Origin of the sequence: Oerskovia enterophila, assembly GCF_044748475.1 — a bacterium.
Lineage (GTDB): Bacteria > Actinomycetota > Actinomycetes > Actinomycetales > Cellulomonadaceae > Oerskovia > Oerskovia enterophila.
This window is the reverse complement of sequence record NZ_JBIVFZ010000004.1, coordinates 155058-211295: the sequence shown is the minus strand read 5'-3', so window position 1 is coordinate 211295 and position 56238 is coordinate 155058. Positions and strand designations below refer to the sequence as shown.

The following is a 56238-nucleotide window of genomic DNA, read 5'->3' as shown; positions in this document are numbered from 1 at the left end:
GCCCCGGGCCGTCGGCATTGCCCTCGATCGCACTGATGCGGTCCATCCAGACGGCCGTGGGCTCGCCCGAGATCGCCTGCATCTTCGCGGCCAGGTCACCGTCGGCACGCGTGGCGGCGGCCTCGACCGAGTCCGACCAGTACGGGTTCACGTACTGCGTCGCCCCGGCGTACGGGTTCGCGACGCGGGCCTCGGCCGCGGCGGCCGGAACCTGTGCGAGCGCGAGCGGAGCGGCGACGAGCGCCGCAGCGGCCATGGCTGTCGCGCCCTTGCGCAGCCGATGGTGGGTTGGTGACACGAGGTCCTCCTGAGGTTCGTCCTGGGGCCGGACGACACCGGCCGGCCCGTGCCGCAGGGTGCGGCGTCGAGCGCAACGTGTCACGGACCGGGTGACGTCGGCACGTCGTGAAACGTTTAGGTGGACAACTCGGTTCACCCGCGCGAGGGGGCGGGCGGTGCGCGGTCAGCGCGGGGGAGAGGTGGTGCCGCGCACGACGAGCCGTCCGCCCGGGACCGCGGGCAGCGGCTCGACGCGCGGGGTCGAGCCCCCCGGTGAGGCGCCGGGGCCGGGGGGTGTGCTGGGGGCAGGGGCGGCGCCGGGGCCGGGCGCCGCGTCCCGACCGAGAGTCCGGAGCACCCGGCGCCCGGCCTCCTGGCCGAGCGCCCGGTCGGGGCGCGCGACCGCCGTCACGGGCGGGGTCGACAGCCGCAGCACCGGTGCGTCGCGGCCCGCGACGACCGACAGGTCCCAGGGGACGGCGAGCCCCGCCCGGCGCGCGACGTCGAGGACGACCAGGGCGCCCTGGTCGTCCGAGGTGACGACCGCCGTCGGGCGCTCGGGGGACGCGAGCAGCCGGCGTGCGGTCGAAGCGACATCCTCGAGCGTCGTGCACGACTCGACGACCGCGACCCCGCCCCGGCGCGTGACCTCGGCGCTCACGGCCTCCGCGGCACCGCGCCCCGACCGGAGGTCGGGCGCGGACGCCAGCACCGCGACGCGGCGGTGCCCGAGGTCGGAGAGGTAGCGGCCGACCTTGGTGTCGGCCGACGGGTCCAGGGCGACGGTGTGCGTGGATGTGGATGTGGGGGTGGGCGGACGCGGGGCCGCCGGCGGCGGGTTGCTCGGCGCGTCGCCCGATGCGTCGCCCGATGCGTCGCCCGGCAGGGCGACGTGGTCGACCAGGACCGCCACGGCCCCCAGGCGTTCGACCGCCGCGAGCCGGGGGTCCTCACGGCGGATCCCTGTGAGGACCACGGCGTCGTACCGCTGCTCGGCCCACCAGTCCGCGATGGCGAGCGCCGCTGCGGCCGGGGAGCCCAGGAGGTGCACGGCCAGCGAGAGCCTCCCGTCGAGGACGTCCCGGAGCCCGTCCGAGAGCTCGAGGTCCGTGGCCGTCGCCGCGGCGCCGACCGCGTCCCGCACCAGGACGAGCGCGACCGACCCGGCCGCGCCGCGCAGGGTCCTGGCCGCCACGCTCGGCCGCCACCCGAGCTCCTCGGCGACCTGGAGGACCCGCCGCCGGGTACGGTCCGAGACCCCCGGTCGTCCGTTGAGGGCGTACGAGACGACCGCGATCGACACCCCTGCTGCACGGGCGACGTCGGTGATGGTCGTGCGCCTACCAGTAGCAATCGGGCGTTCCGGACGTAAGAATGTGGCCACGGTCACACAGCATGCCCCCAGCCGGGGCGTGCTGCACGATCGGGCCGGCTCGACGGCGAGCCGTCAGGGGGGAATCAGGTACACGACGGGGTGAGCGCCATGGTCGATGTCACGACCCACCGACGAAACCTCACGATCGGTGTCCTCTCGCCGGTCGTGGGCGGCTTCTACTTCGGGAAGGTCCTCGCAGGGATCGCACGTGGCCTGCGCGCGGGCGGGCATCGCGTGGTCGCGGTCCAGACGTACCCGGCCGACCTCGACCGGGACGAGTTCCCCGACCAGCCGCCGCACCGGCCGATCGCCGGGCTCGACGCGATGGACGGGGTCATCGTGGTCACGTCGGCCGTCGAGCACGACGTGCTGCGCGCCCTCGACCGGTCGGGCAAGCCCCTGGTCGTCATCAGCGAGACCGTCGACGACCTGCGGGCTCCCGTGGTCACGCCCGACAACGCGGGCGGGGTGCGCGCCGCCGTCGAGCACCTCCTCCAGCACGGGCACCAACGGATCGGGTTCCTCGGGAACCCGCGCCAGCACGACCTGGCGGAGCGGCACGCCGCGTACGAGGCAGCGCTGCGCGCCCACGGGATCGAGCCCCGCCCCGAGTGGGTCTACCGGACGCGCGACAACCAGGAGGCCGCCGGCGCGGCGGCCGCCCGGGTCGCGCTCGACGAGGGGCTCGACACGACCGCGACCATCGCGGGCACCGACCGCAACGCGGTCGGCTTCCTGCGCGCACTGACCGACTCGGGGCTCGTGCTGCCGCGCGACCAGGCGCTCATCGGGTTCGACCACTCCGACGGCGGCGCGCGGGCACGCCCTCGGCTCTCGTCGGTCGACCCGCACCACGACCGCGTCGGAGAGCTCGCCGCCGAGCTCCTGCTCGCGCGCCTGCACGGCGAGCGGGTCGGGCCGGGCGAGCATCTCGCGGACGCGACCCTCGTCTGCCGCGAGTCCTGCGGCTGTGTCGACGGCACGCGGACCGACCTGCTCGTCGACGGGGTGCCGCGCAGCGCGGGCACCGCCGACGACGGTTCCGCGGCGGCGCGCCTCGCCGCCGTGGCGCGCGCCGTGCTCGACGACGCCGTGGTCCTGCGTGCGAAGCCGCGTCCGGGGAGCGCGGGGTCGTCCGGAGCGGGGGAGAGCGCCGTCGGAGGGTGGGTGCGGGCCGTCGTCGGGATGATGACCGACGCCGCTGTTGACGCGACCGTGCCCACGTCGCACTCCTACCGTGCGCTCGCCGACCGGACTGCGGTCCTGCGTCCCGTCCCCGAGGCGCTCGAGCAGCTCGTGCCCGTCGTGCGCGCGCTCGAGGCGGAGCTCCTGGGGGGCATCAAGCGCCGGGTGGCGACGGGACCGCTCGGTGGCGCGGCCCGCGCGCGACCGCAGGGTCGTGCCCGGGCGCTCGGTGACGTGACGACCGAGATCCTCGTCGCGCTCTCGAAGGGGTGCACGCACGGGCTCCTCGTCCGCTCGGGCCACCTCGAACGGGCCATGGTCGACCAGTACGAGCTCGACCTCGAGCTCATGCACGCAGACAGCGCGTCCCTGCGGCACCTCGAGTGGCTGCCCCGAGGGCAGGCCGGCCCGGCGGCGATCGCGCTGTGGGTCCCACCGGGCGGGGGCCCCGCGGGCGGTGTCCTCGAGGTCGCGGGGGTCCGGGGCAGCACTGCCGGTCAACGGCTCGTCGGCCACCGGTACCCCGCGGCGGAGTTCCCGCCCCGGGCTCTGCTGAGCGCCAACGCACTCTCGTTCGTCATCCCCGTCGCGTTCGACGCGAGCGACTGGGGGTACCTCGTGATCGGCGGCCCCGTCGACACCCGGGCGACGAGCGCGCGCGAGAAGTACAACCACTGGGCGGCCATGCTCGCGGTCGCGCTCGACCAGGAGCACCACCTGGCCGCGCTGCGCGCCCAGCGGACCGAGCTCGAGGAGGCCGCACGTCGTGAGCGACGCCTGGCCGAGGAGATCAGCGCGAGCGAGGAACGCTACGCCCTCGCCTCGGTCGCGGCGTACGACGCGACGTGGGACTGGGACGTCGCGACCGGCACGGTCTACTTCTCGCCGTCCTGGCGGTCGATGCTCGGCCTGCCGGCCGACGACGTGCGGGCCGCCGACCCCGACGAGTGGATCGACCGTGTCCACCCCGAGGACCTGCAGGCCGTCCAGGTCGCGCTCGCGGCCCAGCTCGGCGGGGCCGGCGGGTCGCTCGACCTCGAGCACCGCCTACGAGCCGCCGACGGCCGCTACCTGCGCGTGGCCTGCCGTGCCGTGACCGTGAGCGACGGCGCTGGCTGCCCGACGCGCATGGTCGGGGTCATGACGGACCGGTCCGACGAGCGTCGGGAGGCAGCTCTCCGGGGGGTCTTCCTGCCCGATCGCTCGCGGCCCGTCTGACCCGGCTCCCCAGCGCCTAGGGTGCGGCGACCACGAAGTACCCGTCCGCCAGGTCGCAGGCGTCAGGGACCACGGTGGTGGGCCCTGGCATCCCTTCGCCGCCCCCGCCGCCCAGGGAGATCTCTTCGCCCGGGACGACGTCGTCCCTCGTCGCGGGGTCTCTCGGGTTGGTGGTCGTCAGGGTCGAACCGTCCCAGGCGACCGCACCCGCGGGAAAGACCGGAAGGTACCTCGTCGAATCAGCGTCGACGTACAGGCAGCCGTCCTCTTCCACGAGCGTGCCCTCGAGCTGCGCCGCGTCTCCTCCCGGCTCGGACGGGAGCCAGTACGCGAACGGCACCGGTCCGGTCGGGGTGGGAAGTGGATCGAGACGGGGAACGCCCATGCCGGCGCACCCCGACGTGAGCCCGAGCGTGCCGACGAGTGCTGCGCTGAGCAAGATGCTCTGCCTCATCCGACCTGAACCGCCCTTCTGCCCCAGCACGACCTCCTCGTCGAGGCCGGGGCTCCATCGCTCCGGGTCGTGGGTGACATCTGCCCCGAAACCGTTGCCAGGACCCTACACGGCTCACCGAGACGCGGTCGTGCGGCGAGCAGTGGCGTCGGTCCGTGCACATGGCGGCGGACCGAGGCATGTCAGCACGAGGTATGTCAGCACGAGGCTCGGACGGGGAGCCCGGAGGGCACAGGTGGCGGGACGTTCACGGCCCGTGGGCCCCGTGGGCCCCGTGGGCCCGGTGGGCCCGGAACACCCCCGACCCGGGTGACCTGAGTGAACGTCGCGGTGTCCGGCAGGCCGGAGCCTCGCCATCCGGACGCCCCGAACCGTGCGTGCGCCGGATGAGAGACTAGGCGCCGTGACTGACTCGCGCGACGCTCTCGACACGGCCCACCTCGACCTGCCGGGGTGGCGGCACGTCTACTCGGGGAAGGTCCGCGACCTCTACGAGCCCGACCTCGCGCAGCTCGGCGGGGCTCACCCGCTCGGTGACGTCGTCCTGGTCGTCGCGAGCGACCGCGTGAGCGCGTTCGACCACGTCCTGTCGCCGGGCATCCCCGACAAGGGGGTCGTCCTGACCCAGCTCAGCCTGTGGTGGTTCGACAAGCTCGCCGACCTCGTCCCCAACCACGTGGTGAGCACCGAGGCCAGCGCCATGCCCGGTGACGGCCTGGTGCCGGACGTCGTCGCCGGTCGCGCCATGATCTGCCGCCGCCTCGAGATGTTCCCGGTCGAGTGCGTGGCCCGTGGCTACCTCACCGGATCCGGCCTGGTCGAGTACAGCGTGGACCGTACGGTGTGCGGTGTTCCTCTGCCCGAGGGGCTCGTCGACGGCTCGCGTCTCCCAGAGGCGATCTTCACGCCCGCGGCCAAGGCCGAGGTCGGCGAGCACGACGAGAACGTGTCGTTCGAGGTCGTCGCCCAGACCATCGGGCTCGAGGCCGCGACCCGGCTGCGCGACCTGACGCTCGCGGTCTACTCGCGCGCCGAGGAGATCGCGCGCGAGCGCGGCGTGATCCTCGCCGACACCAAGTTCGAGTTCGGCGTGGACCCCGTCACGGGCGCGACCGTCCTGGGCGACGAGGTGCTGACCCCCGACTCGTCGCGCTTCTGGCCTGCCGACCAGTGGCAGCCGGGGCAGTCGCAGCCGAGCTTCGACAAGCAGTACGTCCGCGACTGGCTCGCCTCCGACGCCTCGGGCTGGGACCGCGCGTCCGACGCCACGCCGCCGTCGCTGCCTGCCGACGTCGTCGAGCGCACGCGCGACCGCTACCTCGAGGCCTACGAGCGGATCACGGGCGACTCCCTGTTCTGAGCGGCAGTGCTCGTCTGAACCACGGTGCCGGGGCGCTCGCGGACGTAGCGGTGCCCCGTCGGTGACGTCCAGCGGACCGTGCCGTCGATCGCGAGCTCGGGGCGCCAGCCGTGCCGCGCCCGGACCACGTGGTGGTGCCGGCACAGCGAGATGAGCTCGTCGGGACCCACGTCCGTGGTCTCCTGCGTCACGCCCGGTCCCGGCGGGGACGGGCGCCTGACGTGGTCGAGGTCGCAGCGGAACGCGGGCACGGCGCACCCCGGGAACGTGCACGTGCGGTCGCGCGAGAGGACGGCAGCGATCACCTGGACCCCGGGCCCAGGGCGGGCTTCGAGCAGCGAATCGAACATGTGTTCGATCGTAGTGTCCGGGTCCGACAAGGACCCGCGGACCCGCGGAGCCGTCGAGCAGTGCGGCCGGCGCGCCCCGTTGCTGCATGAGTCGTTGCGCGATATATATCGACCATGACTTCCGCTGCGAGTGGCCCGCCGGGCGCCAAGCCGTTCCGCATGACCGAGCAGGCCTACCTGATCCTGCTCTCGCTCACGCCCGAGCCGCTCCACGGCTATGCCGTGATCCAGGCGGTCGCCGAGCTGTCGGACGGCGCCACGGCGCTGGGGGCCGGCACCTTGTACGGCAACCTCGACCGGCTCTCGGGTGCGGGGCTCGTCGAGCCCTCGGGCGAGGAGGTGGTCGACGGTCGTCTGCGCCGCTACTACCGGATCACCGACGACGGCCGTCGCGTGGCCGAGCAGGAGACGGCCCGGCTCCGCGAGCTCGCCGCCAGGGCGCAGAAGGCCCTCGACCGGCGGGGCACGGCAGCACGCCCGACGTCGGGCCGCCGCCTCGCGGGAGGGCTGGCCTGATGCGCCGCCGCGACCTGACGCGCCACGAGAGCTTCGAACGGTCCGCGCGCTTCTGGGCGCGCGCCTACCCGCGCCGCTGGCGCGAGGTCCACGGCGACGAGCTGCTCGCCGTCCAGCAGGACGTGGCGCTCGCAGTGGCCGAGGCGACCGGTGCGCCCGTGCCCGACCGGCTGAGTGTCGACGAGGTCCGTGGCCTGCTGCGCGCGGGGTGGGGACTGCGGTGGCGCGAGCGACCGCCGCTGTGGCGGTGGGTGCTGTACCGGTTCGGTCTGCGGCTGCCCGCGCGGTACTGGTGGTGGGTCGCCGACGACATCAGGGGCGCGTTCTACTCGGTGCGGGACTACGTGTGGACGACCGTCATGTCCTGGGGGTTCATCTTCGGACTGTTCGGAGTGATCGACCTGTTCGTCGACCTGCCCGGCACCTTTCGCTTTCTGGACACCCTCTTCGCGGCGTGGCAGTTCTGGGTCTTCTTCGCCGCCCTGGCGCTGCTCTCGGGGACCCTGATGCGCAAGAGTCGTACGCGCGACGCCTGGTACCGGCACGTCGTCTACGGCAACGTGCCCGAGCAGATGCGGCCAGCGACTGTGACGACGGGTGGCCAGACAGGGAGCGACCAGGACCGCGCCTGAGCCCTGAACCCGCGAGGCCGCACAGGACTCCGAAGGCGCGCTCCGCCGTCGGGCCGGGAGATCCCTGCGGTCGAGCACGAGGTTGCGTTCGTTCTGACGCGCAGAACGACCGCAACCTCGTGCTCGGCACCACGCTCGACCATCGGCCGGCCTCGCCCAGCCCGCACCCGCGCCCGCCGCCTGAGACGCGACCCTGCCTCGTGCGCGGCCCAGGTAAACTGGCCCCGGAATCCCCACCCACCGAGATCCGTGCGACCCGGTCGCCGCCCTCGCGGCGCGCCCCGAGCCTCGTGCGGACCTGTCCGAGCCGAGCGGCCGGACCAACTTCCCGAGGAGCTCCCGTGGGACGCGTAGTCGTCGAGGTCATGCCCAAGCCCGAGATCCTGGACCCGCAGGGCAAGGCCGTCGTCGGGGCGCTCCCGCGCCTGGGCTTCACCCAGTTCACCAGCGTGCGCCAGGGCAAGCGGTTCGAGCTCGAGGTCGAGGGTGACGTCACCCCCGAGGTGCTCGCCGCGGCCCGCGAGGCCGGCGAGAAGGTCCTGTCGAACCCGGTCATCGAGGACGTCGTCCTCGTCGCCGAGCTGACGGCCGAGCTGGGCGGGGAGAGCGCCTGATGAGCGCCCCCGCAGCGACCGGCCTGGCCACGGCCCGGATCGGTGTCATCACGTTCCCCGGCACGCTCGACGACCGGGACGCGGCCCGTGCCGTGCGCCTGGCCGGCGGCGAGCCCGTGTCCCTGTGGCACGCGGACGCGGACCTGCACGGGGTCGACGCGGTCGTGCTCCCGGGCGGCTTCTCGTACGGCGACTACCTGCGTGCCGGGGCGATCAGCCGCTTCGCGCCCGTCATGGACTCGCTCGTCGACGCGGCCAAGGGCGGCCTGCCCGTCCTGGGCATCTGCAACGGCTTCCAGATCCTCACCGAGGCGCACCTGCTGCCCGGCTCGATGATCAAGAACGACCACCTCGCGTTCATCTGCCGCGAGCAGACCATGGTCGTGGAGAACGCTGACACGGCCTGGACGCGCGACTACACCGCGGGCCAGCGCATCACGGTGCCGCTCAAGAACCAGGACGGCCAGTTCGTCGCCGACGAGCGCACGCTCGACGAGCTCGAGGCCGAGGGCCGCGTGGTCTTCCGCTACGAGGGCTGGAACCCGAACGGGTCGCGCCGCAACATCGCGGGCATCTCGAACGCGGCGGGCAACGTCGTGGGCCTCATGCCGCACCCCGAGCACGCGGTCGAGGCCGGGTTCGGCCCCGCGAACGAGTCCGGGCCCCGTGCGGGCACCGACGGGCTGGGCTTCTTCACCTCGGTGCTGAGCACGCTCGTCCAGGCCTGACCGCAGCACCAGCACTGCCCGACGGCGGGGCTCACCCAGGAGGTGAGCCCCGCCGTCGGCATGTCACCCCGAGCGCTGCCGCGCGGCGAGAGCGCAACCCGCTACCCTTGTTCCCGTGCCCACCTTCTTGTCCGGTTCCTCCACGTTCGGCGCCTTCATGATCGACTGCCTCGCGTGGGTCGCCGGTGCGCTGGGCGCGGCTCCTGGACGGGTCGGGGCCATTGCCACGCGCGCCGAGGCAGTGATCACCGGGTGGGCCTGGACCGGCCCCGCCGGAGAGATGGCCGAGCGCATCGCGTACACCCCGCTACGGGTCGCCGTCGCCCTGTTCCTGGTCATGGCGGTCGCCGCGGTCGCGGCGCTCGTGTCGAGCGTCCTGACGCGCCGGGCCCGGTGACGCAGAGCCTCAGAGCCCTGCGACGAGGTTCACGACCGCACCGATGATCACGGTCCCGAACAAGTAGGACAGCAACGCGTGGCCCAGCGCGGTCCGCCGGATCTCTCCCGACGTGACGTTGGTGTCGGAGATCGCGAAGCTCATCCCGACCGTGAACGCCACGTACATGAAGTCGAGGTAGCGCGGCGGCTCGATCTGGTTGAAGTCGATCCCGCCGTCCTCGCCCGTGTAGTACAGACGGGCGTAGGCGAGCCCGAACAGGGTGTGGACCGCCGCCCACGAGACCGTGATGCACGCCACGGCGAACACTGCGCTCACGGCCTGGGCGCTCTTCTTCTCGGGTGACGCCAGCAGGAGGAGCGCGACTCCCACGAGGCTCGCGAGCGAGGCCGCGACGATGAACAGGTGGGTCACACGCCGGGACGGTTCCTCGCGGGTCGCGAGGCTCGCGGTCAGCCGCGCGTCCATGGGTGCGACCACGACCCAGGTCCACACCGTGAAGACGAGCGCGGCGACGCTCCATCCGGCGAGGACCGCGAACCGGGGGTAGCCCTGCGTGCCGAACCAGAGGCCCGCGGCGATCCCCACGACAGCACCGACACCGAGGCGTACGACGGGACCCGCGCCCAGGGCGTCGCGGCGGGCGGGGGACGTGGGGAGGTCGGGGATCGAGGGAGTCACGCGGTCAGTCAACCACCGGCCCCACGGCCCGTCGCGCCGGATCGGCGTCTCCGCCGCTCCGGCTCGAGCGCGCGGATCTGCGGCACCGTGCGCTGCGGTCTCGCCGTGCCCGTCGCGCTACGCGCGCTCGGCGAGGTACCGGAGCTGGGCGCGGACGCTCTGCCGGGCGGCCGGGAGCACCCCGGGGGTGACGGCGCCGTAGACGATTGCCGTGACCTGCTCGACGAGCCGGTCGGTCACGGGGTCTCCCGCGAGCCGGGCCGCGGCGAGGGCCGCGCGCACCTCGGCGAGTCGCCCCAGCCGGTGCTCGCGGTACGCCCGCACGACGGCGGACAGGTCGTCCAGGTGCGGGCCGTGCGCGGGCAGGACCGTCGCGGCCCCGAACGCCTCGAGCGTGTCGAGGCTCGTGAGGTAGTCGCTCAGCGAGCCGTCCGGCGCGGAGATCACCGTGGTGCCGCGCCCGAGGATCGTGTCGCCCGTCAGCACCGATCCGCGCGGGCCGTCGTCCGGCAGGCGGAAGCTCAGGGAGTCGGCGGTGTGGCCCGGGGTCGCGACGACCTCGATCCGCAGCCCGGCCGCATGGAGGACCTCGCCCCCGTGCAGCGGTTCGACCGTTCCCCCGTGCGCTGACCCGCCGAGCGGCCCGCCCCCCGCGGGGTGGCAGTGGACGGGGTCGGCCGCCCGGACGGGCGCCCCGGTGAGCTCGGCGAAGCGCGCCGCCCCTGCGGTGTGGTCCGCGTGCCGGTGCGTGACGAGGACCAGCTCGACGCGCGGCCCGTCGGCCAGGGCCGAGAGGTGAGCGACGTCGTCGGGCCCGGGGTCGACGACCACGCGCGTGCGCGCGCCGGGCGCGGCCAGGACGTAGGACCTGGTCCCGTCGAGCGTCATGGGTCCGGGGTTCGGGGCGAGCAGCACCGAGGCGTGGTCCGTGACGCGCACGGGCACGCCCGACGGCGCCGCGTCGGCGGGCGGTCGGGTGCGCTCTGGCCGCGTCGGGTTCACAGGACGGTCGTCAGGCGAGCGCGTCCGCGAGCAGCTCGAGCGTCTGCGTGCGGCCGGGCGTCGCGTCGAGCGACTCGTCGGCGCGGGACGCCGCGACGGGCACGACCATGACCTCGTCGACGCCGTGCCGGGCGGCCAGCTCGCGCACGCGACGCGCGGCAGCCTGGGGCTCGTCGACGATCCAGCGGTCGAGCATCTCGTCGGCCATCTGGGACGTGAGCCCGTCGAGCGGCGTCGACGCCGCGTCCTCGACCGTCTCCTGGGCGCCCAGCGGCTTGCCCGAGCGCAGGCGGGCCATCATGCGGGCCTGGGGCAGCGCGCGCGCACGGGCCTCGGCGAGCGTCGGGGCGACCGACACGTTGACCGTCAGGAACGTCTCCGGCGCCGGGTGCTCGGGCGACGGGCGGTAGCCGTCGCGGTAGAGCGCGAGGATCTCGTCGATGCCCTGACCTGAGAAGTGGTTGGCGAACACGTACGGCAGGCCGAGCTCGGCGGCCAGGCGTGCCGAGTAGTCGCTCGACCCGAGCAGCCAGACGGTCGGCACGGACTCGGCGGCCGGGGTTGCGTGCACGTCGTAGACCTGTCCGCTCGTGAGGCGGACCGAGGCGCCCTCGGCGCTCATGAGCGAGCGGATGTCCTGGACGTGCTGGGGGAAGCGGTCGACGTCGGACGTGGGGCCGCTGCTGCGGAGCAGGGCCGTGACGACGGGGTCGCTGCCGGGCGCCCGGCCGATCCCCAGGTCGACGCGTCCCGGGGCCATGGCCTCGAGGACCGCGAACTGCTCGGCCACGACGAGCGGCGCGTGGTTGGGGAGCATGACGCCGCCCGAGCCGACGCGGATCCGTTCGGTCACCGCGGCGGCCGCCGCGATCATGACGGGCGGGGCGGACGCGGCGACCGCTGGCATGTTGTGGTGCTCGGCGAACCAGTAGCGCGTGAAGCCGAGGCGGTCGGCGAGGCGCACGAGGTCCAGGGACGCGGCGATGGCCTGGGAGCTTGACTGTCCCGAACGGACGGGGACGAGGTCGAGGACGGAGAGGCGCGGCGAGGTAGTCATCGCCAGGTCCAACCCCGGGAGGCGGTCGGGGTATTCCTGCTTGCTGTCGCTGGGTGCGGAGTTCTTGCGCGACACGCCGGGCATTTCGCGCAAGAACTCCGCACCCAGCGGTGCGGCGGGCGGCTCAGCGCGCGGCGAGCGCCTGCTCGACGTCCTCGATCAGGTCGAGCGGGTCCTCGAGGCCGATCGACAGGCGCACGGTCGTCTCCGCGATCCCGACGGCGGCACGGCCCTCCGCGCCCAGCTTGCGGTGCGTCGTGGTCGCGGGGTGCGTGATGAGGGACTTGGCGTCGCCCAGGTTGTTGGAGATGTCCACGATCTGCAGGGCGTCGAGGAACTGGAACGTGCGCTTCTTGAGGAGCTCGGCGTCCGTGCCCGGGTCGTCGGCGCCGGGCACGTCGAGGTTGAACGTCACGACCGTCCCGCCGCCGCTCTGCTGGGCCTTGGCGAGCTCGACCTGGGGGTGCGAGGCGAGGAACGGGTAGCGCACGGCCGTGATGCCGGGCAGCTCCTCGAGCGCGGTCGCGACCTGGAGGGCCGCGGTGTTCTGGGCCTTGACGCGCACCGACAGGGTCTCGAGGCCCTTGACCAGGACCCACGCGTTGAACGCGCTGAGCGAGGGTCCGGTGTTGCGGATGAAGGTCTGGACCGGGCCCTTGACGTACTCCTCGGACCCCAGGATTGCGCCGCCGAGCACGCGTCCCTGGCCGTCGATGTGCTTGGTCGCCGAGTACACGACGACGTCCGCGCCGAGCTCGAGCGGCTTCTGCAGCACGGGGGTCGCGAACACGTTGTCGAGCACGACGACGGCCCCCGCCGCGTGCGCGAGGTCGCTCACGCGGCGCACGTCGATCACGTCCTGCATGGGGTTGGACGGGGTCTCGAAGAAGACGACGTCCGCGGGGGTCGACAACGCCTCCTCCCACTGCGACAGCACGTGACCGTCGACGTAGTCGGTGCGCACGCCCCACTTGGCGAAGATCTCGTCGAAGATCACGAGCGACGAGCCGAACAGGGCGCGGGCCGCGACGATGCGCGACCCGGAACCGACCAGGGCCGCGAGCGACGTGAAGACCGCGGACATGCCCGACGCCGTGGCGTAGCAGGCCTCGGCGCCCTCGATGAGTCGCAGCCGCTCCTCGAACGTGTGCACGGTCGGGTTGCCGTAGCGCGAGTAGATGAAGCGGTCGACCTCGCCCGCGAAGGCGGCCTCGGCCTCGGCGGCGCTCCCGTAGACGTAGCCCTGCGTGAGGAAGAGCGCCTCGCTCGTCTCCTCGAAGTCGGAGCGAGCGTGGCCGCCGCGCACCGCGAGGGTGTCGGGCCGCACCGAGCGGGGCAGCGGGCCGCGGCCCGAGCCGCCCGGGATCCCGGCGGGGATGCGCAGGACGCCGTCCCCGGTGCCGGCGCTCACGACTGCTTCCAGGGGAGGCCCGCTGCGCGCCAGCCGTCGGAACCACGGTGACCGGCGCCGTCGAGCGCTCCTTCGAAGCCTTCGAGGACGTTGTACGCGGGGCCCAGGCCGGCGGCGGTCGCGGCCTTGGCCGCGCCGATCGAACGGGCTCCCGAGCGGCACAGGAACACGACGGGGGTCTCGGGTGTCACGCCGGCCGCAGCGAGGTCCGTGACGAACGACGGGTTGGGCCGGCCGTCGAGCGTGACCCACTGGGTCAGGACCGGTTCGCGGCCCGTCGAGGACAGGTCGGGGACGCCGACGAAGCGCCACTCGGCGTCGGTGCGGACGTCGACGAGGACGGCGTGCGGGTCGGCCTGGAGAAGGGTCCACGCCTGCTGGGGCGTGATGTCGCCGGCGTAGCCGGCGGCGGGCCGGGCGTCGGGGACCGGTGCAGCGGTCGCGCGGTCGGGGGCACTCATGGTGATCCTCCATCGGTCGTGGCGGTAGCACCCTCGCCCGTCACCGGGGGGTTGCTGCGGCGTCATCGTGCCAAGTCACTCAGCCGCTCTGGATGGTTGCGTCGGATCGTACGTCACCGTTCCCACGGAGTGAAACGGGTGTCTCGCAGGGTGGGCAGGGGATAGGTTGCTGCGCATGGAGCACCCTGCGCGCCGCCACGAGGTAGAGGATTCCCGTCGAGACAGCGGGCTCGGGGCCTCTACCTCGACGCAAGCCCTCTATCTCACGGCAGGCGGTCGTGAGCAGAGCCCGCCCGAGGAGGTCCTGACCGGGGGCAACTCCTCGACCGTCGTGCGGAGCGGTGACACGGTCCGCCGGACCGCCGGGCCGTGGACACCCACGGTCCAGGCCCTCCTGGCGCACCTGCGGGCGAGCGGCGTCACCGAGGTGCCCGAGCCGCTGGGGACCGACGACCAGGGGCGCGAGGTCCTGTCCTACCTCCCGGGCGACGTCGCGAACTACCCCCTTCCCCTGTGGGTCTGGGACGAGTCGGTGCTCCGTGACGCGGGCGCGCTGCTGCGGCGCGTGCACGACGCGAGCGTCGGTTTCCTCGCCGCGGGCGACGCGCCCGCGCCACCCGTCTGGCAGAGCGCACCACACGAGCCCGCCGAGGTCGTGTGCCACAACGACGTCGCCCCGTACAACCTGGTCTTTCGCGACGGGGTCGTCGTCGGGCTCATCGACTTCGATACCGCGAGCCCCGGCCCCCGGATCTGGGACCTGGCTTACCTCGGCTACCGGCTCGTGCCCCTCGTGGCGGACGCCGGGGACGGGGAGGGAGCCGACGTCGTCGGGCGGCTGGACCCGTTGGCGCGGCTCGACGCCCTGGTCGCCGCGTACGGGATGCGGTACTCGCGTCGCGAGGTCCTGACCGTCGTGGTCGCGCGGCTCGACGAGCTCGCGGCCTTCACCGACGAGAGGGCGTCAGCGACCGGGCGGGACGACTTCCGGGAGCACGCGGCCATGTACCGGGCCGACGCGCGACACATTCAGGCGCTCGCGGACGCGTCGCCTCGCTGAGCGGGTTCGCCCGCCTGACAGGCACCCTCTGCCCACCATCCGAGACGCCGTGCCCACCGGTTGACACGCTCTGCGGGCCTCGCCCATCCTTGACACCAGGTCATGAGTGCCAGCGCAAAACCCCGGTTTGCTGGCCGGCAACCCTCCTCCGCGGCGGGGTGCCCCGGGTGACGACCAGGTCCCTCTCTACAAGGAGGGGGGCAAGCGCGGAGGGGCCGCAGGGCGAACTCCGACGACCACCGGAGGACGTGCCATGAGCGCACACGCAGTCATCGAAGCCCCTACCTCGTGTGCCGTGCTGCCCGTCGTGGGCAGCGACACCCTGGTCCCCCTCGTCGACGGGCGCAGCGTCCCGTACGCCAACCTCGACGTCGCGGCGTCGGCCCCGGCGCTGCAGGTCGTGGCCGACCGCGTCAACGAGGTCCTGCCGCTCTACGCGAGCGTGCACCGCGGCGCGGGCTACCTGTCCCAGGTGTCGACCGCGCTCTACGAGGCCGCGCGCCAGACCATCGGCGCGTTCGTCGGAGCCCGCGAGGACGACGTCACGATCGTCACGCGCAACACCACGGACTCGCTCAACCTGCTCGCGGGCTGCGTCCCGGCCCAGGCCGACGGTTCGCCGGGCCGTGTGCTCGTGCTGGACGTCGAGCACCACGCGAACCTCCTGCCGTGGCAGCGCACGGGCGGGGCCACGGTCCTGGTCGGCGGTGCGACGGTCGCCGAGACCCTGTCCGGGCTGCGCGCCGAGCTGTCGCGCTTCCCGTACGCGCTCGTCGCGATCACGGGGGCCTCGAACGTCACGGGCGAGTCGCTGCCGCTCGCCGAGGTCGTCGCCGCGGCGCACGACGCCGGAGCGCGGGTCCTGCTCGACGGCGCCCAGCTCGTCCCGCACCGGGGCGTCTCGCTCGCCGCGAGCGACGTGGACTACGTCGCGTTCTCGGGCCACAAGACCTACGCGCCGTTCGGTGCGGGCGCGCTCGTGGGGCGCCGCGACTGGCTCGACGCCGGGACGCCCTACCTCGCCGGGGGCGGCGCGGTGCGCAACGTGACGCTCGACGGCACCGCGTGGCAGAGCGCCCCGGCGCGGCACGAGGCCGGGTCGCCCAACGTGATCGGCGCGGTCGCGCTCGCCTCGGCGTGCGACGCGCTCGCGGCGCTCGAGCCGGGCGTGCTGGTCGCGCACGAGACCGAGCTGCGTGCCCGTCTCGTCGAGGGGCTCGAGGAGATCGACGGCGTGCGCGTCGTCCGCGCCTGGGCCGACGCCGTGGACCCCGTGGGCGTCGTGACCTTCTCGGTCGACGGCCACGACGCGGGCCTCGTCGCGTCCTACCTGTCGGCCGAGCACGGCATCGGCGTGCGTGACGGCCGGTTCTGCGCGCACCCGCTCCTGGCCCGCCTGGGATTCCCGGCCGGTGCCATCCGGGCGTCGATCGGCGTGGGCACCACGGGCGAGGAGATCGAGCGCCTGATCGCGGCGCTGCGCGCCTACGTCGGCGAGGGGGCCAAGGCCCGGTACGAGGTCGTCGACGGCTGCTGGGTCGTGAGCGACGACCCTCGTCCGCTGCTCCAGGTCGCAGGGCTCTCCGGGCTGTTCGCGACCGCCGCGGTCGGCAACATCACGGCCGCCGTGGGGTGCGGTCCGGCGCCGGCCTGACGGGCCCTCTGACCTGCGGAGACACTCCTCGGAGCGCAACGTTCACCCGTGCGTCACCTCGTCGCCCACGAACGACCGCTCCGTGGTCTTGGCGGCGACGCCCGCGTGTGTTCTGATATGCGCTGTGCAGCACGATGTCGTCCTGGAAGGCCACGGGTTCCGCCTCGAACCCCTGGCTGTCGCGCACGCCGGTGCGCTGGCTCAGATCGTCGATCCGACGATGTGGGCGGGTATGAGTACGACCCTCCCTGCGGGGGAGGTCGGGATGGTGAACTTCATCGAGGACACTCGGGCTACCCGGGCGCTGACGGCCTTCGCCGTCGTCGACGCGGGCTCGGGTCTCGTGGTGGGGAGCACCGCTTTCCGTGACCTGTCGCTCGACGACAGGCGCGTGGAGATCGGGCGGACCTTCTACGCGCGTTCCACGTGGGGGAGCCTCGTGAACCCGGTCTCGAAATGGTTGCTGCTCCGACATGCGTTCGAGTCGTGGGACGTGCACCGCGTGGGCTTCCGGGTGGACGCGCGCAACGCGCGCTCGCTCGCCGCGATGCGTCGCCTCGGCGCGTACGAGGAGGGCGTCATGCGAGGTCATCGCACGGCCCCCGACGGCACGCGTGCCGACTCGGTGTGCTTCTCGATCCTCGCGCACGAGTGGGCGGGCGTCGAGCTCGGCCTGCTCGCGCGGATCACGAGCCCGCGGATCGTCCCGGTGCTCGGCCCCGTCGAGATGTCCGCCGCCGGCGAGCCCGTGACCACGCCGCTCCTGTCGGTGGTCCCGCCGGTCGCGGACCACGTCGCCGAGGCGGCCGGTCAGGCCGTCGGCTCGGTCACGGCCCTGCCGCCCGCCGTCGCCCTCTGAGAACTTCCCCCGTCCACAGCGACGCCCCGGGACCCGTACGGGTCCCGGGGCGTCCTTCGTCTGCGGTCAGTCCTTGGTGAAGGCGTCCTTGACGTCGTCACCGGCCTGCTTGACGTTGGCCTTCGCCTGGTCGGCGTGGCCCTCGGCCTCGAGCTTCTCGTTGCCGGTCGCCTTGCCGGCGCCTTCCTTGACCTTGCCCTTGGCCTCTTCGGCACCGTGCTTGATCTTGTCTCCCAGTCCCATGGGGTTCCTCCCTCGGTGGTGGTTGGTTCGTCTCGACCGTAGGCAGGCCCCCGGGCGACTCGCATCTCGGGGGACGGGCGGTTCACAAGATCCTCACGTCCTGTCCGGCAGGATGACCGCATGGAGAACGTCACGGTCCTGGAAGGGTTCGGGCTGCGCCTCGAGCCGCTCGGCGAGCAGCACGCGCCCGAGCTGGGGGCGTTCGTCGACGACGCCCTGTGGGCAGGGATGTCGTCGCCCACGCCGCGCGGGACGCCCGCCATGTCCGCCTACGTGCGCGACGCGGTGGCGGCGCCGGGGCGCCTGGCGTGGGCCGTCGTCGGGCCGCGTGTCCCCGGCGAGGGGCCCGACGGCGCCACGTCCGTCCGCGGCAGCACCTCGCTCTACGAGTGGTCGCCCTCGCAGGGCCGCGTCGAGCTCGGCTCGACCTTCTACGACTGTCCCTGGTGGGGCGGCGTGACCAACCCGGCGTGCAAGTACCTGCTGCTGCGGCACGCGTTCGAGGTGCTCGACGTCGAACGCGTCGCTCTGCGGGCCGACGCGCGCAACTCCCGCTCGATCGCGGCGATCCAGCGCCTCGGCGCCGTACCCGAGGGGGTGCTGCGCAGCCACCGTGTCGCGCCCGACGGGTCGCGCGGCGACACGGCCTACTTCTCGGTCCTCGCCGACGAGTGGCCGGCCGTCCGGGACGGCCTGCTCGACCGGCTCGCGCGCCTGGAGGGCCTCGACCGGGTCGTCTGACGGCGCCACCGGGGCGTCCCTGTGGCCTCGGGCGACGAACCTGCCTAGGTTGGAAGGATGCCTCCGCGAGCCTGCGGTGGGCGCACCGACCGCTGGAGGGCTGTTGACGACCGAGGACGCACGACCGGCAGGACCCGCGGTCGACCTGGACGACAGAGCCTTCTTCGGGCACCCGCGAGGCCTGTCGACCCTGTTCGGCCTCGAGGTCTGGGAGCGGTTCTCGTTCCTCGGGATGCAGGCCATCCTCGTGCTGTTCTTCACCGCGACCGTCGCGGACGACGGGCTCGGTATGGAGGCCGGGCAGGCCGCCTCGATCGCGGCCGGCTACGGGACCATGGTCTACCTGGTCTCGGTCGGGGGCGGGTGGATCGCGGACCGGGTCCTGGGCTCGTACCGCGCGGTCCTGTGGGGCGGGATCCTCATCGCGTGCGGGCACTACACCATGGCGATCCCCGCCGAGCTCTCGACGTGGCTCGGCCTGGTCCTCATCAGCCTGGGTACGGGGCTGCTCAAGCCCAACGTGTCGACCCTCGTGGGCAAGCTCTACTCGACCACGGACGAGCGCCGGGACGCGGGGTTCGCGCTCTACTACATGGGCATCAACGTCGGGGCGTTCTTCGGTCCTCTCGTCACGGGGTGGCTCGGCGCCGACGTCGGCTGGCACTGGGGGTTCTCTGCCGCCGCGATCGGCATGACCGCGGGAGTGGTCCAGTACGTCGTGGGACGCAGGCACATCCCGGGTCACGGGCGCGGCCCCGAGGCGCCCCTGCCTCCGGCCGTGATGCGCCGGACCCTGTGGATCCTGGGAGGGGTCGCGGCCGGGGTGGTGATCCTCGCCGTCGGGCTCGCGCTCGTGGGGCGCCTCAGCATCGCGGGCGTCGTCGACGCGCTGACCGTGGTCGCCATGGCCGCCCCGATCGTCTACTTCACCGTCATGTTCCGCAGCCCCCGCGTGACGGGCGAGGAACGCGGCCGGCTCCGGCCGTTCCTCGTGCTGTGGTTCGCGTCGGTCGCGTTCAACTTCGTGCTGTTCCAGGCGTACAGCGTCCTGATCCTGCTGGCCGACCAGCACGTCGAGCGCACGATCTTCGGGTGGCAGGCCCCCGCGGCCTGGTTCAGCTCGTTCCTGGGCGGCGTCGAGGTGCTCGTCGCGCCCGTGGTCGCGGCGCTGTGGACCTGGCTCGGGCCCCGGCAGCCGCACGCGTCCAAGAAGATCGCGATCGGCGCGCTGCTCGGCGGCCTGTCCTACCTGGTCCTCGTGCCCGCCGTGACGGGGCAGAGCGGCGACTGGAAGATCGCCGTGTGGTGGCTCCTGGCCTCGCTCCTGCTGCTGGGGCTCGGTGACGTGCTGCTCCAGACGACGGGCCTGTCCGCGACGACCAAGCTCGCCCCCGCGGCGTTCTCGAGCCAGTCGATGGCCGTGTGGTTCCTGTCGATCGCGCTCGCGAACGGCATCCAGGCGCAGACCGTCCGTTTCTACGGCGAGATCCCCGACGGCCTCTACTTCACGCTCAACGGCGCGGTCGCGGTGCTCGTCGCGGTCGTCGTCCTGGTCCTCTCGCCCTGGATGAGACGAACCATGCACCCCGTCCACTGACCGGTGCGCGCCACCGGCAGCACCCGAACGCCGGCAGCACCCGAACGACTGCACCACCCGAACGACTGCACCACCCGCACCACCCAGCACCGGAGGAATGACCATGCGGTACGTGACCGAGCTCCCGTTCGAGACCACGGTCGAGGACCACTGGATACCCCTCGCCGACGGGACGCGCCTCGCCGCGCGCGTCTGGCGACCGGTCGACCCCACGCCCGTCCCCGCGATCCTGGAGTACCTGCCCTACCGGCTGTCCGACTGGACCGCCCCGCGCGACGCGCAGCGCCACCCGTACTACGCGGGCCACGGGTACGCGTCGGTGCGCGTCGACATCCGCGGCAGCGGGAACTCGGACGGCCACCAGGACGACGAGTACTCCCCGACCGAGCTCGCCGACGGCGTCGCGGTCGTCGAGTGGCTCGCCGCGCAGGAGTGGTGCAGCGGCAAGGTCGGGATGTTCGGCATCTCGTGGGGTGGGTTCAACGCCCTGCAGGTCGCGGCCCTCGCGCCCGAGGCGCTCGCGGCGATCGTCACGGTGTGCTCGACCGACGACCGGTACGACAACGACGTGCACTACACGGGCGGATCGGTCCTCGCGGTCGACATGCACGCGTGGGCCGCGACCATGCTCGCGTTCTGCTCCCGGCCCCCGGACCCGGCCGTCGTGGGCGACCGGTGGAAGGAGCAGTGGCTCGACCGCCTCGAGCACACCGAGCCGTTCGTCCACACCTGGCTCGACCACCAGACGCGCGACGACTACTGGCGCCACGGCAGCGTGATCGAGGACTACTCGGCGATCAAGGCCGCGGTGCTCGCGGTCGGCGGGTGGAACGACCCCTACCGCGACACGGTCCTGCGGCTCGTGGCCGCGGGCGACGCGACGGCCGACGGCGACCGCGCCCTGGGCGGCCCGGTCCGCGGCATCGTCGGTCCCTGGTCGCACCAGTACCCCGACCGCGGCCTGCCGCCGGGTCCCTCGATCGGCTTCCTCCAGGAGACCCTGCGCTGGTGGGACCAGTTCCTCAAGGACGACGACACGGGTGCCCTCGACGAGCCGGCGCTGCGCGCATGGGTCACCGAGTCCGTGCCTCCCGCCACGGTCTACGACGAGATGCCCGGTCGCTGGGTCGGGGAGGAGCGGTGGCCGTCCCCGCACGTCCGGCCGACGGTCCTCCCGTTCGCGGGAGCGCCTGGCGGCACCGACGACGTCGACGACGCAGCGGTCGCCACCGAGCTGCGCACGACCGCCCCGCTCGTCACGCACCTTCCCGCCCGCCCGGGCCCTGCGAGCGGTGGGCCGGCCGCCCCCGCGGACGTGCCGCCGTCGTGCCTCGTGGCCTCTCCCCAGCACACCGGGATCGACGCGGGGCGCTTCTTCCCGTTCGGGAACGACGCGGACCTGCCGCCCGACCAGCGCGAGGAGGACGGGCGGTCCGTCTGCTTCGACTCGCCGCCGCTCACCCAGCGGCTCGAGATCCTGGGCCGTGCACGGGTCCGCCTGCGCCTGTCGTGCGCGGGCGACAAGGGGCAGGTCGTGGCACGGCTGTGCGACGTGGGCCCCGACGGCTCCTCGACGCTCGTGACCCGCGGCGTGCTCAACCTGTCGGCCCGAGAGGGGCGCGACCGCGTCGTCCCCTGGGAGCCCGGCGCGACGCACGACGTGACGTTCGAGCTCAGCGGCGTGGGGTACGCGCTCGCTCCCGGGCACCGGCTCCGGCTCGCGCTCTCCTCGGCGTACTGGCCGTGGGTGTGGCCGCAGCCGGGCGGAGCTGCCCTCGCGGTCGCGCCCGCGGGCAGCTCGCTCGAGCTTCCCGTGCACGACGGCGCGGCTCCCGGCGGGCACCCGGTCGTCACCTTCGAGGAGCCCGAGCAGGCGCCCCCGCTCGGCGTCGTCTACCCGGAGGACGCGGACCAGCGGCCCGAGCGGCGCGTCGTGCGTGACGTCGCAGCCGACGAGTGGCTCCTGGAGGTGGACCCGAGGTACGGCGGGACGCGCATCTACCCCGACGGCCTCGAGTTCACCGAGGACGCGCTCGAGCGCTACTGGATCGGGCGCGACCCGCTGAACGCACGCACGCGTTCCGACTGGAGCGTGCGGCTGCGTCGGCCCGGTGCCACGCCGTCCGACCTCGCGTGGGACGCGAGCGTCGTGACGCGCTCGGAGATCTCGTGCGACGCCGAGTTCTTCCACACCGACGACGAGGTCGTGGCGCGCGACGGCGAGGACGTGGTGTTCGAACGTCGGTGGCGGCGCAGCATCCGGCGGACCGCGGGGTGAACGCTCCTGCCGAGACGTGAGCAGATGCCCCTGATCTGACCCGATCAGGGGCATCTGCTCACGTCTCGGCGAGCGCCGAGCGCGGGCGGAGGCGTCCAAGAGCTGCGTCGAGGGCTGCGTGGGCGGCCCCGGCGTCGAGGCCGGTCTGCTGCGCGACCAGGGCGAGGGCATCTGCAGCGGATGTGACGTCGTCAGGCCTCGGCACCGCCCGCTCAGGGCCGAGGACGATCGTCCCGTGCCTGCCCAAGGTCTCGACGAGGCCGTCGCGCGCGAGCGCGTCGTACGCCTTGTTGACGGTCCCGCGCGCGACGTCGAGATCGGTCGCGAGATCACGGATCGCCGGGAGGCGGGCGCCGGGACGGAGCTGCCCCGACACGATCAGCCTGCTCACCTGGGCGCGGATCTGCTCGAAGACCGGGACGGGGGATCGGGGGTCGACCTGGACGATCATCGAGCGCTGCCGCCCCCCGCGCCCGACGTGAGCGCCCGGGTCGGGCGAAGGATCACGGACCATGGACGCTGCGGCGACGCCCGGTGCACCAGGACGAACGCCGCGACGAGCAGAGTGAGCGAGCAGAACGTCTGGGCGGCTGCGAGCTGCGGCGAGGACACCGGGACCGAGGCGAGCACCTGGCTGACGGTGAGCGTCGCCACCCCCACCTCGAGCCACGCGAGCGACCTGGCCGCGAAGGACCGGATGCGGTGGTCGACGGCGGCAGCGTCGGGCGACAGGACGGGCCGCCGCCTGGACCGGATGGCTGACTGGGTCCACTCGGCGACCGCAGCGATGCCGGCGCCGGTGAGCGCGACGAGCAAGGTCGCGGTCTGCCCAGCGAGCGCTCCGGCCAGGCCTCCGAGCAGCGCTCCGGAGAGGAGCGCGCGCGCGGTGACGAGGACGCGGCCGTGCTCGATCGGTCGGCGCGGGGTCAGCGAGGCGGTGCGGAGCGAAGGGGCGACGCCGTCCGCGGCCAGGGGACGCGAGAGCCGGTACGTCTCGGCCGACAGGGACCCGACGAGGACGCCGGCCACACCGCAGAAGAGCACGAGGTCGAGCGGGATCGTCGCGTTCCAGCGGAGCCCGAGGAGGACTCCGAGGGCCGTGCCCAGCACCCCGCCGACCATCCTGTGCTGACGGTGCCGCGCCAGGTAGCGGCGGTAGACGTCGGCCTGGGCGGGCGGGACGTCGGCGGCCCCGGCGATCCACCGGACGTCGCCCGCGCTGACACGGCGGCTGGTGTTGAGGGCGGCGACGAGCAGCACCACGAGACCGGCGAGGAGGAGGAGAGGGACGAGTCGCACGAGCACTGCCTTTCTGGCTCTGGCCTTTTGGCCCATTGGCACAGTACATTGTGCCAATGGTGTCCACAAGCCTCCCGACGAGCGACCCGTCGCTCACGGCCCTCACCCCACGTCCCACTCGCGGACGTAGCCTGCTCCTGGTGGTCATCGCCGCCGTCCTCCTGGTCGGGGCCTGGTTCTCCTCGAACCTGCTGCGGCCCGGTCCGGACCTCCGGGCGGGCTCCAGCGGGACGGTGGCGGTCGTCCCGCGAGACGAGGCCGTCCTGAGGATCGTCGACATCTCGGTGGCCGCGCCGATCGGGGGGACGGTGACGGGGATCGGGGACGTCCCGGGGGCGACGGTCGTGGACGCATGGCTCTTCCAGCCACCGGTCGAGATGCCGGCGCTGCACATGGAGACCGTCGCACAGCAGACCGTCGACGACGTCCTCGCAGACGCCTACGCTCCCGGCGTGCTCGACGACGCCGCGCTTCCACAGCGGATCACGAGCGGCCCGGTGCAGGTCGTCGTGCTGTGGAGGATCACGGACTGCGGAGCGCTCGACGAGTGGGCCGAGCCGTCGATGACGGTGACCAGCGCCCTCGGCATGAGCTTCGAGCGGCCGTTCCCTGACTTCACGGGACCGGCGCTGAGCCTGGGGACCGGCTCTCTGGCGGAGGGCATCTGCCCGGCTCCGGAGAGCTGACCGCTGTCGAGAAGTGAGCAGATGCCCCTGATCTGACCCGATCAGGGGCATCTGCTCACTTCTCGGCGAGCGGCGGGAGCAGCGCTCAGCGCGGCGTGACCGTCCCGCTGAGGTGCCGCCTGCCGCTCTTCCCGTTCCAGCCCACGTACGTGAACCCGCCCGGGTGAGCGTCGTCGTCGGGCACCCGGGTGATGGCGACCTGGACCGTGCCCGGGACCAGGACGGGCGCGGCGAACTCGACCGTCCAGTCGTAGGCGTCACCGCGTGCCGCGCCGACCTCGGCCAGCGCGCGTGCAGCCGTGTACATGCCGTGCGCGATGGTCCGCGGGAACCCGAACGCCTTGGCGCCCAGGACCGAGGTGTGGATGGGGTTGCGGTCGCCCGAGATCGCGCCGTACGCGCGCCCGATCCCGCTGCCGAGCTCCCAGCGTGCCGTCGGGACCGGCGGCACGAACTCCTCACGCGACGCCTCCTCGGTCCGCTGAGGGGGCGCCTCCTCCTCCGACGGCAGGCCGAACCCCTTGGCCAGGTACGTCGAGACGCCGCGGTACGCGAGCTCGCCGCCAGTGCTGACCTCGGTCACCAGGTCCACCTGGACCCCGCGCCGGTGCGCGCGCAGGTCCTCGGCCGTCGCGCGGACCTCGAGCACGTCGCCGACGCGCACGGGACGGTGCACCGAGACCGCGTTCGACACGTGCACGAGCCCCAGCAGCGGCAGCGGGAAGTCGCCGCGCACCATGAGCGCGGTCGCGAGCGGGAACGCGAGCACGTGCAGGTACCCCGCGGGCAGCGTGTCGCACACGCGCTCGCCGATCAGGCGCTGGTAGTCGGTCAGGTGCTCGGTCACGCCCGCGGTCGGGACGTCGGCGACGCGGTAGACGACGTCGGGCAGGACGACGTCCCGCGGCCCGGGCAGGACGCGCCCCACGGGGGAGCGCGTCACGGCGATCCGGCCCGACGACGCCACGCCCTTCGCGTACAGACCGCCGAGCCCCGGCAACGAGGGCAGCGTGACGAGACGCGGGTTGCGGCGCTCCGGGGCCCCCTGCGCGGCGGCCGTCACGCGCCCACCAGGCTCTGGCCGCACACGCGCAGCACCTGGCCGTTGACGCCGCCCGCCGCGGGGGAGGCGAGGAAGGCGATGGCCTCTGCGACGTCGACGGGCAGGCCACCCTGCTGGAGCGAGGAGACGCGACGGGCCATCTCGCGCTGGACGAGCGGGATCGAGGCCGTCATGTCGGTCTCGATGAACCCGGGCGCGACCGCGTTGGCCGAGCCGCCGAGCGGGGCCAGGAGGCGGCCCGTCGCGCGCGTGTGCCCGATGACCCCGGCCTTGGAGGCGCCGTAGTTCGTCTGCCCGCGGTTGCCCGCGATGCCGCTCGTCGAGGCGAGCGAGACGATGTGCGGGGCCTCGGAGAAGCCGTTCGCGCCCAGCAGGTACTCGTTGATCCGCAGCTGCGAGAGCAGGTTGACCGCGATCACGGCGTCCCACTTGTCGGGGGACATGTTGGCGAGGAGCTTGTCGCGCAGGATCCCGGCGTTGTGGACCAGGACGTGCAGGCCGCCGTGGCGGGTCCGTGCGTGCTCGAGGATGCGGGCGCCTGCGTCCTCGGCCGTGACGTCGAGCTGGAGTGCCGTGCCCTTGATCTCGTTGGCGACCTTGGCGAGCGACTCGCCGGCCGCGGGGACGTCGACCACGACGACCGTCGCGCCGTCGCGGGCCAGGGTCCGGGCGATCGCGGCCCCGATCCCGCGGGCCGCGCCCGTCACGACCGCGACGCGGCCCGCGAGGGGTCGGTCCCAGTCGGGCGTCGCCTCGGTCGGGGCCGGACCCACGTGCAGCAGCTGGCCGTCGACGAACGCCGACCTCGCCGAGAGGAAGAAGCGCAGCGTGGCCAGGGCCGACGTGCTGTCGGGGGCGGCGTCCTCGGTGAGCTGGATGCCGTTCGCCGTGGCGCCTGCGCGCAGCTCCTTGGCGAGCGAGCGCAGGAACCCGTCGACGCCCTGGCGGGTCGCCGCGAGCAGGGGCGTGTCGTCGTCGGACGGTGCGCGCGAGACGGTCACGACGCGGCCTCCGGGCGCGAGCTGACGCAGGTTCGCGCCCAGCTCGAGGACGGGGGCCGAGAAGTCGGCGGGGCTCGTCGCGCCCGTCAGGACGACGACGATCGCGCCCCAGCGGGTCTCGGCGCCGTTCGCGTTCTGCCGCACGTCGAGGTCCCAGCCGAGCAGGGCCTGGGCGACCGCGGTGGTGTCGGCGGCCGAGCCGGGCTCGCCGATCACGAGCACGGGGCCCGGGACGAGCGGGTCGTCCGCGCGGTAGCGGCGCAGGACCGCGGGCCGGGGCAGGCCGAGCTTCGTGGCGAGCGTCTTGGTGAAGCCGGAGTTCACCGCGGACAGGTACTTGTCGGTCATGGCGGGGTCCCTCAGCTCTCGGTGCTCTGCGCGGGCGTGGTGGACAGGTCGTCGGCGCTCTCGAGGATCGCGGCGAGGCCCAGGCCTCCGGCCGCGCAGATCGAGATGAGCGCCCGTGCCGGGCGGCCCGTCTCCGCAGCCTTCTGCGCGACGAGCTTCGCGGCCGTGGCGACGATGCGACCGCCCGTCGCGGCGAACGGGTGCCCCGCGGCGAGCGACGAGCCGTTGACGTTGAGCCGCGAGCGGTCGATCGAGCCCAGGGCGCCGTCGAGGCCGAGCTCGGTGCGGCAGTAGTCGTCGTCCTCCCACGCGGCGAGCGTGGTCAGGACCGTCGAGGCGAAGGCCTCGTGGATCTCGTAGACGTCGAAGTCCGCGAGCGTGAGGCCGTTGCGGGCGAGCAGGCGGGGGACCGCGTGGGCAGGGGCCATGAGCAGGCCCTCGTGGCCGTGCACGTAGTCGACGGCCGCGGACTCGGCGTCGACCACGCGGGCCAGGACGGGCAGGTCGTGCTCTGCGGCCCACTCGCGCGAGCCGAGCAGGACGACCGAGGCGCCGTCGGTCAGAGGGGTCGAGTTGCCGGCGGTCATCGTGGGGCCCGTGGGCACTGCGGGCCCTCCTGCCGCGCCTGCCGCGGCCCCGTGCGTGGGCGCGCTCGGCGTGAGGTGCTTGCCGAACACGGGCTTGAGGGACGCGAGCTTCTCGGCCGACGAGTCGGCGCGCATGTTCTGGTCCTGCGTGAGGCCGCGGAACGGGGTCACGAGGTCGTCGAAGAACCCGGCCTGCCACGCGGCGGCGAGGTGCAGGTGGCTGTTCAGGGCGACCTCGTCCTGCGCCTCGCGCGTGATGCCCCACGCGGCGGTCGTGATCGCCTGGTGCTCGCCCATCGACAGGCCCGTGCGGGGCTCGCCCGTGCTGGGGGTCGACGGCGCCAGGTCGCTGGGGCGCACCGAGGCGAACGCCTTGAGGCGCGCGCCCAGGGTCTTGGCGTGGCTGGCCTTGAGCAGCGCCTTGCGCAGCCCCTCGCTGACGGCGATGGGGGCGTCGGACACCGTGTCGGAGCCGCCCGCGATGCCCGACTCGATCTGCCCGAGGCGGATCTTGTTGGACACCGTCACGACGGCCTCGAGGCCCGTGGCGCACGCCTGCTGCAGGTCGAACGCGGGGGTCTGCGGCGAGAGCGACGAGCCCAGGACCGACTCGCGGACCAGGTTGAAGTCGCGCGAGTGCTTGAGCACCGCACCGCCGACGACCTCGCCCAGGCGCTCGCCCTGGAGGCCGTAGCGGGCCACGAGCCCCTCGAGGGCGGCCGTGAACATGTCCTGGTTGCTGGCTCCCGTGTACTTCCCGCCGGCACGCGCGAACGGGATGCGGTTGCCGCCCAGGACGTAGGCGTCGCGGAGGGCCGGGGGCTGCTGGGCGGAGCTGGGTGTGGGGGTGGGCTGCTGCGTCTTCCGGATGGCCACTTCGGCTGCTCTCTCTCGCTTCGTTGCTGAGGGTCTCGGACCGCGGGCGCGATCCACGCGGTGTCCAAGACCCACAGTACCTGATACTCTCGGTATCGTGAGGCGGGTCACACCCTTCACTCCCTGTGCCCGGCGTTCCCGCCAGGGTAGGACGCCGTCGTGAGGACCACTCGCGGACCGACGGACGGACGACCAGGGACGACACCGACGTCGGGCACCTCTGGAGGACTGTGTGATCAACGGCGACACGAACGGCAGGACCGGGCGACCGCGGACCGCCGTGCTCCACCGTGCCCCTGGCCGCACCCCCGCACCTGCTCCCGCTCCCGTCGTGGACGGACGCTCGACCCGGTGGGACGACCACCGGGCGATCCGCCGCGCCGAGCTCGTGCACGCGGCGCGCAAGGCCGTCCACAAGGGCGGCCCCGGGGTGTCCATGGACGAGATCGCGGCGGCCTCGGGCACGTCCAAGTCGATCATCTACCGCTACTTCGAGGACAAGACCGGCCTGCAGATCGCGATCGGGGCCTCGGTCGTCGGTCAGATGCACGACGCCCTGACGCAGGCCGCGGAGTCCGCCGAGACGCCGCGCCGGGCGCTGCGCGCCATGGTCGGCGTCTACCTCGAGATGATCGCGAGCTCGCCCAACGTCTACTACTTCGTGACCCGTACGGGCGCGATCGCCGGCACCGACGGCACTGCGCGCACGGCCTCCGCGCCCCTCGCGGCGTTCCTCGACTCGGTGACCGAGCTGGTCGCCCAGCCCTTCACGCGCGCGGCCGACGTCACGCCCGCCGACGCCGCGGCCTGGGCCGCGGGCGCCGTCGGGTTCGTGCGGGGCGCGGGCGAGTGGTGGCTCGGCCACCACGACGACCCCGACACCCCCGACCGCGACGAGCTCACCGAGCGGGTCGCAGCCTGGCTGTGGGGCGGCCCCGTGGGCGTCATGGCCCGTGGTCGGGGCGCGACCGCCGCGGGCGACGCTGCACCCGCCGCTCGTGACGACGCCCCGGACGGCGTGGCCGCCCCGGACGGCGCCGCCGCCCCCTCCACCGACGACCTCTGATCCTTCTCATGGCTACCACCGGCACACAGGAGTCCCGATGACCACCACCTCTGACCGCACCGCCGCCCGCGACACCCAGCGGGGCGACGGCGCAGCGACCTCCACGTCCATCCCCGCCGCAGGCGTCACACCCCCGATGCCCGAGGGCGAGGTTCGCGTCGACGTGGCCGACCTCTCGCACCAGCTCCTGGGCCGCTGGGCCGACCTGCGCGCCAAGGCGCGCGCGACCGCGGGCGAGGAGCGCTTCCAACGCATCGAGGGGCTCTCGCTCACCGAGCACCGCGAGCGCGTCATGGACCAGGTCAAGCAGCTCGTCGAGATCGGGCAGGTGCACCGCGGGTTCCCGACGCGCCTCGGCGGGCAGGACGACGCCGGCGGCAACCTCGCCGGGTTCGAGGAGCTCGTCGCGGCGGACCCCTCGCTCCAGATCAAGGCGGGCGTCCAGTGGGGCCTGTTCGCCGCGGCGATCCTGCACCTCGGCACGCCCGAGCAGCAGGACCGCCTGCTCCCGGCCGCGATGGACGCCTCGGTGCCCGGTGCGTTCGCCATGACCGAGACGGGCCACGGCTCGGACGTCGCCTCGATCGCGACGACCGCGACGTTCGACCCGGCGACGCAGGAGTTCGTCGTCCACACCCCGTTCCGCGGGGCCTGGAAGGACTACCTCGGCAACGCGGCGGTCAACGGCACGGCGGCGGTCATCTTCGCGCAGCTCGTGACGAACGGCGTCAACCACGGCGTCCACGCGTTCTACGCGCCCATCCGTGAGACCACGCCCGACGGCGGCGCGGGGGCCTTTCTGCCCGGGGTCGGCGGGGAGGACGACGGGCTCAAGGGCGGGCTCAACGGGATCGACAACGGTCGCCTGCACTTCACGCACGTCCGGGTTCCGCGCGAGAACCTCCTGGCCCGCTACGGACAGGTCGCCGAGGACGGCACGTACACCTCGCCGATCGACAGCCCCGGGCGTCGCTTCTTCACGATGCTCGGCTCGCTCGTCCAGGGCCGCGTCTCGCTCGACGGCGCCGCGATCACCGCGTCGAAGCTGGGCCTCGCGACCGCGGTGACCTACGGCAACCAGCGCCGTCAGTTCAACGCGGCCTCGCCCGTCGACGAGGTCGTGATCCTCGACTACGGCACGCACCAGCGTCGCCTGATCCCGCGCATCGCGCAGACGTACGCGATGCACTTCGCGCACGACCGCCTGCTCGACCTGTTCGACCTGGTGTTCTCGGGCGAGAACGACACGCCCGAGTCGCGCGAGGACCTCGAGACCATGGCGGCCTCGCTCAAGCCGATGAGCACGTGGTTCGCGCTCGACACCCTCCAGGAGGCGCGCGAGGCCTGCGGCGGCGCGGGGTTCCTCACCGAGAACCGGATCACGAGCCTGCGCGCAGACATGGACGTGTACGTGACGTTCGAGGGCGACAACACCGTGCTGCTCCAGCTCGTCGCCAAGCGGCTCCTGGCCGACTACGGCAAGGAGTTCAAGGACATCTCGCCCGGGCAGATGGCCCGGTTCGTGGTCGAGCAGGCCGCCGACGCCGCGCTGCACCGCACACCGCTCAAGCGAGCCGCGCAGACCATCGCGGACGTGGGCGACCCGCGCCGTGCGGCCGGGCACCTCAAGGACGTCGGGAACCAGCGCGAGCTGCTGACGGACCGCGTCGAGACCATGGTCGCCGACGTCGCCGCGGCCCTGCGCCCCGCGCAGAAGGCCACCCCGGAGAAGGCCGCCGAACTCTTCAACGAGCACCAGTACGAGCTCATCGAGATGGCGAAGGCGCACGCCGACCTGCTGCACTGGGAGGCGTTCACGCAGGCCCTCGAGACCATCGAGGACGCGGGCACCCGCCAGGTCCTCACGTGGGTCCGCGACCTGTTCGGGCTCACGGTCATCGAGCGCAACCTCGCCTGGTACCTGATCAACGGGCGCCTGTCCGCGCAGCGTGCCCGCACGGTCACGGGCTACATCGACCGCCTCGTCGCACGCCTGCGCCCCCACGCCCAGGACCTGGTCGACGCCTGGGGCTACGGCCCCGAGCACCTGCGCGCCAAGATCGCGTCGGGGGCCGAGCAGGTGCGTCAGGACGAGGCCCGCGAGTACTACCGGCAGCTGCGGGCCAGCGGCGACGAGCCCGTGAGCGAGAAGTCGATCAAGGCGCGCGAGAAGGCCGCGGCCAAGGCGGCGGCACGGGGCGGGTCGAAGATCGCGAGGCGCTGACGGCACGCGGGGCTGGCTGTCCGTGCCGAGCACGAGGTTGCGGTCGTTGTCCGGTCGATAGTGGCCGCAACCTCGTGCTCGACCGCACGCAACCTCGTGCTCGACCAGCACGGCAGCACCGCACGAACGACCTCGGGGCACGGCGGAGCGGTACCGCCGCCGAGGGAGCCAGGGACCCGTGGGTCCGGCGTGACGACCACCAGCCGTCGCGCCGGGCCCGCGGGTCCCTTCGTGCGTCGTCGAAGGCACCGCGACCGGCGACGAATCCTGTTGACGCGCCCCGTGCACTCGGCCAGGCTGCACCGATGGCACCTGACCCCGCACCTGACCCGACGCGCGAACCCGCGACCGACGCCCCCGCCCAGACCGTGCGCCGCACCGAGCCCCCGTCGCGCACCGAGCTCTGGCCTCCGGCCGGGCTGCGCGTGGTCTCGGGGGACCTGGAGCTGCGTCACCTCGACGAGGACCTGCTCTTCCAGCTCGCGGCGATCGGTGGCGAGGGCATCCACGACGAGGGCTTCATGCCCTTCGCGTTCCCGTGGTCGCGCGGCTCGGCAGTCGAGGTCGGCCGCAGCATCCTGGCCTACCAGTGGGGCGCGGCGTCGCGGATCGCGCCCGCGTCCTGGGCGATCGAGCTGGCCGTGGTCCGCGACGGCGAGGTGCTGGGTGTCCAGGCCCTCACGGCGTCGGACTTCGCCGTGACACGCACGGCGGAGTCCGGCTCGTGGCTGGGGCGGCGGCACCAGGGGGCCGGCGTCGGCACGCTCGCGCGGCTCATGATCCTCGAGCTCCTCTTCACGGGGTTCGGGGCGCAGACCGCCACGACCTCGGCGTGGGAGGACAACGGCCCGTCGAACGGGGTCACGCGCAAGCTCGGCTACCGCCCCAACGGCACGGCGACGCTCGCCCGTGAGGGCAAGCCCGCGGTCGACGTCCGGTACCGACTCGACCGGGCGGACTGGGCGGCCCGCGGCGAGGCGTTGCGACCCGAGGTGACGCTGCACGGTGTCGGGCCGGTCTGGGAGATGCTGGGGATCGACTGAGCGGCCGAGCACGAGGTTCCGGTCGGTCGAGCACGAGGTTGCGGTCGGAATCCGCTGGACAGCGACCGCAACCTCGTGCTCGGCACCGAAGGCCGGCCCCTCAGCCGGCCACGAGCCCCGCGAGCACCGACCTGGCCTCGGCCTCGAACGCCGGGTCGTCGTGCGCGATCGACCACGCGATGATCGCGAGCGTCGAGAGCGCGACGTACGCGCGCAGCACGAGGCGATCCTCGTCGTCGGGCACGCGTCCGTAGCCCTCGAGGAACGCCGCCTCCAGGTCGGGGCGGCCCCGCCACTCGCGCATCGTGAGCTTCTGCAGGTCCACGGCCCACGGCGACGGCTCGCAGTGCGCGAAGTCGATCACCCGCACCCGCCCCTGCGCATCGACCAGCCAGTTGCGCGGACCGTAGTCGCGGTGCGCGGGCACGAGCCGCACGGACCGCACGCGGGCCACGGGCGCCGCGACCGCGCGCAGCCGCACCAGGTCCGCCGCGTCGACGAGCCCGGCGTGCGCGGAGATCTTCTCGTCGAGCTCGGCGAGGAGGCGCTCCCCGTACCCCTCGTCCAGTACGGCCGGGGCGCTCGCGTGCAGCCGCGCGAGCAGTGCCCCGGCCTGCCGGTGGACGTCCAGGTCGAGGGCCGCCGCACCGGCGGCGAGCGTCCCGGGCACATGCGTCATCATCAGCACGTGCGCGTCGACGTCGGCCGCGAGCAGCTGACCGGCGTCGTCCCCCAGCACAGGGACGTACCGCCGCAGGGCCTCGACCTCGCGCTCCACGTTGCGCGCCGAGCGCTCCCACTTCACGACGACGTCGCCCGCCCCGGTCCGCACGCGCGCCACGCGGGACTGGCCGTGGGGCCAGACCCATTCCTCGACGAGCCGGACCCCGCCACCTCCGGTCGAGGCGGACCAGGCCGCGGCCGCGTCGAGCAGGAGCGAGGTGGGAGGCAGGTCGGAGAGCATCCGCCGATGCTAGGGCGCCCTCGACGCCGAGCACGAGGTTGCGGTCGGTCGAGCACGAGGTTGCGGTCGGAATCCGCCGGACAACGACCGCAACCTCGTGCTCGGCAGCAGTCAGTCGGTCGGGTTGCAGCGCGCTGCGGCCGTCGCGAGGAACCCGACGTCGGGCCGCCACGGCTCGAGGTTCCACGTCTTCTTGTCGGTCGCACCCAGGGCGTGGCAGTCGAACTGGTCGCGCATGGTCGACGAGTCGGCCTCGGGCTCGCTCGCGACGAGCTGCGCCCACGCGGTCTCCTCGCCCACCAGGCCCGACTGCCGCGCCCACGGCGTCGGGTCCACCGCGAGCGAGCGCCCGCCCTCGCGGTTGCCCCAGGTCGCGCTGCGCACGCCCTGCGCGCCGAGCCAGGTCGTCACGGTCACGTCCTCGGGCGGGGCGCTCGCGGTGGTTCCCGCCGTGCCCGACGGCGTCGCGCCCACCGCCTTCACGCGCACCTCCGCGCGGGTCGGCGCCACGACCAGCACTCCTGCGCGGACAGCGGATCCGGACGGTTCCGTCGCCTCCGGCGCCGACAGGCCGCCGAGCGGCGTGCCCGCCGCGTCGAGCACGCTGATGCTGCCGTCGCCGTTGCGGAGCAGTGACCCGTCGGCGGGGGAGACGAGCTCGAGCGTCGCGGTGGTGGTCGAGTCGTCAGCCGTGCTGTCCGTCGTGCCGGTCGTGCCGGTCGTGGCGCCGTCGGCGCTGCTGTCGGAGGCGGCCCCGGTTCCGGCCCCCGGGATCGCGAGCCCGAACGAGACCCGGCTCGACCCGTCCTCGTCGGGCGTCACGGTGACCGGCGCGACGGGTGCGGACGTCGCCGGGTCGGCCCCTGCCGGATCGGCAGCGTCGCCCGCCGCAGCCGGCTCACCGGCATCCCCGTCGGCCCCGGCAGCCCCGCCCGGCGCAGCCCCGACCGGCACCGACAGCAGCAGCTCGATCCCGTCGGCCGTGAGCGTGCGCGTGGTCATGGCCGGCGCAGCGGGCTCGAGATCCGGGTCGTCCGGCGGCCCGTCAGAGGGGACCCCCGCGGACGGCGCGGGCGACCCGGGGGCGGGCGCGGCGCCGTCGGGCCCGGTGCAACCCACCAGCAGGCAGGCCACCAGCGCGGCCCCGACGAGGGCGAGGCGCGGACGGGGGCGGCGAACGGTCGAGGTCACCGTGCGAGGCTATCCCCGCCCGCAGGACCGGCCCCGCGCGCACCCGGCCCTCCTGGCCCGAGGGGAGCGCATCCGCCCAGCCCACGGGCCTGCCCGTGCCCCCACGGACGCGTTCGTGGACGCCCGACCGCACCGCGGCCAACCCCCGGTAAACTGGCCGCACCTGTGCAGCCCCGTGCCGGTCGCCTCCCCGATGACTCGCTCGTCGAAACGCGCTGGCTGGCACGCCACCCCGAGGGATTCGATGACCGCCCCCAGCAACGCCCCGACGCCCGCCGCCGCAGCGACCTCCGAGCACCGGCCGCACCTCGACACGGTCGAGCGCGCAGCCGCCACCCCCGACGAGGCGCAGCCCTTCGCGGAGCTCGGCCTCAAGCCGGACGAGTATCAGCGCATCCGCGACATCCTCGGGCGACGCCCCACGGCTGCCGAGCTCGCGATGTACTCCGTCATGTGGTCGGAGCACTGCTCCTACAAGTCGTCCAAGGTGCACCTGAGCACGTTCGGCAAGAAGACGACCGACGAGATGAAGAAGCACCTCCTCGTCGGTATCGGCGAGAACGCGGGCGTCGTCGACATCGGTGACGGCTGGGCCGTGACGTTCAAGGTCGAGTCCCACAACCACCCGAGCTTCGTCGAGCCCTACCAGGGCGCCGCGACGGGCGTCGGCGGGATCGTCCGCGACATCATCTCGATGGGCGCGCGCCCCGTGGCCGTCATGGACCAGCTGCGCTTCGGCGCGGTCGACCACCCGGACACGGCGCGCGTCGTGCACGGCGTCGTGTCGGGCGTCGGCGGCTACGGCAACTCGCTCGGCCTGCCGAACATCGGCGGCGAGCTCGTCTTCGACTCCTCGTACCAGGGCAACCCCCTCGTCAACGCACTGTGCATCGGCGTGCTGCGCCACGAGGACATCCACCTCGCCAACGCCTCGGGCGTGGGCAACAAGGTCGTCCTGTTCGGTGCGCGCACCGGCGGCGACGGTATCGGTGGCGCCTCGATCCTCGCGTCCGAGACCTTCGAGGACGGCGTGCCCGCCAAGCGCCCCTCGGTCCAGGTCGGCGACCCCTTCATGGAGAAGGTCCTCATCGAGTGCTGCCTCGAGCTCTACGCGGCACGCGTCGTCGAGGGCATCCAGGACCTCGGCGCGGCCGGCATCTCGTGCGCCACGTCGGAGCTGGCGTCCAACGGTGACGGCGGCATGCACGTCGAGCTCGACTCGGTCCTGCTGCGCGACCCGTCGCTCAACGCGGGCGAGATCCTCATGTCGGAGTCGCAGGAGCGCATGATGGCCGTCGTCGCTCCCGACAAGCTCGACGAGTTCCTCGCGATCACGGGCAAGTGGGACGTCGAGACCTCGGTCATCGGCGAGGTCACCGGCACCGGTCGCCTCACGATCGACCACCAGGGCGAGCGCATCGTGGACGTGGACCCCAAGTCCGTGGCGCACGAGGGCCCCACCTACCACCGCCCCTACGCGCGCCCCACGTGGATGGACGGCCTCAACGCGGACACCGTGGTTGCCGCCGCGCTAGCCCGTCCCGAGACGGCCGACGAGCTCCGCGCAACCGCGCTGCGCCTGCTCGGCTCGCCCAACCTCGCGTCCAAGGAGTGGGTCACCAACCAGTACGACCGCTTCGTCCAGGGCAACACGGCCCTCGCCCAGCCCGACGACGGCGGCGTGATCCGCGTCGACGAGACCACGGGCCTCGGGGTCGCGCTCGCGACCGACGCCAACGGCCGCTACGCCAAGCTCGACCCGCGCACGGGCGCCCAGCTCGCGCTCGCCGAGGCGTACCGCAACGTCGCCACGACCGGCGCGCGCCCGCTCGCCATCACCGACTGCCTCAACTTCGGCTCGCCCGAGGACCCCGACTCCATGTGGCAGCTCGTCGAGGCCATCGAGGGCCTGGCCGACGCGTGCCAGACGCTCGGCGTCCCCGTCACGGGCGGCAACGTCTCGCTCTACAACGGCACGGGTGAGCCCGGGCAGATCGACTCGTCGATCCACCCGACGCCCGTCGTCGGCGTCCTCGGCGTGCTCGACGACGTCGCGCACGCCACCGGGTCCGGCTGGCGCGAGGCGGGGGAGGCCATCTACCTCCTCGGCACGACCCGCGCCGAGGTCGACGGCTCCGCGTGGGCCGACGTCGTCCACCAGCACCTCGGCGGCGTTCCCCCGCAGCTCGACCTCGCGGCCGAGCGCGCCCTGGCCGAGGTCCTCGTCAACGCGAGCCGCGACCACCTGGTCTCCGCCGCGCACGACCTCTCCGAGGGTGGCCTCGTCCAGGGCCTGCTCGAGGCGTCGCTGCGCTTCGGGACCGGCGCCAAGGTGTCGATCGACGCCCTCGCGACCCGCGACGGCGTCACGCCGTTCGAGGCGCTGTTCTCCGAGTCCACGGCCCGCGCGCTCGTCGCCGTGCCGCGCAGCGAGGAGACCAAGCTGGTCGACGCGTGCGTCGCCCGCGGTGTGCCCGTCCTCAAGATCGGCGTGACCGGCACCGAGCCGGCCGAGGTCGCCGAGACCGGTGAGTCGCTCGAGATCGAGGGCATCTTCACGATCCCGCTGAGCGAGGCCGACCAGGTCTTCCGCGCGACGCTGCCGGGGATCTTCGGCTAGTCGTCAGGCCCGAGGGGCGAGTGCGCGGTCTTCTGTCCGCGCGCTCGTCCCTCGCGCGTTCCCGCCGGGCCCGACCCGGCGGCGCGCACTCGTTCCTCTGCGCTGCCTCCCGCTGGTCCCCGGGGTGACGTGCGCTGGGACTCAGCAGGTCTCGCGAGATGCGGCCAACGGGGGTCCAGAACGGTTCTCGACCCCCGTTGGCCGCATCTCGCGACGCGAACCCTTCTGCCGTCCGCTGCACCTCGCAGGGTCGCGCTCTGGGGCTCAGCAGGGCGGGCGGGTGCGGCGGCCCCCGATCCGGGCGAACGACCGATCTGACGTCGGGCCGGGAGTGCCGCAGATCAGCCAGGATCCTCCAGCAGTGCTCGAGCCATGTGGCGGACGTGGGCGTCGAGGGCCGCTGATTCCTCGGCGTGGGTAGGAGCCCCGTTCCCGAAGTGCTCTCTCATGTCGTCGAGCTCCTCGTACTCCCACAGCGCGCCGACGAATAGCTCGTGCTCGTCCGAGTCGCGAGCTCCGCGGTTCGAGAACGCCCACTCCGTGAGCTCGCGGGGCGTCGTGCGCCCGTCGAGCACCTTCCGTGCCTGGGTCCTCAGGACGTAGAGGTTCAGGGCGTCGTCGCCGACCGGAAGGTCGAGCCCCAGCTCAGCCACGACGTCCTCGGCCACCAGGCGGAGGAGCTCGTTCGGGGTGTCCGGGTAGAGGCCCGCGAGGTCGCGCAGGGCCGGCGAGTCGAGTCCTGCGACGAGCGCCTCGCAGGCCGCGTCCACGACGTCCTGCCCCTGCGTGTGGTCCTTCCACGCCCAGATGACGAGGGCATCGAGCAGTGCGTCACGTGCTTCGTCCGACATCTCGCCGAGCCTAGGGGCACGGTTCGGCGCGGACGAGCGAATACTCGGGGCATCGTGCCCCGGGGGGTGTTCGCGAGATGCGGCCAACGGGGGTCTTGGACGGTTCTCGACCCCCGTTGGCCGCATCTCGCTGCGAAACCCTCGCGGTCGGCCCGACGCGCCACCCGCGTCGAACCCCTCGCCGTGAGTGCCCGTTCACAGGATCCCTCCGCGGGCTGCACCGGGCTCCCGCATCGAGAGCGGCAGACCGGCCCAGAACTGCCCGAACCGGTCGATAGGGTCGCTCCATGCATGGGAGAACCGGGGCCACCACCGCCCCCGCAGCCCGACGTCGCCCCGGTGGGCGCGCCGTCGGGCTGGTGCTGTGGGTCGTGGGCGGGCTGGTCCTGGCCATGACGCTCGTGCGCGCCGTCCCGTACGACGGCGTCACGCCCCTCGCGCAGGTCGTCGGCGTCACGCCGTGGGTCGTCCCGCTCGCGCTGTTAGTTGCCGCGACGGCCCTGGCCCTGCGCCGCCGGCTGCTCGCGATCCTGTGCGCGGTCGCGCTGACGACGCAGGTCGCGTGGATCGCGCCTTTCTTCGTGCCCGGGCAGGGCATCGCACGCGGCATCGAGGCAGACGCCCGGGGCACGCTGCGGGTCCTGACGGTCAACGCGTACTTCGGGCAGGCGGACGCCGCCGCGGTCGTGCAGATGGTCCACGAGCAGGACGCCGACGTGCTCGCGGTCGTCGAGCTCACGGCCGACTTCCACGACCGCCTCGAAGCCGCAGGGATCGAGGCGGTCATGCCGCACCACCTCGACGCCAAGGTGGGCACCGGTTCGCCCGGGAGCGGCCTGTGGAGCAGGGCAGCGCTGACCGACCCCGACACGACAGAGTGGAGCACGTTCGCCATGCCCGCAGCCACGGTCGACGTGGACGGCACGCCCGTGCGCGTGACCGCCGTCCATCCGGTCCCGCCGCTTCCCGAGATCACGGGCGTGTGGCACCAGGAGATGGGCGACCTCGCCCGTCGTGCCCACGACGAGCCCCTGCCCCAGGTGCTGCTGGGTGACTTCAACTCGACGTACGACCACGCGTCGTTCCGAGCGGTCCTGGGCGACCGGTTCCACGATGCGACGCGCACGGCCGGGCACGGCCTGAACCTGTCGTGGCCCGTGGGGGAGCGGGTCCCGACGTTCCTCGACCTCGACCACGTCGTGGTCGACGAGGGCATGCGGGTCGACGACCTCACGTCGCTCGCGGTCCCCGGCTCCGACCACCGCGCGCTCGCGGTCACGGTGCAGGTCGTCCCGTGAGCGCCCCGGCACGCGCGGCAGCGCGCACGCCGTCGCGGACGCGTCGCGTGGGCGGCGTCGTGTGGACGGTCCTGCTGTCGTTGTGCCTCGTCGGGGTGGGCGCGCTCACGCTCGCGCGCGCCCTGGGGGTCGACGACGTCACTCCCCTCGCGCAGCTCGTGTCCTTCACGCCGTGGGTCGCCCTCGCGGCGCTCGTGGTGCTGCTGCTCTCGTTGAGCCGGCGGCGGTGGGTGCTCAGTGCGATCGCGGGGGTTCTCGTCGTCGCGCACGCGGTGTGGCTCGTGCCGTTCTTCGTGCCGGGCCCGGGCATCGCGCCCGGGGCGGACGGGACCTTGCGCGTCATGGCGACCAACGTCCTCTACGGGCGTGCCGACGCGCGGGCGGTGGTCGAGGCCGTCCGGGAGCAGCAGGTCGAGCTGCTGAGCGTGGTCGAGCTGAGCGAGGAGTTCGAGGCCGACCTGGTGGCCGCCGGGATCGAGGACGTGCTGCCGTACTCGTGGACCGCGATCCACCCGACCGAGGGGGCCGCGGGCAGCGGGCTGTGGAGCGCGACCCCGCTGACCGACGAGCGTGAGGGCGTGGCGAGCCGTTTCCACCAGCCGAGCGCCGTCGTCGGGCTGGACGGGACCTCGGTGCGCGTCACGGCCGTCCATCCGCACCCGCCCACACCCGGGGACGTCGACCTGTGGACGGACGACCTCGCGCTGCTGCGCGACGCGGCGCACGGCGACCCCATGCCGCAGATCCTGCTCGGAGACTTCAACGCGACCTACGACCACTCGGCGTTCCGCGACCTCCTGGGCGGACGCTTCGCCGACGCGACCCGCCTCGCGGGGCAGGGCGTGAGCCTCTCGTGGCCCTCCGACCGGCGCTACCCGCCGCTCGCCGACCTGGACCACGTGGTCGTCGACCGGGGCATGCGGGTCGACGACGTGGGCACGGTCGAGATCCCCGGCACGGATCACCTCGCCATCCTGGCGACCGTGCAGGTCAGGCCGTAGGTTGGTGCCATGAGCGCCGACGAGACCGCCACCACGTACGAGTCGCAGCTGCGCGACCTCCTCGCCCAGCGCATGGACGCAGGTCGCGCGCTCGCCGAGCGGGCCGAGCAGGTCGCCGCTGCCCGCGCCCAGCTCGACGCGGCCGAGCGTGCCTACGCCGCGACCTTCTCCGAGGCGCTCGCCGCAGGCTGGACCGAGGCCGAGCTGCGCAAGGTCTTCAAGTCGCTCGGCGTCGCCGTGCCGACGCGCCCGCGCCGCAGCAAGAGCACGGGCGTCAAGGCGCAGCCCCCGGTGCCCAAGCCCCCCGTGGTCTCGGCGCTTGCGCGCCGGCACGACGACACGGAGGTCATCCAGGTCGTCAGCGCCTGAGCGCTCGAGCGACTCCGGCGGGCCGGAGGCGCCACCGGGCGCCGGGCGGTCCCCGCGTCGCACCCTGCGTGCTGGCCTTCCCGTGCCCGACGGCGTCGCTCGCCGTCGCGGTCCGGCTACGCTTCTCGCCGACCCCGGCTCACGTGAGGACCCCCTAGATGGCGCTGTTCGGTTCGCTGTTCCGCAAGAAGAAGTCCGACCCGTCCTCGTGGGACGAGCTGTGGACGGTGCTCGCTCCGTACGGTGGGCGCGTGACGCCGTCGAGCACCGAGACGTGGCTCCGGGCCGCGGCGACCATGGACCCCAAGGTGCTCGCGAAGGCCAAGGACCAGCTCGAGCGGGCCTACGACCTGCTCGACACCGAGGCCGTGGCGCGTTTCGCCGGGGAGATCCCGTTCACCGGACCGGACCGTCCGTTCGCGCGCCGTCGCTTCCTGCGGACGGTCGACGCCGTGATCGTCGCCGGCCCGGAGGCCGTCGCGCGCGTCGCGGCGGACCCCTCGTACCTGCGGTCGTACGACTCCTCGCCCGCCGTCGCGCCCTACGAGACCCCTGACCCCGAGGGGTACCTGAGCGACCGGTGGGACGTCGAGAGGTGGAAGGACCCGCTCCACCGCATGGTCTGGAAGGACGTGCTCGTGAGCCTGAGCACGCGGCGCCAGAAGGCATGGCCGAGCGTCGCGGACGACTCCGCCGCGCAGATGTTCCACCTCGACCCCGAGTACGGGTGGATCGACGTCGACGCGTCGTCGATCGCCGCGGAGCAGGGAGCGCCGGTCGAGGCTCGCGACGGGTGGACCGGAGCCGGCATCGAGGCGAGCAAGCGGCTCTACGCGGCCCTCGGGAGCCCTCTCGAACGACCTGACGTGCTGGGGCTCGTCGCGGTCGTCGTGCTGTCGCAGGCCGAGTGGGACGACGAGGCGGAGGACGGGGACGAGGTGCGCGCCGGCGTCCTGAACATCGGGATCGACAGGTCCGCGACCGAGCTCGACATCGCGCTCTCGGACGAGGAGTGCGCGGTCACGGACCAGGACGAGCGCGTCGCGCTCCTCGTCGGCCGTGCGGCGCACGCGCTCCTCGTGTTCGACCTGCCGTTCACCGGTTCCCAGGCCGCGGCGCTCGGTGAGCTGGCGCGTTCTCGGGAGAGCCAGGGGCGCTGAGGTCCTCGCGTCGGGCGCGCCGTGGGAGTGAGCGTGCCGGGAAGGTTCGGCTGGGCGGGACCTGGTCCTGCTCAGCGAACGCACGTTCGGCCCAGCCGAACCTGCTCGGCAGACAGCCCACCCCGCCGGAGCGGTTCGTCCGCTCGTCCGGACCGAGCGCCTGACGACCGGCTCAGCCCTCCCGGAACCCCGATCCCCGCTCGGCGAGCTCCTCGCCCAGGATGCGGATCGCCCGGGGCCCGACCCCGTGGATCGCGAGCAGCTCCTTGGCCGTCGCGCGTGTGAGTTCCTCGTAGCGGGTGTACCCGTGGTGGGCGAGCTCGCGTGTCGCAACCTTGCCGATGCGTGGCGTGAGGTCGCTGGGCGGGACGGCAGCACGGTCCTCGGTCATGGGCTCGGTCCTCTCTCGGTCCGTCCGCCGGCGCGGCGCGCCTCCAGGATCACCGGGGGACGGCCTCGTCCGCCAGCGGGGGAGGCGCGACCAGCAGCGCCGTCGGCCGGGGCCACGGCGCCCACACGGGCACGTACCGCCAGAGCACCGCGCCACCCGCGGCCGACGCCGCCCCGACCACGAGCGCGGCGGCCCCGAGCGGGGCCACGAGCGCCGTGCCCGCGACGACGAGGGGACCTGCGAAGGCCCCCGCGTCGTGCATGAGCCGCCACGCCCCGAAGAACTCGGCGCGCTGGGCGGGCGGCGCGACGTCGGCCCCGAGCGTCATGATGACGCCGTTGCTCAGCCCGTTCCCGAGCCCCAGGACCAGGGCGACGACGGTCAACGACGCGACGCCGCCCGCCCACGGCAGCGCGAGATAGCCCGCGGCCAGGACCAGCAGCGACGGGACCGCGAGCGCGCGCCGGCCGAACCGGTCCATGAGGTAGCCCGCGGGGATCGAGACCGCGACGTCGAGCGCCGCGCTGGCCCCGAAGACCAGGCTCGTGGTCGCGGCGTCGACGCCCAGGACGTCGGCCCACAGGGGAAGGACCACGGTGCGGGCAGTGCGCGAGAGCCCCATGAGCGCGGCCCCCAGGCCGAGCGTGCGCAGCAGCCGGTGGTGCTCGACCACCACGCGCCACAGCCCCGCCTCCCGCGTGCCCGCGTCGCCGGGCGAGCCGGACGCCCGGGGTGAGCGTCCGACGTCGGGCACGCGGCCCATGAGGACCGCCGTGACGCACACGGCCACGAGCTGGACCGCGAACCCTCCGCGCGTCCCGACAGCCACGATCGCCGCCGCGCCGAGGATCGGCCCCACGAAGAACCCGACGCGCATCATGGCTGCGACCGTCGACATGACGCGCGCGCGGCGCGCGAACGGGACGGCCTCGGCCAGGTACGTCTGGCGCGCGAGGCCCCACACGGCCTGGGACAGCCCCGCGAGGAACACCCCCACCGCGAGCGAGGCCACCGACCACGAGACCAGGCACAGCGCCACGCCGACCACGGCCACGACGCCCGCCCCGATGATCGAGCGTCGCTCCCCGAACCGGGAGACGAGCCGCCCCGCGGGCAGGTCGCCGATCAGCTGGCCCAGCCCGGCGAGCGCCACGACCAGTCCTGCGGCGCCGAGCGACGCGCCGTGCTCGCGCGCCGCGAGCGCGACGACCGGTGCCGCCGCGCCCTGGGCCACGCCCCAGACCCCGGCGGGGACGTGGACGGTCCAGGCCAGCCGGACAGGCGGGGCGCTCGTGCCCGTGCTCACGCCAGGACCGGCTCCGCGGTCCGGGCCTCCTCCTGCCCGACGGCGTCGCTCGCCTCGTCCGTGCCGCTCGCGTCGCGGAGGGCGGGGGCCGGGTCCGCAGCAGGCGACGCGTACTGGCTCGCGGGGCGCTCGAGCCCGAGGTGGTCGCGCAGCGTGGTGCCCTCGTACTCCGTACGGAACAGGCCGCGCTCGCGCAGGATCGGCACGACGTGGTCGGCGAAGTCGTCCAGGCCGCCCGGCAGGTACGGCGGCATGACGTTGAAGCCGTCGGCGGCGCCCTGCGTGAACCACTCCTCGATCGTGTCGGCGACCTGCTCGGGCGTGCCCGCGACGACGCGGTGGCCGCGCGCCCCGGCGAGGCGGTGGAGCAGGCCGCGGACCGTGGGCTGCTCGCGCTCGACGATGCCCGCGACGACCTGGAGACGGCTGCGCGAGTTGTCGGTCACGTCGCCCGCGTCCGCGAACAGCTCGGCCGGGACGGGACCGTCGAGCTGCGCGTGGTCGAGGCGGACGCCCGTGAGCTTCTCGAGCTGGCGCAGCCCGTACTCGGGGACCGTGAGCTCGTTGAACTCGCGCTCGAGCGCCCTCGCCTCGTCCTCGGTCGAGGCGATGAACGGGCTGATGCCCGGGAGGATCTTGACCGCGTCGCGCGACCGGCCCAGGGCCTCGGCACCCGCCTTGATGTCGGCGTAGAACGCCTGGGCGTCGGCCAGACGCTGGTGGGCCGTGAAGATCGCCTCGGCGTAGCGGCTCGCGAACGCGCGCCCCTCGTTCGAGGCGCCCGCCTGGACCAGGACCGGGTGGCCCTGGGGCGAGCGCGCCGCGTTGAACGCGCCCTCGACGCGCAGGTGCTTGCCGCGGAAGGCCACGTCGTGGATCTTCGCGGGGTCGGCGTAGCGGCCCGACGCGCGGTCGATCAGGACCGCGTCGTCCTCCCAGCTGTCCCAGAGCCGGGTGACGACCTCGACGAACTCGGCCGCCCGCGCGTACCGCTCGACGTGGTCCGGGTGGGAGTCGAGGCCGAAGTTGCGGGCCGCGTCCTCGGAGGCCGTGGTCACGATGTTCCACCCGGCCCGCCCGTTGCTCAGGTGGTCGAGCGTCGAGAAGAGGCGCGCCAGGTTGTACGGGTCGTAGAACGTGGTCGAGGCCGTCGCGACGAGGCCGATCCGCTCGGTCGCGGCCGCGATCGACGCGAGCGTCAGGAGCGGTTCGAGGCGGCCGACGCTGTTGAACTCGACGCCGTCGTGCAGGACGGGGCCGTCGGCGAAGAAGACCGCGTCGAACGTCGCGGCCTCGGCCGTGCGGGCGAGCTCGGTGTAGAAGTCGGCCGTGAAGATGCGCTCGGGCTGGGTGTCCGGGTGGCGCCAGGCCGCCTCGTGGTGGCCGGCCGGGTGGATGAAGAGGTTCAGGCTGAGCTGACGGGGTGGGCGGGTCATGGTGCGTCCTCTGGTCGTGGGTGTGGGTGTGGGTGACGGGTCGGGAGGTCGGTCGTGGCGGGGGCCGGGGCCGCCCAGGACGGGCGGCCCCGGCTCACGTGGTGCGCCAGCGCGAGAAGTGCCGCTCGAGGCTCACGAGCACCGCGTTGATCGAGACGCCGACGAGCGAGATCGCGATGATCCCGGCGTACATGTTCGTGATCTGGAAGTTGAACTGGGCGTAGGTGATGAGGTAGCCGAGGCCGGCCTTGGCGCCGACCATCTCGGCCGCGATGAGCACGAGGATCGAGCTCGTCCCGGCCATGCGGATCCCCGTGAAGATCGTGGGGACCGCGGCGGGCAGCACGACCTTCTGGAACAGCCGGACGGGCGGCAGCCCGAGCGACCGGGCGGACTTCACCAGCAGGGGGTCGACGGTGCGGACCCCCGCGATCGTGTTGAGCAGGATGGGGAAGAAGCACGCGTAGACGACGAGCGTGATCTTGGACGTCTCGCCGATCCCCAGGACGAGGATGAACACAGGGAGCAGGGCCAGGGCGGCAGTGTTGCGGAACAGCTCGAGGAACGGGCCGAGGAACTGCGCGACGCTCGCCCACCAGCCGATCGTGATCCCCAGCGGGATCGCGAGCAGCACCGCGATCGAGAAGCCGATGCCGGCCCGGGTCAGGCTCGTCCCGACGTGCTTGCCGAGCTCGCCGCTCGTGAGCAGCCCCCAGAAGGACTCGAGGACCGCGCTGAGCGGCGGCAGGAAGACCCGGTCGACGAGCCCGACGCGCGGCGCGACCTCCCAGATCGCCAGGAAGATCACGATCGCGGCCGAGGCCCGCAGGACCCGTGCCCCGACGCCGCGCAGGCGGGCCGCGAGCGAGGGCGTCGGGTCCTGGTCGGCCGTGAGCGCCTGGCGGCGTCCCAGCGTGGGCGGGTCCGCGAACGCGACGGTGTCCTCGGCCGGGGGCACCGGGGCCACGCGGGCCGGTGTGGTCGCGGTGCTAGACATGGGCGTCCTCCTGGGTTCCTGCGGCGGCGCCCTGCGCCTGGGTGGGCGAGCCGTGGAGCGCGCTCCACACCTCGTGCCGGTACCGGCCGAACAGGGCCGAGGAACGGACGTCCCCTCCGGTGTCGTCGGCGGAGTGGTCCGCCGGGCCGTCGTCCGTCCGGCTGGCGTCCCCGGACGGACCCGCGTCGCCGGCCCCCGCGAGGTCCACGTCGATCACGGTCTGCAGGCGACCGGGGCGGGGTGTCATGACCGCGACGCGCTGGCCCAGGTACACCGACTCCTCGATGCCGTGCGTGATGAAGACGATCGTCTTGCCCGTGGTGCGCCAGATGCGCAGCAGCTCGTCCTGGAGCGACTCGCGCGTCTGCGCGTCGAGAGCCGCGAACGGCTCGTCCATGAGGAGCACCTCAGGGTCGAACGCGAGGCTGCGAGCGATCGCGACCCGCTGCTTCATGCCGCCCGAGAGCTCGTGCGGGTACCGGTCCGCGAAGGCCGTGAGGCCCACGAGGTCCAGGTACTCGTCGGCGACGCGGGCGCGTGCGCCCCGCCCGACGCCCTTGGCCTCGAGCCCGAACTCGACGTTCGCGCGGGCCGACCGCCAGGGCAGCAGCGCGTACTGCTGGAAGACCACGCCGCGGTCCAGCCCGGGGCCGGTCACGGGGGAGCCGTCGAGGAGGATCCGGCCCGACGTCGGCTCGGTGAGCCCACCCAGCAGGTCCAGGAGCGTCGACTTGCCGCAGCCCGAGGGTCCGACGACCGTCAGGAACTCGCCCGCCCGGACGTCGAGCGTGAAGTCCTCGACGGCCGTGAAGCGCTTGCGGGCGCCGCGGCCACCGGCCGCGTCGCGCACGATGAACTCCTTGCGCACGTGCTCGAGGCGGAGCTTGGGCGTCGAGCCCGGGAAGTCCGTCGCGGCCGCAGAGCCCGTCGCGCTGGGCCGGGCGGTCAGGGCCGTCGCTGCCGACACTGCCGCCACCGCGCCGCTCACGGCGACACCTCGACGGGCTCGCCGTCGGGGCCGGCGTCCTGCGGGTAGGTCCCGTTCGCGTACGGGTTGTCGTCGTTGGTGTAGATGTCCTCAGGAGAGAACTGGCCCTCCTCGAGCTCGCCCTCGCGGACGAGCCAGTCGATCCAGGTCGAGATCTCCTCCTCGACGATCACACCGCCCGGGGCCGTGATGCTCGCGGACTTCCAGTAGGGGACCAGGTCGGTGGTCTCACCGCGCCCGCGCCCCTCGATGATGGACGTGAACCGGGCACGGACCTCCTCGACCGGGGTGACCTGCGACCACCGGATGGCCCGCGCAGTGCCCTGGACGAAGTCCTCGACCACCTCGGGGTTCTGCGCGATGTACTCGTCGCGGAAGATGTACGTGCCGTAGCTGAAGTCGCCGAACAGCGAGAGCTCGCTGAACAGCGGCGTGATCCCGCCGCGTTCGAGGGCCTTGTCCTGGAAGACGCGGGACAGTGCGACGACGTCGACCTGCCCCTCGCGCAGCACCTGCTCGGCGTTGACGGGCGGGACCACGATGAGCTCGACCTGGTCGATCTCGTCCGCGGTCAGCCCGCCCCGCGTGAGCCACTCGCGGATGACGAACTCGCTCTGCGCTCCCAGCGTGTTGACGCCGATCGACTTGCCGATCAGGTCCTTGGGCTCGGTCAGCGGGCTCCCCTCGAGCGTGTAGAAGCCGCCGTACGAGAGCTCGTCCGAGCCGTAGTAGGAGATGACCGACGTGATGGGCGAGCCCGACGCCTTGAGCTTGACGATCGCCCCGTTGAACGCACCGCCGAAGTCGGTCGAGCCCGTCGCGGCGGCCTGGATGCTCTGCGGGCCACCCGTCGAGTCGCCGACCCACTCGAGCTCGACCTTCTCGTAGTAGCCGAGGTCCGCCGCGAGCTCGGGGAACGTCACCTGGCCGACCGAGCCGTCGTAGCGCAGGACGGTCCGGCCCGACTCGCCGACGACCGCCTCCTCGGCGCTCGCAGCCGAGCAGGCCACGAGCGCGGTCGCGAGGCCGACGGTCACGGCAGCCCGCAGGGTGGTGCGAACGAGCCGACGGGCATGGGGTCTGAGGGTGCGGGGCATGGGAGCTCCAGGGATTCGGGTACGGGAGCCGACCGGTCGTGGGTACGCCGGCGGCAGGGAGGGAAGCGAGACGCTCGGTGCGTGAGGCCGCATGCGGGGGCGAGAGGCCTGCAGCGGCACGGCGTGAGCGGGATGGTGAAGGTGCGAGGTGCGCGGATCAACCGGTCGTCAGCGCGAGCTGCGGCCGGGCCGGGGCGGGGCTATCGACAGAGACAGCCCGCGACGAGACGCAGGTCGACGGCGCGGCGCACCACGAGGCGCACCGGTGTCCCGGGGTGCTCGTGGGTGCTGACGTCGAAGCGCATGGCGGTGATCCTGTCGGCCCGCGCGGGCACGGCACAAGCCCCCATCCGGCCTCCGAGACGATGTTTCGCCCGGTTTCTCCCGGTAAACGATGCCCGACGGCGGCACGCGCCGCGGCCGGGTGGGCGGGGGCGGGGCGTCGGTAGGGTCGCGCGGACGGCCGGCTGCGGAGGGCGTGCGGGCCGAGTTCCGAGGACCGCTACGCTCGGCGGACCAACCCGACGAACGACGGAGCTCCGATGTCCTTGCTCGCCACCCTCTTCGGCCGAGCCTCCGCCGACCCGTCGCGCTGGACGGACCTGTGGGAGGTGCTCGCTCCGTACGGTGGGCGCGTGACGCCGTCGGGCATCGAGTCCTGGGAACGGGCCTCCGGCCCGATGGGCGCCGCCGTGCTGCGCACGGCGGACAAGCAGCTCGCCGAGGCGTACGTGCTGCTCGACACCGAGGCGCACGCGCGTGCCCTGGGCTACACCGCGCCCGACGCCCCGTTCGCCCGGCGCCGCTTCGTGCGCACCCTGGACTCCGTGATCGTCGCAGGCCCCGAGGCCGTCTCGCGCGTGGCTGCGGACCCCACGGCCCTGCGGTCCTACGACACCGTCCCGGTGCGCGAGCCCTACTCCGAGCCCGTGGTGCCCGTCGAGACGCTCGCCACCCGGATCGCCGGCGCCGTGGCGCGGAAGGGAGTGCGCTACGCCTCGTGCAACGAGTACGTCGGAGTTCTCGACCGGAGGCGTGGCAAGCAGTGGCCGAGCAGACCCGCGAGCATGGGCTGGCGCGACCCTGAGATCGGGTGGGTCCACGTCGACGCGAGCATGCTGTGCGCGAAGGACGGTCCGGAGAGCGAGGACGGCCCGCAGAGCTGGTACGCCGCCGGGTCGTTCGCTGCCGGCCGCATCTTCCGCGCGCTGCACGAGGTCGCGGGCGACGGTTTCGGGGAGCAGCGGCCCCGGCACCTGCGGGACGTCCAGGTCGAGATCGACCCGATCGGCGACGAGGGGCCCGACGACTCCGACCCGCAGGACGGCACGCCGTGGATCGACGACGAGAGCGTCTGCCTGACGAGCTTCGTGCACCCCGAGGACGCCCGGATCGAGGAGTTCGACGCCCGGGTCGAGCTGCTCACCCGGCACGCCGCAGGTGCCCTCGTGCAGCGAGCCGTGGGATTCCCTCCGGCCGAGCTCGCGATCCTCCAGCGGGTCGCGGTGAGCGGCGGCTGACGTGAACCGACCCGGCGTGGGCCACGGTCGAGGAGATCACGCGAGCGACCTGACCCCCTCGATCGTGTCTGCCTCGGCCGCGGTCTTGTCGTCGCGGTAGCGCAGCACGCGCGCGAACCGCAGCGCGAGCCCGCCCGGGTAGCGCGTGGAGCGCTGGAGCCCGTCGAACGCGACGACGTACTGGAGGCGACGTGTACGGTGATCCGGTGACGCACGTGGATGCGCTTCTCTCGATCACCCGGTCGTTGTGGGACCGGTTGACTCCTGAGATGCGTGGGGTCGCATATGCGCTTGGTGATACGGCTCTGACCGTGCGGTTTCTGCTTGCAGACGAGCCTGACGAGGCGGTGCTGAAACTGATCTCCGAAGCGGAGACGGAGTGCATCGCGGACTGCTGGCAGACGCACGACGTCTCCTACGTCGCGGAGCACATCCCTCCACACTTGCCGCGCGACCTGCGACCTGACGAGCGATGGGTCATCGCTCGTTACGAGCCGCCGCTCTCCGTGTAGACGGAACCGGGGCCCATGAATGCGCGGACGGCGTCGATCGTGTCTGCCTCGGCCGCGGTCTTGTCGTCGCGGTAGCGCAGCACGCGCGCGAACCGCAGCGCGAGCCCGCCCGGGTAGCGCGTGGAGCGCTGGAGCCCGTCGAACGCGATCTCGACGACCTGCTCGGGGCGCAGCGTCACGGTCCAGCCGTCGTCGGCGACCTCGAGCTCGCGGAAGCGCTCGGTCTGCCACGCGAGCATCTCGTCGGTCATGCCCTTGAACGTCTTGCCGAGCATCACGAACCCGCCCGTCTCGGGATCGCGCGCGCCCAGGTGGATGTTGGACAGCAGGCCCGTCCGGCGCCCCGACCCGCGTTCGACCGCGAGCACCACGAGGTCGAGCGTGTGCCGCGGCTTGACCTTGATCCACCCGGCGCCGCGCCGTCCGGCCGCGTAGGGAGCGTCGAGCGACTTCACGACGACGCCCTCGTCGCCCTCGCGCACCGTCTCGAGGAAGTACTGGGTCGCCGCGCCGGGGGAGGAGGTCGTCAGACGCCGGACCCTGAAGGAGTCTGCGACGCGGTCCAGCACGACGAGCCGCTCACGCAGCGGGGCGTCGATCAGGTCGCGACCGTCCGCGTGGAGCACGTCGAAGAAGTACGGGCGCAGCGCGAGCGCCCCGGCGAGCGTGGCATCCTCGGCCTCGGCCTCGGCGTCCGGAGCGCCGGGGGCGTCGCGCGTGGCCGAGCGGGCGGCCGTCTCCTGGAAGGGCCTGTCCACCCCGTCCGGCCCGACGACGAGGGCCTCGCCGTCCAGCACGAACCGCTCCGAGGCCAGGGAGCGGGCGTCCGCGACGATCTCGGGGACGCGTGAGGTGATGTCGTCGAGCGAGCGCGTGAACACCCGCACCCGGTCGCCGTCGCGGTGGACCTGGATGCGGATGCCGTCGAGCTTGACGTCGACCGACACCTGGTGCGCCCGGTCGTCGGTCTCGGCCGAGACACCGAGCTTGTCGAACGCCGCCGCGACGTCGGGGGCCGACTGCGCGAGCATCGGACGCACGGGGCGCCCCACCTCGAGGCCGAACCCTGCCAGCGCGGTGAGCGCCGCCGTCGGGCCGTCCGCCTCGAGCGCCGCCCGCGCGACCGGGCCCGACGCCCCGCGCAGCATGGCCGCGCGGCGCACCGCGTCGAGCGGGATCCCTGCGGCCTCGGCGACCGCGTCGACGACCAGCGCGTCGAGCGCTCCTTGCCGCAGGTCGCCCGCGACCAGCCCGCGCAGGAACGACTGCTCACGCTCGGTGGCGGCGGCGAACAACGCCGAGGCCGCCGCGGACCGGGCCGTGTCGGAACCCGGCCCCGCGAGTCCGGCCATGTGCTCGAAGGCCGCGTCGACGGCCTGGACGGTCAGCGTCGGCGCCGCGGCGGGTGGAGGGAGCGCACGCAACGAGGCCCAGCCGAGCCCCGTGCGACGCTGGCGCAGCTCGCCCGCGAGGTAGGACACGACGATCTCGACGTCGTCCCCTGCGCTGCCCTCGGGTGCGCCCGGCCCATCGGCCACCGCTGCGTCCCGGGCGGCACGGCGCAGCAGGTCGGCGATCGCGGCGCGCTTGGCGAGGCGCGAGCGGGTCGCGGCGACGGCGTCGGACGTGGCGGCGACCTCGGCGAGCAGCATGTCTCATCCTCCCGCCGCTCCCACGGCCCCGCGCGGGGTGCTGCGACACCCAACGGTGCGAGTCTTGCGCCGGGCGACGGCGCGACCACCTGGCTACGCTGGCGGACGACCGTCGACGAAGGAGTGGGACGTGGAGATCGCGGGCAAGGTCGCGCTGGTGACAGGAGGGGCCTCGGGCCTGGGCCGGGCGACCGTCGAGGAGCTGGTCGGCGCCGGGGCGCGGGTCGTGGTCGCGGACCTGCCGGGCTCGCCCGGTCAGGCGCTCGCGGACTCCCTGGGCGATGCGGTGCGGTTCGTGCCGACCGACGTCACGAGCGAGGACGACGTGGCCCGGGCCCTCGACGCGGCTGCGGACCTGGGCGGGCTGCACGTCGCGGTGAGCTGCGCGGGGATCGTGCTCGCGCGGCGCGTGCTCGGCAGGAACGGGGTGCACGACCTGGCGTCGTTCGCGAAGGTCGTGAGCGTGAACCTCGTCGGGACGTTCAACGTCGCGCGGCTCGCGGCCGAGCGGATGGTCGCGCTGGACGGGGCGGGGGGCGCGGACGGCGCAGACGGTGCGGCGGCCGGTGCCCCGGGGGACATCGGGGCCCCCGAGGAGCGCGGCGTGATCGTGAACACCGCGTCGGTCGCGGCGTTCGACGGTCAGGTGGGCCAGGCGGCGTACGCGGCCTCGAAGGGCGGGGTCGCGGCCATGACGCTGCCGCTCGCGCGCGACCTCGCGGACCTGCGCATCCGTGTCATGACGATCGCGCCGGGCATCTTCAGCACGCCCATGATGGCGTCGTTGCCCGCGGAGGCCCAGGAGTCGCTCGCGGCCCAGGTGCCGCACCCGCGGCGGCTCGGGCGCCCGGAGGAGTTCGCGCGCCTGGTCCGCACGATCGTCGAGAACCCCATGCTCAACGGCGAGGTGATCCGCCTCGACGGCGGCATCCGGATGGCGCCGCGCTGACCCGTCAGGCTGCCGGTCCGCGAGGTAGAACCGTCTGCGCGAGGTAGTGCCTGCCGCGTCCTACCTCGTGCAGACGGTTCTACCTCGGCACCGGGAACCTCCCGGTCGAGCGCGCGCCCGACGACGGCCCTCACCTCCGATGTCCGTTTCGGCAGGGTTCGGGGCGCAATCTCTACTGATTCGGTCCAGAATGCGGACTGTTCGCCGAAGTCGTTGACACTCCCCGGACCCGGGCATACATTCCGGGCCATCGGCAGACGCCACCGTCCGCCGCACCGAAGCGCCTCAGCACCCGAAGCACCGCCGACCCGAGGAGGACCCGTGGACATCCGCGACACGCTCGTCCTCACGCCTGTCGCGTCGGCACGGGGAGCCGTGGCTCCCGCCCGTCGAATGTGTTGTTCCCCCGGGCGTCCCGTCGTCCCGGGCCGCGTCTGTTGTTGAGCCTGCGCTCCTCCTGACGCCTCCCGAGCCGAGCCGGCTCGCCCCTGAACCGCCCCGCCCGTGACGCGGTCGCCGCGGCCTGCCGGAACACCGGCCTGCCCCGGTCACCCGTCGCCCGGCCCGGCGGTCCACCCCGCTGCACCCCCCCACCTGCACCCGCAGTGCTCGCGACCCGCCGCGGCCTTCCGCCGATCCCTGCGGCAGCGGCCGAGCGACCCCGCACCCGACCTCCCGGAGTGGAACGACCCATGCCTGATTCGAACCTGACCCCGCTGTTCACCCCCGCCTCCTCGTCCGCCGAGCAGCAGGGCGACCGTGCGACCGACCCGTCGCTCGACGCGCTCGACGACCTGCTCGATGGCTCGCCCCGCCGCTCGGCCCACCTGGGTGTCGACCTGTCCGACGCCGGAGCACGAGCGGGTGCGTGGCGCGCGGTCGGGTCCGAGTCGCCCCGCCTGTTCGACGGCCAGCGCCTCCAGGAGCTCGTCGCCACGGCTCAGCGCGGCGTGCTCGACTTCGCGCTGTTCGACGACACGTTCTCGCTCCAGCCGACGCGCAACACGACGCTGCGCGGACGCCTCGACGCGGCCCTCGTCGCCTCGCGCCTCGCCCCGCGCTCGGCGGGGATCGGGCTCGTCGCGACGGTCGACACCACGCACACCGAGCCGTTCCACGTCTCCAAGGCGATCGCGACCGTCGACCACGTGAGCGCGGGCCGCGCCGCCTGGCAGGTGGGCTGGTCGACGACCGAGTCCGGTGCCGCGCTGTTCGGGCGCAAGAGTGCCCAGGACACGGCCGACGCGGTCGCCGAGGCCGAGGAGGCCATCGAGGTCGTCAGCCGGCTGTGGGACAGCTGGGAGGACGACGCCGAGATCCGTGACGTCGCCTCGGGCCGCTTCGTCGACCGCGACAAGCTCCACTACGTCGACTACGACGGCGTCCGGTTCGCCGTGAAGGGCCCGTCGATCACGCCCCGCTCGCCCCAGGCGCAGCCCCCGGTCGTCGTGCGCGGGGACTCCGCGGAGGCGCTGGCCCTCGCAGGTCGTCGCGCCGACGTCGTGCGGGTGCGGGCCACGACGCTCGACGGCGCCCGGGCGCTGCGCGACCAGGTACGTGCCGCGGCCGCCGAGGCAGGCCGTAACCCCGACGACCTGCGCGTGCTCGTCGACGTCTACGCCGTGATCGGCCAGGACCGGGCCAGCGCCCAGGCACGCCTCGACCTGCTCGAGGGGCTCGAGGGGATCACGTGGGACACCGGGTCGCTCACGCACGTGGGCACGGCCCGCGACCTCGCCGAGGTCGTCGAGGAGTGGGTCGAGGCCGGGGCGGCCGACGGGTTCACGATCCGCCCCTCGTCGCTCCGCACCGACCTCGACGCCCTGGTCGACGACGTCGTCCCGCTCCTCCAGGAGGCCGGCGTCTTCCGCTCGACCTACCCGGGCTCGACCCTGCGGGACACCCTGGGGCTCGCCCGCCCCGCCAACCGCTACGCCGCCGCGATCGCCTGAGGACCCGCCACCATGACGCACCCCACCCCTGCCTCGACGGCCCGCTCGCGCGACGGGCGTCCCCGCAAGCAGATCCACCTGGGCGCCCACTTCCCGGGCGTCAACAACACGACCGTGTGGAGCGACCCCGCCTCCCGCAGCCAGATCGAGTTCAGCTCGTTCGAGCACCTCGCCCGCCGGGCGGAGGAGGCCAAGCTCGACTTCTTCTTCCTCGCCGAGGGCCTGCGCCTGCGCGAGCACAAGGGCCAGATCCACGACCTCGACGTCGTGGGCCGCCCCGACACGCTCCCCGTGCTCGCGGCCCTCGCCGCGGTCACCGACCGCCTGGGCCTCGCGGGCACGGTCAACACGACCTTCAACGAGCCCTACGAGCTGGCGCGCCAGTTCGCGAGCCTCGACATCCTGTCGGGAGGCCGCGCGGCCTGGAACCTCGTCACGAGCCCCGACGCGTTCACGGGCGCCAACTTCCGTCGCGGCGGGTTCCTTCCCTACGAGGAGCGGTACGAGCGCGCGGGCGAGCTCGTGGCCCTGGCCCGGCAGCTCTGGGACTCGTGGGACGACGACGCGGTGATCGATCTCGTCGACGGCCAGGACGACGGCACGGTCGACGTCCTCGCCCCCGGGGGCCTCGTGCGGCCCGGGGGAGTGCGACCGTTCGCGCACCGCGGCAAGCACTTCGACGTGTCGGGCCGGTTCGAGACCCCGCGTGGGCCCCAGGGGCACCCGGTCCTGTTCCAGGCGGGCGACTCGGCCGACGGCCGCGACTTCGCGGCGGCGACCGCCGACGTCGTCTTCTCGGCGCACTCGGCGTTCGAGGACGGCCAGGCGTTCTACGCCGACGTGAAGTCGCGCCTCGCGGCGCACGGCCGCGACCGCGACTCGCTCAAGATCCTCCCGGCGACGGTCGTCGTCCTGGGGGACACGGCCGACGAGGCCGCCGAGCGTGCGCGCGAGATCCGCCTCCAGCAGGTGCCGGGCAGGACCGCGATCGCGTTCCTCGAGCAGGTCTGGGGGCGCGACCTCACGGCCTACGACCCCGAGGGTCCGCTGCCCGACGTCGAGCCCGACCTGGAGCACCTCAGCATCACGCGGGGCCGGGTCCGGCACGTCAAGGATCCAGGTCCCGTGGTCCGCGCCTGGCGCGAGAAGGCCGCGGCCAACGGCTGGTCCATCCGCGACCTCGTGATCGACGTGACGAGCCGGGGCGGGTTCGTCGGCACGGCCCAGCAGGTCGCGGACGACATCGACCGGCACGTCCAGGAGGACGCGTCGGACGGCTTCATCCTCGTGCCGCACCTGACCCCGGCAGGGCTCGACGACGTGTTCGACCAGGTGGTGCCGCTGCTCCAGGAGCGCGGCTCGTTCCGCACCGAGTACACGGGCACCACGCTCCGCGACCACCTCGGCCTCTCGCGCCCCGAGGTCGGAGCCGTCCCTGCCCCCGTGGGCGACACGGTCGCGGCCGGGGCGAGCAGCTCGGCCCGCCTGAGCTGACCCCCGCAGCATCCGACCGTCCGACCACCAGTCCTGAAGGAGCATCATGACGACGAGCACCACCACCCCGACCGACGTCGCCACGCGCGGGCGCCACGCCGCGGCGTCCGCCCCGACGGGCACGTCGACCGGCAACCCGGACGGC

Annotated in this window: 53 protein-coding genes and 2 riboswitches (2 of these 55 running past the window's edge); of the genes, 28 read left to right on the top strand and 25 right to left on the bottom strand. The window is 73.5% G+C overall.

The features are described from left to right. Positions 1 to 256, bottom strand: partial view of a glycoside hydrolase family 6 protein gene (locus ACIPWA_RS14020; RefSeq protein ID WP_056652563.1) — the 5' end (the start) only. Its footprint begins 1991 nt before the window's first position; the window shows 256 of its 2247 coding nt (coding positions 1–256); the start codon lies at positions 254 to 256; its stop codon lies beyond the left edge, outside the window. 207 nt (positions 257 to 463) lie between these two features. Beyond that, complete coding sequence (locus ACIPWA_RS14015; protein WP_400291067.1) at positions 464 to 1663, bottom strand: LacI family DNA-binding transcriptional regulator; 1200 nt, start codon at positions 1661 to 1663, stop codon at positions 464 to 466. A gap of 99 nt (positions 1664 to 1762) precedes the next feature. Here ACIPWA_RS14015 and ACIPWA_RS14010 point away from each other — a divergent pair, with 99 nt between their 5' ends. Beyond that, on the top strand, positions 1763 to 4057 hold the full coding sequence (locus ACIPWA_RS14010) for a substrate-binding domain-containing protein (protein ID WP_400291065.1): 2295 nt from the start codon (positions 1763 to 1765) through the stop codon (positions 4055 to 4057). Between the two features lie 16 nt (positions 4058 to 4073). Here the strand turns inward: ACIPWA_RS14010 and ACIPWA_RS14005 are convergent, their stop codons facing one another. Then, positions 4074 to 4511 carry a hypothetical protein gene (locus tag ACIPWA_RS14005; RefSeq protein ID WP_400291063.1) on the bottom strand — a complete coding sequence of 146 codons (438 nt, stop codon included), beginning with the start codon at positions 4509 to 4511 and terminating at the stop codon, positions 4074 to 4076. Between the two features lie 403 nt (positions 4512 to 4914). Here ACIPWA_RS14005 and ACIPWA_RS14000 point away from each other — a divergent pair, with 403 nt between their 5' ends. Beyond that, entirely contained in the window at positions 4915 to 5871 is a 957-nt protein-coding gene (locus tag ACIPWA_RS14000) for a phosphoribosylaminoimidazolesuccinocarboxamide synthase (protein WP_400291061.1), read from the top strand. Here the strand turns inward: ACIPWA_RS14000 and ACIPWA_RS13995 are convergent. Continuing rightward, positions 5838 to 6221: an HNH endonuclease signature motif containing protein gene (locus ACIPWA_RS13995; RefSeq protein ID WP_400291059.1), complete on the bottom strand. Its 384-nt coding sequence runs from the start codon at positions 6219 to 6221 to the stop codon at positions 5838 to 5840. The genes ACIPWA_RS14000 and ACIPWA_RS13995 overlap by 34 nt on opposite strands. 114 nt (positions 6222 to 6335) lie before the next feature. Between ACIPWA_RS13995 and ACIPWA_RS13990 the strand changes: the two genes are divergently transcribed. The 5 genes from ACIPWA_RS13990 (at position 6336) to ACIPWA_RS13970 (ending at position 9108) form a co-directional block, all read left to right on the top strand. Further along, positions 6336 to 6737: a PadR family transcriptional regulator gene (locus ACIPWA_RS13990; RefSeq protein WP_400291057.1), complete on the top strand. Its 402-nt coding sequence runs from the start codon at positions 6336 to 6338 to the stop codon at positions 6735 to 6737. Next, positions 6737 to 7369, top strand: coding sequence for a DUF5313 family protein (locus ACIPWA_RS13985; protein WP_400291055.1), 633 nt, complete (start codon positions 6737 to 6739; stop codon positions 7367 to 7369). Before ACIPWA_RS13990 ends, ACIPWA_RS13985 begins: the two co-directional genes overlap by 1 nt. 341 nt (positions 7370 to 7710) lie before the next feature. Further along, positions 7711 to 7983: a phosphoribosylformylglycinamidine synthase subunit PurS gene (purS, locus tag ACIPWA_RS13980; protein ID WP_056652540.1), complete on the top strand. Its 273-nt coding sequence runs from the start codon at positions 7711 to 7713 to the stop codon at positions 7981 to 7983. Then, positions 7983 to 8711, top strand: coding sequence for a phosphoribosylformylglycinamidine synthase subunit PurQ (purQ, locus tag ACIPWA_RS13975; protein ID WP_030151044.1), 729 nt, complete (start codon positions 7983 to 7985; stop codon positions 8709 to 8711). Before purS ends, purQ begins: the two co-directional genes overlap by 1 nt. A gap of 115 nt (positions 8712 to 8826) precedes the next feature. Next, entirely contained in the window at positions 8827 to 9108 is a 282-nt protein-coding gene (locus tag ACIPWA_RS13970) for a hypothetical protein (RefSeq protein ID WP_400291052.1), read from the top strand. Positions 9109 to 9117: 9 nt separating this feature from the next. Here the strand turns inward: ACIPWA_RS13970 and ACIPWA_RS13965 are convergent, their stop codons facing one another. From ACIPWA_RS13965 to ACIPWA_RS13945, 5 genes are all read right to left on the bottom strand, one after another. Then, positions 9118 to 9789 (bottom strand): DUF1345 domain-containing protein, encoded by a 672-nt coding sequence (locus ACIPWA_RS13965; RefSeq protein ID WP_400291050.1) that lies wholly within the window; start codon positions 9787 to 9789, stop codon positions 9118 to 9120. Between the two features lie 117 nt (positions 9790 to 9906). Next, a complete protein-coding gene (locus ACIPWA_RS13960) occupies positions 9907 to 10734 on the bottom strand; it encodes an MBL fold metallo-hydrolase (RefSeq protein WP_400291613.1) in 828 nt (275 codons plus the stop codon). 67 nt (positions 10735 to 10801) lie between these two features. Beyond that, positions 10802 to 11848, bottom strand: coding sequence for an LLM class flavin-dependent oxidoreductase (locus ACIPWA_RS13955; RefSeq protein WP_400291048.1), 1047 nt, complete (start codon positions 11846 to 11848; stop codon positions 10802 to 10804). A 124-nt stretch (positions 11849 to 11972) separates the two neighbouring features. Continuing rightward, the gene (locus ACIPWA_RS13950; RefSeq protein ID WP_400291611.1) at positions 11973 to 13232 is read right to left on the bottom strand and encodes an O-succinylhomoserine sulfhydrylase; all 1260 of its coding nucleotides are present in this window, start codon (positions 13230 to 13232) and stop codon (positions 11973 to 11975) included. A 23-nt stretch (positions 13233 to 13255) separates the two neighbouring features. Beyond that, a complete protein-coding gene (locus tag ACIPWA_RS13945) occupies positions 13256 to 13720 on the bottom strand; it encodes a rhodanese-like domain-containing protein (protein ID WP_400291046.1) in 465 nt (154 codons plus the stop codon). A 6-nt stretch (positions 13721 to 13726) separates the two neighbouring features. Beyond that, a riboswitch (SAM riboswitch) is annotated at positions 13727 to 13819 on the bottom strand. A gap of 76 nt (positions 13820 to 13895) precedes the next feature. Between ACIPWA_RS13945 and ACIPWA_RS13940 the strand changes: the two genes are divergently transcribed. From ACIPWA_RS13940 to ACIPWA_RS13930, 3 genes are all read left to right on the top strand, one after another. Next, a complete protein-coding gene (locus ACIPWA_RS13940; RefSeq protein ID WP_400291045.1) occupies positions 13896 to 14780 on the top strand; it encodes a phosphotransferase enzyme family protein in 885 nt (294 codons plus the stop codon). A gap of 98 nt (positions 14781 to 14878) precedes the next feature. Next, a riboswitch (SAM riboswitch) is annotated at positions 14879 to 14993 on the top strand. A gap of 40 nt (positions 14994 to 15033) precedes the next feature. Beyond that, a complete protein-coding gene (locus tag ACIPWA_RS13935) occupies positions 15034 to 16434 on the top strand; it encodes an aminotransferase class V-fold PLP-dependent enzyme (protein WP_400291043.1) in 1401 nt (466 codons plus the stop codon). 82 nt (positions 16435 to 16516) lie between these two features. Next, on the top strand, positions 16517 to 17293 hold the full coding sequence (locus ACIPWA_RS13930; protein WP_331709591.1) for a GNAT family N-acetyltransferase: 777 nt from the start codon (positions 16517 to 16519) through the stop codon (positions 17291 to 17293). 66 nt (positions 17294 to 17359) lie between these two features. On the opposite strand, the gene ACIPWA_RS13925 is transcribed toward ACIPWA_RS13930, so the two are convergent. Continuing rightward, on the bottom strand, positions 17360 to 17536 hold the full coding sequence (locus ACIPWA_RS13925; protein ID WP_056652525.1) for a CsbD family protein: 177 nt from the start codon (positions 17534 to 17536) through the stop codon (positions 17360 to 17362). A 120-nt stretch (positions 17537 to 17656) separates the two neighbouring features. Between ACIPWA_RS13925 and ACIPWA_RS13920 the strand changes: the two genes are divergently transcribed. The 3 genes from ACIPWA_RS13920 (at position 17657) to ACIPWA_RS13910 (ending at position 22152) form a co-directional block, all read left to right on the top strand. Then, on the top strand, positions 17657 to 18277 hold the full coding sequence (locus ACIPWA_RS13920) for a GNAT family N-acetyltransferase (RefSeq protein WP_400291041.1): 621 nt from the start codon (positions 17657 to 17659) through the stop codon (positions 18275 to 18277). A gap of 103 nt (positions 18278 to 18380) precedes the next feature. Further along, entirely contained in the window at positions 18381 to 19874 is a 1494-nt protein-coding gene (locus ACIPWA_RS13915) for a peptide MFS transporter (RefSeq protein WP_400291039.1), read from the top strand. A 103-nt stretch (positions 19875 to 19977) separates the two neighbouring features. Next, positions 19978 to 22152, top strand: coding sequence for a CocE/NonD family hydrolase (locus ACIPWA_RS13910; RefSeq protein WP_400291037.1), 2175 nt, complete (start codon positions 19978 to 19980; stop codon positions 22150 to 22152). A gap of 58 nt (positions 22153 to 22210) precedes the next feature. On the opposite strand, the gene ACIPWA_RS13905 is transcribed toward ACIPWA_RS13910, so the two are convergent. Further along, positions 22211 to 22603, bottom strand: coding sequence for a GntR family transcriptional regulator (locus ACIPWA_RS13905; protein ID WP_400291035.1), 393 nt, complete (start codon positions 22601 to 22603; stop codon positions 22211 to 22213). Then, the gene (locus ACIPWA_RS13900) at positions 22600 to 23451 is read right to left on the bottom strand and encodes a hypothetical protein (RefSeq protein ID WP_400291033.1); all 852 of its coding nucleotides are present in this window, start codon (positions 23449 to 23451) and stop codon (positions 22600 to 22602) included. Before ACIPWA_RS13900 ends, ACIPWA_RS13905 begins: the two co-directional genes overlap by 4 nt. 56 nt (positions 23452 to 23507) lie before the next feature. Between ACIPWA_RS13900 and ACIPWA_RS13895 the strand changes: the two genes are divergently transcribed. After that, complete coding sequence (locus tag ACIPWA_RS13895) at positions 23508 to 24137, top strand: hypothetical protein (RefSeq protein WP_400291031.1); 630 nt, start codon at positions 23508 to 23510, stop codon at positions 24135 to 24137. 85 nt (positions 24138 to 24222) lie between these two features. Here the strand turns inward: ACIPWA_RS13895 and ACIPWA_RS13890 are convergent, their stop codons facing one another. From ACIPWA_RS13890 to ACIPWA_RS13880, 3 genes are read right to left on the bottom strand one after another with little or no spacing between them, the layout of a single operon-like run. Continuing rightward, a complete protein-coding gene (locus tag ACIPWA_RS13890; protein ID WP_400291029.1) occupies positions 24223 to 25200 on the bottom strand; it encodes a MaoC/PaaZ C-terminal domain-containing protein in 978 nt (325 codons plus the stop codon). Next, on the bottom strand, positions 25197 to 26549 hold the full coding sequence (locus tag ACIPWA_RS13885) for a 3-oxoacyl-ACP reductase (protein ID WP_400291027.1): 1353 nt from the start codon (positions 26547 to 26549) through the stop codon (positions 25197 to 25199). The genes ACIPWA_RS13890 and ACIPWA_RS13885 overlap by 4 nt, the downstream gene beginning before the upstream one ends. 11 nt (positions 26550 to 26560) lie before the next feature. Beyond that, positions 26561 to 28012, bottom strand: a complete 1452-nt coding sequence (locus ACIPWA_RS13880; RefSeq protein WP_400291025.1) for an acetyl-CoA C-acetyltransferase — start codon at positions 28010 to 28012, stop codon at positions 26561 to 26563. A 331-nt stretch (positions 28013 to 28343) separates the two neighbouring features. Here ACIPWA_RS13880 and ACIPWA_RS13875 point away from each other — a divergent pair, with 331 nt between their 5' ends. The 3 genes from ACIPWA_RS13875 (at position 28344) to ACIPWA_RS13865 (ending at position 32345) form a co-directional block, all read left to right on the top strand. Beyond that, positions 28344 to 29078 carry a TetR/AcrR family transcriptional regulator gene (locus ACIPWA_RS13875; protein WP_400291609.1) on the top strand — a complete coding sequence of 245 codons (735 nt, stop codon included), beginning with the start codon at positions 28344 to 28346 and terminating at the stop codon, positions 29076 to 29078. Between the two features lie 37 nt (positions 29079 to 29115). Continuing rightward, positions 29116 to 31302 carry an acyl-CoA dehydrogenase family protein gene (locus ACIPWA_RS13870; RefSeq protein ID WP_400291023.1) on the top strand — a complete coding sequence of 729 codons (2187 nt, stop codon included), beginning with the start codon at positions 29116 to 29118 and terminating at the stop codon, positions 31300 to 31302. 305 nt (positions 31303 to 31607) lie between these two features. After that, positions 31608 to 32345, top strand: a complete 738-nt coding sequence (locus ACIPWA_RS13865; protein ID WP_400291022.1) for a GNAT family N-acetyltransferase — start codon at positions 31608 to 31610, stop codon at positions 32343 to 32345. Positions 32346 to 32445: 100 nt separating this feature from the next. On the opposite strand, the gene ACIPWA_RS13860 is transcribed toward ACIPWA_RS13865, so the two are convergent. Beyond that, entirely contained in the window at positions 32446 to 33309 is an 864-nt protein-coding gene (locus tag ACIPWA_RS13860) for an aminoglycoside phosphotransferase family protein (protein ID WP_400291020.1), read from the bottom strand. A 111-nt stretch (positions 33310 to 33420) separates the two neighbouring features. Next, entirely contained in the window at positions 33421 to 34500 is a 1080-nt protein-coding gene (locus ACIPWA_RS13855; RefSeq protein WP_400291018.1) for a DUF2599 domain-containing protein, read from the bottom strand. A gap of 244 nt (positions 34501 to 34744) precedes the next feature. On the opposite strand from ACIPWA_RS13855, the gene purL reads away from it, so the two are divergent. After that, the gene (gene purL, locus ACIPWA_RS13850) at positions 34745 to 37120 is read left to right on the top strand and encodes a phosphoribosylformylglycinamidine synthase subunit PurL (RefSeq protein ID WP_400291016.1); all 2376 of its coding nucleotides are present in this window, start codon (positions 34745 to 34747) and stop codon (positions 37118 to 37120) included. 341 nt (positions 37121 to 37461) lie between these two features. Here purL and ACIPWA_RS13845 read toward each other — a convergent pair whose 3' ends face one another. Beyond that, positions 37462 to 37971, bottom strand: coding sequence for a hypothetical protein (locus ACIPWA_RS13845; RefSeq protein ID WP_400291015.1), 510 nt, complete (start codon positions 37969 to 37971; stop codon positions 37462 to 37464). A gap of 287 nt (positions 37972 to 38258) precedes the next feature. Between ACIPWA_RS13845 and ACIPWA_RS13840 the strand changes: the two genes are divergently transcribed. From ACIPWA_RS13840 to ACIPWA_RS13825, 4 genes are all read left to right on the top strand, one after another. After that, complete coding sequence (locus ACIPWA_RS13840) at positions 38259 to 39269, top strand: endonuclease/exonuclease/phosphatase family protein (RefSeq protein WP_400291013.1); 1011 nt, start codon at positions 38259 to 38261, stop codon at positions 39267 to 39269. Next, positions 39266 to 40270, top strand: a complete 1005-nt coding sequence (locus ACIPWA_RS13835; RefSeq protein WP_400291011.1) for an endonuclease/exonuclease/phosphatase family protein — start codon at positions 39266 to 39268, stop codon at positions 40268 to 40270. The genes ACIPWA_RS13840 and ACIPWA_RS13835 overlap by 4 nt, the downstream gene beginning before the upstream one ends. Before the next feature lie 9 nt (positions 40271 to 40279). After that, positions 40280 to 40639, top strand: a complete 360-nt coding sequence (locus ACIPWA_RS13830) for a hypothetical protein (protein WP_068626086.1) — start codon at positions 40280 to 40282, stop codon at positions 40637 to 40639. Between the two features lie 158 nt (positions 40640 to 40797). Continuing rightward, the gene (locus ACIPWA_RS13825) at positions 40798 to 41799 is read left to right on the top strand and encodes a hypothetical protein (RefSeq protein ID WP_400291009.1); all 1002 of its coding nucleotides are present in this window, start codon (positions 40798 to 40800) and stop codon (positions 41797 to 41799) included. Between the two features lie 172 nt (positions 41800 to 41971). Here ACIPWA_RS13825 and ACIPWA_RS13820 read toward each other — a convergent pair whose 3' ends face one another. The 6 genes from ACIPWA_RS13820 to ACIPWA_RS13795 all read right to left on the bottom strand — a co-directional run bounded on the left by ACIPWA_RS13820 (position 41972) and on the right by ACIPWA_RS13795 (position 48014). Beyond that, the gene (locus tag ACIPWA_RS13820; RefSeq protein ID WP_400291008.1) at positions 41972 to 42190 is read right to left on the bottom strand and encodes a helix-hairpin-helix domain-containing protein; all 219 of its coding nucleotides are present in this window, start codon (positions 42188 to 42190) and stop codon (positions 41972 to 41974) included. A gap of 49 nt (positions 42191 to 42239) precedes the next feature. Continuing rightward, positions 42240 to 43496 carry an MFS transporter gene (locus ACIPWA_RS13815; protein ID WP_400291006.1) on the bottom strand — a complete coding sequence of 419 codons (1257 nt, stop codon included), beginning with the start codon at positions 43494 to 43496 and terminating at the stop codon, positions 42240 to 42242. Then, a complete protein-coding gene (locus ACIPWA_RS13810) occupies positions 43493 to 44932 on the bottom strand; it encodes an LLM class flavin-dependent oxidoreductase (RefSeq protein ID WP_400291004.1) in 1440 nt (479 codons plus the stop codon). The genes ACIPWA_RS13815 and ACIPWA_RS13810 overlap by 4 nt, the downstream gene beginning before the upstream one ends. A gap of 94 nt (positions 44933 to 45026) precedes the next feature. Then, positions 45027 to 45929, bottom strand: coding sequence for an ABC transporter permease (locus ACIPWA_RS13805; RefSeq protein ID WP_400291002.1), 903 nt, complete (start codon positions 45927 to 45929; stop codon positions 45027 to 45029). Next, a complete protein-coding gene (locus tag ACIPWA_RS13800) occupies positions 45922 to 46878 on the bottom strand; it encodes an ABC transporter ATP-binding protein (protein ID WP_400291608.1) in 957 nt (318 codons plus the stop codon). The genes ACIPWA_RS13805 and ACIPWA_RS13800 overlap by 8 nt, the downstream gene beginning before the upstream one ends. A 35-nt stretch (positions 46879 to 46913) precedes the next feature. After that, positions 46914 to 48014 (bottom strand): ABC transporter substrate-binding protein, encoded by a 1101-nt coding sequence (locus ACIPWA_RS13795; protein WP_400291001.1) that lies wholly within the window; start codon positions 48012 to 48014, stop codon positions 46914 to 46916. A gap of 542 nt (positions 48015 to 48556) precedes the next feature. Here ACIPWA_RS13795 and ACIPWA_RS13790 point away from each other — a divergent pair. Beyond that, positions 48557 to 49534: a hypothetical protein gene (locus ACIPWA_RS13790; protein WP_400290999.1), complete on the top strand. Its 978-nt coding sequence runs from the start codon at positions 48557 to 48559 to the stop codon at positions 49532 to 49534. 206 nt (positions 49535 to 49740) lie between these two features. Further along, a complete protein-coding gene (locus ACIPWA_RS13785) occupies positions 49741 to 50046 on the top strand; it encodes a MafI2 family immunity protein (protein WP_400290998.1) in 306 nt (101 codons plus the stop codon). On the opposite strand, the gene ACIPWA_RS13780 is transcribed toward ACIPWA_RS13785, so the two are convergent. Then, positions 50022 to 51698: an ATP-dependent DNA ligase gene (locus tag ACIPWA_RS13780; protein WP_400290997.1), complete on the bottom strand. Its 1677-nt coding sequence runs from the start codon at positions 51696 to 51698 to the stop codon at positions 50022 to 50024. The genes ACIPWA_RS13785 and ACIPWA_RS13780 overlap by 25 nt on opposite strands. A 130-nt stretch (positions 51699 to 51828) precedes the next feature. On the opposite strand from ACIPWA_RS13780, the gene ACIPWA_RS13775 reads away from it, so the two are divergent. The 4 genes from ACIPWA_RS13775 to ACIPWA_RS13760 form a co-directional block, all read left to right on the top strand. Continuing rightward, a complete protein-coding gene (locus ACIPWA_RS13775) occupies positions 51829 to 52647 on the top strand; it encodes an SDR family NAD(P)-dependent oxidoreductase (protein WP_400290995.1) in 819 nt (272 codons plus the stop codon). Positions 52648 to 53339: 692 nt separating this feature from the next. After that, entirely contained in the window at positions 53340 to 54599 is a 1260-nt protein-coding gene (locus ACIPWA_RS13770; protein ID WP_400290993.1) for an LLM class flavin-dependent oxidoreductase, read from the top strand. A 12-nt stretch (positions 54600 to 54611) separates the two neighbouring features. Then, a complete protein-coding gene (locus ACIPWA_RS13765; RefSeq protein ID WP_400290991.1) occupies positions 54612 to 56093 on the top strand; it encodes an NtaA/DmoA family FMN-dependent monooxygenase in 1482 nt (493 codons plus the stop codon). 46 nt (positions 56094 to 56139) lie between these two features. Continuing rightward, positions 56140 to 56238, top strand: partial view of a DUF1684 domain-containing protein gene (locus ACIPWA_RS13760; RefSeq protein WP_400290989.1) — the 5' portion only. 846 nt of this gene lie beyond the right edge of the window; the window shows 99 of its 945 coding nt (coding positions 1–99); it begins with the start codon at positions 56140 to 56142; the stop codon falls past the right edge of the window.

Coding starts and splice junctions, on each gene's coding strand:
- ACIPWA_RS14010 (WP_400291065.1), top strand. CDS start 1,763: ATGGTCGATGTCACGACCCACCGACGAAACCTCACGATCGGTGTCCTC.
- ACIPWA_RS14005 (WP_400291063.1), bottom strand. CDS start 4,511: ATGAGGCAGAGCATCTTGCTCAGCGCAGCACTCGTCGGCACGCTCGGG.
- ACIPWA_RS13995 (WP_400291059.1), bottom strand. CDS start 6,221: ATGTTCGATTCGCTGCTCGAAGCCCGCCCTGGGCCCGGGGTCCAGGTG.
- ACIPWA_RS13990 (WP_400291057.1), top strand. CDS start 6,336: ATGACTTCCGCTGCGAGTGGCCCGCCGGGCGCCAAGCCGTTCCGCATG.
- ACIPWA_RS13985 (WP_400291055.1), top strand. CDS start 6,737: ATGCGCCGCCGCGACCTGACGCGCCACGAGAGCTTCGAACGGTCCGCG.
- purQ (WP_030151044.1), top strand. CDS start 7,983: ATGAGCGCCCCCGCAGCGACCGGCCTGGCCACGGCCCGGATCGGTGTC.
- ACIPWA_RS13955 (WP_400291048.1), bottom strand. CDS start 11,848: ATGACTACCTCGCCGCGCCTCTCCGTCCTCGACCTCGTCCCCGTCCGT.
- ACIPWA_RS13945 (WP_400291046.1), bottom strand. CDS start 13,720: ATGAGTGCCCCCGACCGCGCGACCGCTGCACCGGTCCCCGACGCCCGG.
- ACIPWA_RS13940 (WP_400291045.1), top strand. CDS start 13,896: ATGGAGCACCCTGCGCGCCGCCACGAGGTAGAGGATTCCCGTCGAGAC.
- ACIPWA_RS13935 (WP_400291043.1), top strand. CDS start 15,034: ATGAGCGCACACGCAGTCATCGAAGCCCCTACCTCGTGTGCCGTGCTG.
- ACIPWA_RS13925 (WP_056652525.1), bottom strand. CDS start 17,536: ATGGGACTGGGAGACAAGATCAAGCACGGTGCCGAAGAGGCCAAGGGC.
- ACIPWA_RS13920 (WP_400291041.1), top strand. CDS start 17,657: ATGGAGAACGTCACGGTCCTGGAAGGGTTCGGGCTGCGCCTCGAGCCG.
- ACIPWA_RS13910 (WP_400291037.1), top strand. CDS start 19,978: ATGCGGTACGTGACCGAGCTCCCGTTCGAGACCACGGTCGAGGACCAC.
- ACIPWA_RS13905 (WP_400291035.1), bottom strand. CDS start 22,603: ATGATCGTCCAGGTCGACCCCCGATCCCCCGTCCCGGTCTTCGAGCAG.
- ACIPWA_RS13895 (WP_400291031.1), top strand. CDS start 23,508: ATGGTGTCCACAAGCCTCCCGACGAGCGACCCGTCGCTCACGGCCCTC.
- ACIPWA_RS13885 (WP_400291027.1), bottom strand. CDS start 26,549: ATGACCGACAAGTACCTGTCCGCGGTGAACTCCGGCTTCACCAAGACG.
- ACIPWA_RS13870 (WP_400291023.1), top strand. CDS start 29,116: ATGACCACCACCTCTGACCGCACCGCCGCCCGCGACACCCAGCGGGGC.
- ACIPWA_RS13865 (WP_400291022.1), top strand. CDS start 31,608: ATGGCACCTGACCCCGCACCTGACCCGACGCGCGAACCCGCGACCGAC.
- ACIPWA_RS13860 (WP_400291020.1), bottom strand. CDS start 33,309: ATGCTCTCCGACCTGCCTCCCACCTCGCTCCTGCTCGACGCGGCCGCG.
- purL (WP_400291016.1), top strand. CDS start 34,745: ATGACCGCCCCCAGCAACGCCCCGACGCCCGCCGCCGCAGCGACCTCC.
- ACIPWA_RS13845 (WP_400291015.1), bottom strand. CDS start 37,971: ATGTCGGACGAAGCACGTGACGCACTGCTCGATGCCCTCGTCATCTGG.
- ACIPWA_RS13840 (WP_400291013.1), top strand. CDS start 38,259: ATGCATGGGAGAACCGGGGCCACCACCGCCCCCGCAGCCCGACGTCGC.
- ACIPWA_RS13830 (WP_068626086.1), top strand. CDS start 40,280: ATGAGCGCCGACGAGACCGCCACCACGTACGAGTCGCAGCTGCGCGAC.
- ACIPWA_RS13825 (WP_400291009.1), top strand. CDS start 40,798: ATGGCGCTGTTCGGTTCGCTGTTCCGCAAGAAGAAGTCCGACCCGTCC.
- ACIPWA_RS13820 (WP_400291008.1), bottom strand. CDS start 42,190: ATGACCGAGGACCGTGCTGCCGTCCCGCCCAGCGACCTCACGCCACGC.
- ACIPWA_RS13810 (WP_400291004.1), bottom strand. CDS start 44,932: ATGACCCGCCCACCCCGTCAGCTCAGCCTGAACCTCTTCATCCACCCG.
- ACIPWA_RS13805 (WP_400291002.1), bottom strand. CDS start 45,929: ATGTCTAGCACCGCGACCACACCGGCCCGCGTGGCCCCGGTGCCCCCG.
- ACIPWA_RS13795 (WP_400291001.1), bottom strand. CDS start 48,014: ATGCCCCGCACCCTCAGACCCCATGCCCGTCGGCTCGTTCGCACCACC.
- ACIPWA_RS13790 (WP_400290999.1), top strand. CDS start 48,557: ATGTCCTTGCTCGCCACCCTCTTCGGCCGAGCCTCCGCCGACCCGTCG.
- ACIPWA_RS13780 (WP_400290997.1), bottom strand. CDS start 51,698: ATGCTGCTCGCCGAGGTCGCCGCCACGTCCGACGCCGTCGCCGCGACC.
- ACIPWA_RS13770 (WP_400290993.1), top strand. CDS start 53,340: ATGCCTGATTCGAACCTGACCCCGCTGTTCACCCCCGCCTCCTCGTCC.
- ACIPWA_RS13765 (WP_400290991.1), top strand. CDS start 54,612: ATGACGCACCCCACCCCTGCCTCGACGGCCCGCTCGCGCGACGGGCGT.